The following is a 57671-nucleotide window of genomic DNA, read 5'->3' as shown; positions in this document are numbered from 1 at the left end:
TCTGGTAACTTCAGAACTGGTTGATCTGGTTTACCAAATTGGTGATTTAACCGAGCTGCAATATCCCGTGTCAATTCCAAGTGTTGCTTTTGATCTTCACCCACTGGCACTTTATCAGCTTGATAAAGCAAAATATCAGCTGCCATTAGCACAGGGTAATCCAATAAGCCTGCACTCACATTTTCTCCTTGTTTAACAGCCTTTTCCTTGAACTGGATCATGTCTTGCAGCCAGTTTAGAGGTGTAATGCAGTTGAGCAACCAGGTGAGTTCACTGTGGGCCGAAACGTGCGATTGCACAAAAATGGTGGAGTGATTTAAATCAAGACCACAAGCTAGATAGAGAGCAGCAAGAGTGTAGGTATCAGCTGCCAATTGTTTTGGGTCGTGTGGCACTGTAATCGCGTGCAAATCAGCCACAAAAAGGTAATTTTCGTATTCGCTCTGACCTTCTACCCAGTTGCGAATGGCTCCCAAGTAGTTACCTAGATGGTAATTGCCTGTTGGTTGAACTCCAGAAAGAACACGTTGCTTGCCCATAAATTTCAACTTAGTTATCTCAAATCCGCGCTAGTAAAGTGGCGATGTCTGGTGACAAGTCGCAACTCTTGGAGACGCTGCGCGAATGCGCCTACGCAAAACTCATTTAATTTTGACATTTTCCAGGTCAACTCGCTGTTGCAAGATTAGACATTTTAACTCAACTCGGATTGCTATAAAAACTCTTCACGAAGGAAAACGACAACTTAGTGTAGTAACGACAGCTTGTAGAGTAGGCATTCTAATGCCTTGTTGTAAATAAAAAGTCGATGCAATAGCATTGTCAGTCAATACAATCGCATTGTTAATCGATGCAATGGCATTGTCAGTCGATACAATGGCATTGTTGGTCGATGCATTGCCATTGCAAAAGGTTGCGTTTAGATAGCACGGCAATACAAAGACTAAACTGCAAAACTCTGTAATTAAAGCTTTTTCTCCTCATCAAAGTAGTTTATGTACTTTTTATTTACAGAAATAGACAAAATTTAAGTTTTTTTCAGAGAAAGTAGCAGTAATCTCAAAATTATGAGTTAATTTTTTCACTCAGGGGAGTCTGCTGACGAAAGCTTTACTACTCTGACCTATAAAAATGCTCAATTATTTCTGGATTTACCAGCAAACCATTGATCTGGCAGTTTTTCGCTGCACAAATCCGCCATTAGCTTTTATTACAACGGCGGTAATCCTGCTAACTGAATAAAAAATCACCTTTGCCGATGCAAATGTCTATCTAAAGACAGATAGAGAAAAAATCAGGGTAGTGGGATCGTAGCATCATCTCTGCAATGAGCATCCAAAATACGGATTTATCAAAAGTAAAAAATCTTCCAAACAAAATTTAATTAGAGGACTACAGCAATGAAAGTACTCTTACTTTACCCCTGCTTTCCCAAAACGTTTTGGTCTTACGACGAATTCATGAAAATAGCGGGACTCAAGGCATTTATTCCACCGTTAGGGATTCTGACTGTGGCCGCTATGCTACCAACAGACTGGGAAGTTCGGTTTTATGACCGCAATGTTAACCAAGAAACGGATGCTGATTGGCAATGGTGCGACATCGTGATTCTTTCTGCCATGCTTGCACAGAAAGAAGACTTTCTCGCCCAAATTCACAAAGCAGCGCAGCTGGGGAAAAAAGTTGCTGTGGGTGGTCCTTATCCAACCTCAGTGCCAGAACCTGCCCAAAAAGCAGGAGCTAACTACTTGATTTTAGATGAAGGGGAGATTACAGTTCCACACTTTTTAGAAGCGATCGCTAAAGGTGAAGAACAAGGAACCTTTCGCGCCCTTGAAAAACCAGATGTAACCCAAAGCCCCATACCTCGCTTTGATTTACTCAAACGAGATGATTACTTAATGATGGCAATCCAGTTTTCTCGCGGTTGTCCTTTTGAATGCGAATTCTGTGACATCATCAATCTTTACGGTCGCAAACCACGTACCAAAGAACCCAGTCAAACCCTAGCAGAACTGCAAACCCTCTATGACTTGGGCTGGCGCGGATCTCTGTTCGTAGTGGATGATAACTTCATTGGCAATAAGCGCAATGTGAAACGCCTCTTACAAGAATTAATCCCCTGGATGCAGGAACGCAATTATCCCTTCACCTTCCTGACTGAAGCTTCCGTCAACCTAGCAGAAGATACTGAGCTATTAGAACTAATGGCTAAAGCTGGCTTCTACGCAGTCTTTTTGGGTATTGAAACACCAGATCAAGACAGCCTGCAAGTCACTCGCAAGTTTCAAAATACCCGCAATCCCCTTTTAGAAGCCTGTCGTACGATCAATCAAGCTGGATTACTCATCTATGCAGGATTTATCATTGGCTTTGATGGAGAAAAAACTGGCGCTGGCGAGCGAATTCAAGCTTTTGTTGAAGAAACAGGCATTCCTCAACCAATGCTAGGTATACTGCAAGCCCTTCCCAATACCGCCCTGTGGCAAAGATTAAAACAAGAGGAGCGATTATTAGAAGGATTTGGAGGTTTGGAGGTGGGAGATCAAAATTCCTTAATGAATTTTGTTCCTACGCGTCCGATGGCTGAAGTTGCTAAAGAATATTTAGAGGCAATTTGGAGAATGTACGAACCCAAAAACTATCTCCGACGTTGTTTTGAACAGTGCCTCAAGATTACACCTAATCCTCAACTACAGCAAACGATGTATTTTCCTCCTGGCAAAGGACTGCGACTACTTGCACACTTGCTCTGGCGACAAGGTTGGCAACGGCAGGAAATTCGGGGTCAATTTTGGCAACAGCTTTGGACTATTCTCCGCACCAAACCCCAATTTGTGAATATGTATTTGGGTTTATGTGCCGCTGGCGAGCATTTTTGGGAATATCGGCTTTTAGCCAGAGAGCGCATTACTGAGCAGCTAGGATTTGATCCGCTGACTACGCCTACCCCTGTTGAAAAACCATTAGTTACAATTTAAGACTAGTTGATTGTTGAGCGATCGCTAATGTGTTTTTATAAATAGCGATCGCATTAATCTTGTTTACAAAAACCAAACTCTTAAATTCGATTTACCTTTCTGCCAAACCCACCTTTTTGCCAATTAGCCCCAGAAATCCAGATCCAAAGTGTTGAATCTCCAAAAAGCTTGCTTGCTCCGGTGAGGCTTTGTAAACTCGGAATGTTTTCATAATTCCCAAAGTGGCAGCACTTTCTAAAGGCCCAACAAAGCTGATATCCCGGTCGAGAAAATAAGTCTGATTAGCCCATTGAGCCATTTGATTTGCATTTAAAAAGTAGCAGCCTGCGTGAGGATTGAGGGTACGACTAAAGGTAATTGGTGTATTTAGAATTATAGCCTTGAGTTCATTTTGCTCCTGCACATTTTGAAAGGGAGCAGTTACTCGCAATGCCAAATCCCCATCAATGTAAGCTTTATGAACCAAACCGTAAGGGGAGATTTCATAACGATTTGGCTGGAGCAAATTTAAATCACCCGCTTGTTGGTTAAACCAGTTTAATTTTATAAAAAACCAGGGATCATGAATAATTAAGTCATCTTCCAAGAAGCAGTAATAATCATACTGACCGAGACAACTTTGCAGAACAGCTTGGCACTCAAACCCCAAAAGCAGAGGTTCTACATTAGTAGAATGATGCTTATATAAATGGGATGGCAAGGAAAGCTGATTCAAAAGATGATTATCTTTGCTTGTACAAATAACAATATCTAGTTCATGCGACTGCGGCTGGTTAGCTGGAAAAGCTATTCGTTGAGCAATGTTAATGATACTTTGAGATTTATCAAATAATTGGTGTAAGGCAGTAAGACTATTAATTAACGCCTGCAAGCGGGGTTGCGGGTCTTTGCGTTGGGAAGTATGACGACCCTGACTGCTAGGTTTGAAAAAATGGGCAATAGTAAAAATAATTCGCATTTTAAATATCGCTTTTATCTTTCTCTGTCATTTTTCCTTTGTTATTTACCAATAACTAATGACTAATATACTTTTTGCAAAAGTCATCCTTTTCACGCTCTTATTCACACCTTCCCATAAGACAAAAAAATATTTATGCAAGAGGCTAATCACCAATTACTAATGACTAATGACTAACATCATCTAATTTCTGCCAAATCCTTTAGAATGTGGGCGCTTTTTCAAACTCTCAGAACTTTTACCAGCGAACATCCATTGTAAATGCTGTGGTAACAGTTTCGCCAAATCATAACGCTTCAGAATTGTCGCTCGCGCATTCGCCCGAATTGCATTCATCTCCTGAGGATGATTTAGCGCCTCTTCAACCCGATTAGCAATATTTTGAGGAGAAAAGAAATCTACCAGCAGTCCATTTACCCCATCTTGTACGACTTCCAATACTGGTGAAGTCTTAGAAGCTACTAGCAAACATCCTGCTGCCATTACTTCTAACATTGACCAGGATAAAACAAAAGGACGGGTTAAATAAATATGAGCAGAAGAAGCTTGCAAAACCTGAAGGTACTCATTGTATGGAAGCCTATCTGTAAAGTGCAGCCTCGATAAATCCAAAGATAGTTTTTCCAACATTAATTGTTTATAAGTCTGACCATCGGGGAGATTCTTGCCATAAGCCACCCGATCTTCTCCCACAACTACCACATGACAGTTAGGTCTTCGCTGCTGAATTAGCGCCACGGTTTCCATAAACTGCGGAAAACCTCTATAAGGTTCCATTCCCCGCCCCACATAAGTTACCAACTCTTCCACATGAGAAAGGTCAAGATTTATTCTTGGTAAAACTAACTTTGCACCTGGTTTGGGAGCAAAAAAATTGGTATCAACACCATCATGAATTACAGTGAGTTTGCTATGATATTCTTTAGGAAACTGATGCCGCTGCCAATTCGTTGGAGAAAGACCGCGATCGCAGCTATATAAATCAGTTAAAATCGGGGTATTTTTTACGCGTATGCGGCATTCATCATCAGCATTCAGTGGTTCACTGGGATCAAAATCTGCATCCGAACCGTGAGCATGATAAAACCACTCGAAATAACACAATAATTCGGCTTTGGGGAAAATATCTTTCATAAATAAAGTCGGCCCCCAACCAGAATGACCATAAACTATATCTGGAACAAAACCCTCGGCTTTTAATTTTTCTGCCACGCGATAGACAGCCTGCGCGGTGAGAACAGCATTTTCCAGGCTGCGAACGTAGTGGTGGGTTTGGGGAGCAGCTTCACGAGAAGGAGTGTAAATAGCTTTATAAACGCCAGGTATTTCCCCTTCACGACGATTTGTCCCAAAGACGACTTGGTGATTAGGATCTTTACCTAAAACTGTCGCTAGGTTGCGAAATTGCGAGGGGAAATTGGGATGTAAAAATAAAATTTTCATCGGAATAATCTTGATTAATTTATTGCCAGATAAAATAAATTAAGACAAGCTGCTTAAGATTATAAGATTATTTTTCACGATTTTTAGCAAGTAAATTTAGGTAAATGGTTGCCCGAAAATGCGAAAATAATCGCAAATTCGTGTTATGACCATGAAATTTATTGGCATTGATTTAGGCTGGCGATCGCAACCAAGTGGACTATGCTGTTTAGAATGGATAGATGAACAACTGCAATTACTCGATTTAGACCGCAAAGAAGCCATTGCAGACATCCTCACCTGGATCGATCGCAGCGTCCAACCAGACGAACCAGCCATCATCGCCGTAGATGCACCTACCCTCATACCTAATCCTACCGGGAGTCGCCTCCCCGACAAACTCAGCCACAAGTACTTTGGCAAATATCATGCAGGATGCTACCCAGCTAATCAAAACCTACCTTTCGCAGAGCGCACCATCAACTTTGGCTTAGAATTAGAATCACGCGGCTTTGCACATGCACCCACCATTGAACCGCAAAAACTCAGCAGATATCAAATAGAAGTCTTCCCCCACCCAGCAATTGTTAACCTATTTAACTTAGAACGCATCCTCAAATACAAAAAAGGACGCCTCAGTGAGCGTCGCCTAGAACTAATCAAACTCCAAAATTATCTTCTCGATATCCTCCCCTCTCTTTCTCCTCCTCTGCGTCTTGGCGGTTCGTTTCCTTCCGAAATTCCCACCACAGGCGCAGCCCTCAAAGCAACCGAAGATAAACTAGATAGCTTAATTTGCGCTTATGTTGCTGCTTATTGGTGGTATTGGGGAGAACAGCGTAATTTGGTATTAGGCGATCGCACCACTGGCTACATTATCATCCCTCAAAGAATGTTAGCCTAAAATTGTAATCTCGTAAGATTTAACTCAAAGAGGTTTTATGCAAGGAGTTAGTTCTAACTTGAGTTTAAAAGAGCTTTATGAAATTGACGATCATCTCTGGTTAGAGGAAACAATCAAACTATTGAAAACTAACCATTTAGAAGAATTAGATTTAGAAAATTTAATTGAGGAGCTAGAAAATTTGGGTCGTAGAGACAAAGCCAAGGTCGCTAGTTTATTAGAACAAATTATTAGACATCTTTTATTGCTGCAATATTGGACAGAAGAAACTCAATATAATTCTGGACATTGGAAAGCAGAAATTAGAAGTTTTAGGAATCAATTAAAACGTAATTTGACAACGAACTTATATCAATATTTAGAAAATGAATTAGCATCAATTTATGATGATGCTTTAGGATATGTAATTGAGAAAACTGAGAGGAAATTAGATAACTTACCTCAACATTGTACTTATACATTAGAACAGCTACTAGATATTAATTATCTACCTGAAAATGTGTAATATAAAAGGCGTTGCTAAATTTAAATTAGCAACGCCTAATCTTGAGTATTCAATAACTACTCACTACTTTTATTCTGCCCAAGCAATCAACCTTGGTTCATAGGGATTAGCCAGGTGTGGATTTTTCGGCAATACACGCAAAGACAAGCCTTGCAAACCAGAAGCGGTATAAGTAATATTACCCGTGTAAATGCTCAATTGCTGTGCATCCTCCCCTTGGTAATCCATCACAACTGGCACAGCGTTAACAATCTCACCATTGGCATCGATCGCACCTTGATATAGCTCCACCTGCACATCATCATTGGTCAAAGTTGCCAAGTCAACTTTGGCTTTGACAGCAACGGTTTGGTTAACCTCAATGTCTGAAGCTGCCGATACGTCAACATCTTTGATTCTGATGTTGAACCAGTGTTCGCTTAGTTTTTCTTTCCAAGCGGCTAATTCTTTAGCTGGGGCATAGTTATCAACAGTCAGGGTATGATAGCGATCGCTAGCTGGGAAATAAGCTCTTTGTGCATATTCTCCTACCATCCGCGCTGTATTGAAGAAAGGACAATTCAACCGAATTGCATCCTTCATTTTGGCAACCCACGGACGGGGTAAACCATCACTATCCCGGTGTTCATAAAATAACGGTACAACTTCCTTCTCTAACAATTCGTAGAGAGCATTTGCTTCTACTTCATCTTGGTAGTTGGGATCGTCGTAATTCTCCCCATGTCCAATTGCCCAGCCTGTGCGGACATAATCAGCTTCATCCCACCAGCCATCTAGTACACTTAAATTCGGCAATCCATTCATTGCCGCCTTCATACCACTAGTACCAGAAGCTTCCCGTGGACGACGCGGTGTGTTCAACCAGATATCGCAACCCGCAACCATCAACCGGGAGATGTGAATGTCGTAATTGGGAACAAACACCACCTGTTTTTCTAAATGTTGTTCGCGGATAAAGTGATTGATCTCGCGGATCAGTTCTTTACCAGGAATATCCTTGGGATGTGCCTTACCAGCAATCACAAATTGCACTTTCCGGTCTTTGTTAGCTAGTAAAAGCCGCTTAATGCGATCCAGATCGCGCATCCAAAGAGTAGCGCGTTTGTAGGTGGCAAACCGACGGGCAAAGCCAATGGTGAAAGCGTAAGGATCTAAAACTTCTTGGGCTTGGACAATTTCGGAAGCGGAAGCGCCGCGATCGGTCAAATGCTTGACCAAATGCTCCCGCACATACAAAATCATATCCAAACGGCAGCGTTCGTGATTGCGCCACAACTCCTCATCGGGTATGGCGTCCATTCGCTCCCACAATGGGCTATCTGGTGGTGCTGATGACCAGTTTGGTCCCAGGTAGCGATCGTACAATTCTTGAGTCGATTTCGCAACACAACTCCGAGCATGGACACCGTTAGTAATTGCTGCGATCGGCACTTCTTCTACTGGCACTTTCTGCCACAAGCCCTGGAACATTTGCCGCGACACCACACCATGCAGTTGTGCTACACCGTTAGAAAATGTTGCCATCTTCAGCGCCAGCACCGCCATACTGAAAGGCCCAGATAAATCGCCTGTATTCTCGCGTCCCAGTCCTAAAAATTGCTCTTTGGGCAACCCAAATATCTCTGCATAGTACCCCAGGTAGTACAGCATTTTGTCGGGAGCGAATAAGTCAATCCCTGCTGGTACTGGCGTGTGGGTGGTAAAGATATTGCTGGAAGCCACCACCTGTTTAGCTTGAGCATAATTCAGTCCTTCTTCCTGAATCAGCAAGCGGATGCGTTCTAGGGCGGAGAAGGCGGCGTGGCCTTCATTCATGTGGTAGGCTGTGACTTTCAGCCCCAAAGCTTTGAGCATTTGCACACCACCGATCCCCAGCATAATTTCCTGGTGGATACGCATATCGATGTCGCCACCGTACAGCTGATCTGTGATGTCGTGGTCGTAAGTGTTGTTGGGTTCAATGTTGGTGTCCAGCAGATACAAAGGCACTGTTCCCACTTGTACACGCCAAACTCTGGCATACACCTTGCGTCCGGGATAATCTACCGCAATCCGCAGTTCTGAACCATCGGCATTGCGCTCTAGATGCAAGGGCATATTGTAGAAATCGTTGAGCAGGTAGCGTTCCTGCTGCCAACCATCGGCATTGAGATACTGGGCAAAATAGCCTTGCTGGTACAGTAAACCTACACCCACAAGCGGTAGCCCCAAGTCACTGGCAGATTTGAGGTGATCCCCCGCCAGAACGCCTAAGCCTCCAGAATAGACGGGCAAACAATCTACAAGTCCAAATTCCGCCGAAAAATAGGCGTAGCATTCTTTTGGTTTCTGCTCCCGTTGTTTCTGATACCAGGTACGCTCTTGCAAATAATCGTCTAACTGACGGTCAGCTCGATCCATTTGCGCGAGAAAACCTTCATCTTCGACAACTTCCAAAAGCCGCGATTGAGAGATAGTACCGAGCATCAACACCGGGTTATGATGGCTAGACTCCCACAGGTCAGAGTCTAAGCGACGAAATAAATCCTTAGTATCAACGTTCCAGTCCCAGTGCAAGTTATATGCTAGGCGCCGTAGTGGTTCGAGTCGCGGCGGTAGTGAAGGGGATACGTTAAATGTGCGAATTGGCTGCATAGGTTGGCAAAACTCCAAGTTTAGCTATGGTTATTGTTTACTCTCTTTACCAATGTTGCCAATTCTTTATACTGTACTTTGTGAAAAAGCGATGACTTTGTTAAGCATTGAGAATTATTTTTAACCTCGTTGCTAAAGTTTACACCAAGGTGTTTCTAATTCTATGCCTGACTCTGAGCCATATACTTGGTATATTAAGATTTAATCATTTACTGGTATGTATCACTTAAAAAAATCTAGTTTTGAATAAATAATTTATATTTATTTTAGTATTGCGTTCGGGGATCAATTCTAAAGTCTTAGCTGAGGGTGAAAATTCCCCATAGCTGTGTCCAGGAAAGTTAAAATTTTAATTATTTTTTAATAAAATTGCGCTGTTAAAGAAGCAGTGTAAGAAGGCAGGAGGTAAACCCCATAATTAATCGGATGAAAACCTTACCAAGCAGTTAACCAGGAAAAGCGATGCCTGCGGTGGTCACTGAGCTTGCGGAAGTGCGGACTACGCCTACGTTAACTACTTGGTATTAAATCATTGACACTAAACCAGGAAAATAAATTACGAAGGTGTTATTTTATGCACCTAGTGAAGGCTGATCTTTAGTATTTTTTGTCATTGTCAGAGCTACAGCTGCGGCATAAGCAATCTCTGCTGCCATTTGATAAGCAAGTTTGATACTCGATGAAGTGTCCTTGGCTTTAGGAGAGGGAGAAGCTTTTTTTCGGCGCGACTCTTGTTTGACATCACCTGCTGCAATAGCTCGTTGTAAAATGATCCAAGCATCTAGGTCTTCTGAGTCATAATTACTTTGAAGTTGCGATCGGATTTGGTCTTCGGCTACAACACTCAGAGAGCCGGTATTTAGAGCTTGTTGTACAATTTCTTTAATTAAAGCCATAATTTGAACCAAGTGTGTGAGTTAAAACTGATACCTCAATTTTGGCAATTTGATGTTGTGTCGTGGACTTCTCCTAAAAACTAAGCTACGTTTTAGCTTTCTTCCAATAAAATTTATAATAAGTAGTACCAAGCACGCATCACCCGCTTGGCTCACCCGAATGGGTGATTTACAAATTTTTAGATATAAGTAATAGGGAAGAGGAATATTTTTAGCTTTTTTAGGAAGAGGGTGTAATCAGTATAGTAGATATCATTCTGAGTTGAACGCAAAATCATAAAATAACTTGGACAAGCAACGGTAGAAATATAGACAAAAATGCCAATTAACCGTTTACAGGATTTTTCAAATCTCCATACTTAATGTATCTTTTATAAGTGTATAAATTTATTTGCAAGTAGCGTAGGCTTTGCCCAACCTAGGCATCGCTCCAGTAAAAAAGTTAACTGATTTCCACCATTCTTATCAATAAGCAACCTGGAAATCAACTTATTTATTTAATAAGAGTGTTCCACAAAAAATAAAATGTGTTATCGTTAAAAACAATTGTTATTAAAAGCAATTCACCTAATTACAAACGTGAATTGACTAGTCTGTAAATCATCCGTGTGCAACATGATTGGAGCAGCATACTCTAGAAATTCGTTGCAAGAAAGCCGTCATAGCAGTCGGGGAAGCGCTTACTTGTTTGCACCGATGGTTAACTTCAATGTGATGGCTGATGTGGGAGATAATCCACCCTAATTGGGTTTTTATTTGGGCAAAAATACCCAAAAAAATCCAACAATAATTACATTGTTATGCTAGGCATAAATTTTATCTAAACTTTGAATATAGTCTAGTTAAATGTATTTTTTGTTGCAAAATAGCTTGTGGAACTGAGTTGTTTCAAAAGACTAAAACCGCTTGAGAAAAAGTAGCCTCAAGGTAAATAACTCTATCCCTAGTTGCGTAACAAGCTTTTCAAATTTGCCGAATAACCAAACCAGTAGCCTATCTAAACCAGCAAATTTTCCCATCAGACAATTTAATAGTCTGAGGCTTGACTTTGCAATGCACTGAAATTGTTTTGTTAATTGCTCTGGTGAAAAAGAAGCCAATTTTTTACGTAAATATAGTAAAAAAGCTTCTAGTAACTTAACGCAATTGTACATATCAACTGGGTAATTCCACACACCTAATTTTAAGAATTGCTCACATAGTCAAAGCCAGACTCTGGTTTTTCAATATTTGAAAAACTATCAAAAGATATTGGGAAATTTCGGTAATACTGCCAATTTATCTCCTGCGTAAAAAAATACTAACGCTGTTGGCATTAGCTGAAGATTAGGATACAGCCAAAACAACTTTGAACACTGTCAACAACAATTGATTGAAGAGATATGTAGCCATGCATAACGAGCAATATTTTTCGAAATTGCAGCGAGTGCAAGAACTTTTAGTAACTACGGTGTTAGGAGATATTCCGACACTTATTCTGGGCCCAAAGTTGCGTAATTTGGGATATCGTAGTATTTTTGCTCAGATAGGCAGCCCAGTGTATATTCAAAATGGTGTTGAATTTATCGGCACTTCTTGTATTGAAATTGGCAATGGAGTCTATATTTTCAAGGGTGTGCGGATGGATGCTAGAGGACACAAAAATAATAGAATTCATCTAGGAAATCGAGTCGCTATTGAGCGTAACGTTGATATAGGGTCTTTGGAAGATACATGTATATATATTGCTGAAGACACCTTCATAGGCCCCAACGTGTCTATTGAGGGGCCAGGAGACATTAAAATTGGTAAACACTGCTTAATTGCTGCCCACTCAGGGATATATGCCAATAATCATAATTTTGCCGATCCCATGGAGCCAATTAAATACCAAGGTATTACTCGCAAAGGAATTGTGATTGAGGATGATTGTTGGCTAGGGCATGGAGTAACAGTATTAGATGGCGTTACTATCGGCAAAGGCAGTGTTATTGGTGCGGGAGCAGTTGTCAATAGAGATATTCCTCCTTTCTCCGTTGCTGTAGGCATACCTGCACGAGTAATCAAAAACCGAATTGGCAAAGACTTAAGCATTACTTCAAGCTGAGAAGTAGGGGATTAGGCATTGGTGTCAACTTAAGCTAAAACCCTTTTAAAACCTCGTTTCCAGCCAGAGGCTGGAAATGCTCTTATTCCGGCTCTGCCGCAAGTCTTAAGGCGGAGCTTCGCATTAGGTATTCCCAGTCAGAGACTCTCGACGAGACAATCTATCAAAGCTTTGTCTGGACTGGTTTTGATGTTAAGTTGACACCAATGGGGATTCGGGATTCGGGACAAAGAGAATTATTTCCTGTAACCTGTAATTTGTAACCTTTACCCTTTTTTTAAGAAACTTTTGCCGTCAGTGAACGTCATGAGAGTAAACAATCTCTGAGTTATTTCTTAGGGTCATCTAAGAGTCAGACAACTGACATCTTGCACCATTCTCAATAACCATAAGATAGACACTGCTAGTATCCAGTCCTCAATCCCCATTGCCCCTTATCCCCAGAGGGGGCACCGAGTTCCCCAATCCCCAGCGATGCACTCAGCTTGTCGTTGGCGCAGCCTCTCCAAGAGTTGTGTCCTCAGTCCCCAGAGTCCTCTAAAAAAGGGACGAGATTTGGGTAATATAAAGTAGCTATCTTTTCTGCATGGCACAATCCTGAAAGAAAAGCTCTCTTTGTTTTACCCGTTGGAGATATTTCTATGCTGACTTTAAAAATCGCTGTTTATATTGTTGTTGCCTTCTTCGTAACTATCTTCATCTTCGGATTTTTGTCGAACGATCCCGCTCGTAACCCCGGCCGTCGGGACTTAGAGTAAAAGGGCGATAAATCATCCGCGACTTTGGAAGGCGGAAAATACTAAACGCCACAGAAACTTACTAAGCGAAAGTTAGTAAGTTTCTTCCTCCAGGTAGCTTGCTGTAGGTAGCAGAAGGCGACAGTCGGAAGGCAAAATGTATGTTTATCCTTCCCTTCGTCATTTGGCTGTTTGTTAGCCCGATTTTGCTCAAATATGCTTCATCCAGTTCTGCCACCCGATCCGCCTCCTATCCTCGAATCTTTACAACCTGTAAATCCCGCCTCATCTGCTAGTCATACAAAGTTTCTTTCAGGTGTAGATACTGGAATACACGAAAAGACAGACAAATTCAAGCAAGCCAAGGATTTGGCTCAGTTGGCAGTTGCGGGTAACACCAAGAGCGATCCTTTATTGCCAACTCCGAACAACTCAACTCAGGATGACTTAGTAGTTGCTGAAACTTCCTCTGTACCTCATTCACCAGAAACCCTCCCACCAGAAACTTCTCCACTCAAGGGTTCTGGAAGTGCTGCACTTTTAGGGCGATCGCTGGTCGTTGGTTATCCCACACAAGAGGTTAAAACCTCTAATCGCCAAGATCACGAAAATACAAAGACAAGTCCGAGCGTCAGCCTCCGGCGCTCGGAACTTATCCTCAAGTCAGCGTTGCGTAAACGGGAGACGCAAAGAGAAGCCACTGCGTTGCCAAGAAAAGTTGCAGCGGAGGTTTCCGACCTAGACGCAAAGCGTGAACCTTCTCAAAAATTCGGTGAGCGATCGCCAACTTCCAACTCTAGTGGAGAAAAACAAACCTTTTTGGATGGTAGCTTTAGCTATAGAGTTTCCCCAAGTCCCCTTGTCGTCCAATCTCCGCGTCCTCTTCAAATTGCCCCAAATCTCACAAACAGCAACAAGTTAGTCGAGTCCAAGGCGGAAATTTTAGCTGAAAAGTTAACCCAACAAAAACAGCAAAGTGATATTACTGCACAACAGTCTCCACAAGGAGACAATATCTCTGTATCTGCTGCTGATCTTACACCGAGTTCTCAATCAGTACAAAATTTCATAACATTTAAGTCTCGTAACCCGACAAACAAACTCTCAACGCCCATCACTGTAGAATTCAAGTCTCAAGTCCAACAACAAACTCAAGCACCAACCCCTACACCAGAGTCAAACACCACTAATCAGCCACAAGGTCAACCATCTGGTACAACTGCGCCAGTTAGCACGCCGCCAGCTAAACCGAGAATTGTAGAAGTCACTTCAGATCGGCAAGAGTATGACGAGCAACGGCGAATTATTACAGCTGTTGGTAATGTAGTTGTGCGATTTGATGGGGCGGTGGTGGATGCCGATCGCTTGCAAGTCAATTTGGACAACTTGATCGCTGCAGGAGAAGGCAACGTAACTTTAACACGGGGCGATCAGGTACTACGTGGACAACGCTTTACCTATAACTTTGTTCAAGATAGTGGGGAACTAGAAAATGGTAGAGGAGAAATTTACGTACCTTCAGCACAAACAGATTTTGCTTTTTCACCCACGGGTATAACTGCTGGTGGAGTCCCAAAACGTCCACCCAGCGACCGCATTAGAGCCAATCAGCCCGTTTCCGGTGTGAGTAGCCCTGGAGGAATTGATGTGACAATTGGTGGTCAGGCAGATGCTAGCAACATCCCGCCACCGAAAACAGGGGGTGCAGTCAATCGGCTCAGGTTTGAAGCTGAACAAATTGACTTTTATCCGCAAGGCTGGCAAGCAAGTAATGTCCGCATCACCAACGATCCTTTTTCGCCCCCAGAACTAGAATTACGCGCAGATAAAGTAACTCTGACGCGAGAATCACCCTTGGTAGACCGCATCAGGACACAGAAGCAGCGTTTGGTATTTGATCAAGGCGTCTCCTTACCAATTCCGGTGAGTGAGCGGACTATTGACCGCCGGGAGCGCGACGTTACACCTGCAATAGTTTCCCCTGGTTATGATGGAGAAGATCGGGGTGGTTTGTATCTTGAGCGTGGCTTTCCAGTGATCGATACAGAGAAGACACGCTGGACAATCACGCCCCAATTTCTAGTACAGAGAGCTGTGCAAGAAGGAACGGGTGACTTAGGCGCCCTATTTGCTGTCAAGACAAAAATAAATTCTGTTTTGAGTCCACGAGCAGTAGTTGAAGGGACTGGAGAGTTAACCAGTTTTGACCTGAACAAGGTGGAAGATAATTTGCGGGCGAGGTTGGGATTGCGCCAGATATTAGGGACTTCTCTTCCCCACACATTGAATCTGGAATATAGCTACCGCGATCGTTTTTACAACGGTACCCTCGGCTTTCAAACCGTCCAGAGCAGTCTTGGCGGCATTATTACCTCTCCTGTAATTCCTTTGGGCAAGAGTGGCATCAACCTCACCTATCAGGCAAGCGCTCGATATATCAATGCCAACACCGATCGCCAAGACTTACTAGAACCAGTGCGGGAAAACGATCGCATTTCACTAGGTCGTTTACAAGGCAGTGCTTCCCTCAGTAGAGGGCTGTTGCTGTGGCAGGGAAAACCATTACCACCTACTGCCACTGAGGGATTACGATACACAGCTAACCCTGTAGTTCCTTACTTGCAAGCGATCGCTAGCCTCACAGGCACTTCCAGTTATTATACCAATGGTGATAACCAAAGCACCCTAACTGCTACAGTTGGCTTACAAGGTCAAATTGGTCATTTTTCTCGACCTTTTTTCGACTATACCGCTTTTAATATTAGTTATTCTCAAGGCTTAAACAACGGATTATCACCCTTTTTGTTCGATCGCTCCGTTGATAACAAAGTGTTGAGCGCTGGGATATCACAGCAAATCTACGGACCTTTTCGCTTAGGCTTTCAAACATCTGTCAACTTGGATACTGGTAAAGAAACTAGCACCGACTACATTTTGGAATATAGCCGTCGCACCTATGGGATCACCTTGCGTTACAATCCGGTGCTGGAGTTAGGCGGCTTCAGCATTCGAATTAGTGATTTTAACTGGGGTGGCGGCACTGATCCATTTACTGAAGTTAAGCCAGTAGTAGGCGGCGTAGAACAGGATTATTAGTCAAACAGTTATCAGTTGCCCTACCTGACACTTGATTCTCTAACTGCAATGGAAATTTTGTATTCACATTTCTATCTTTTGCCTAGTCTAAGGACTTGGCATGACTCGACAGCGTATCCCACAATTGCTTGATGCCGCACCAGGTATTCTCAGGTTGGCATAGTCGCCGCTTAGTTGAACACGTGACGGTGGTTGGTGTAGGGTTGCACAACATCTTTGCACTGCGGCTTGGTACTCTCGCCATTGCTTACGGATTGCAAGACTTGCGGCATCGTTACCTAAGTCGGAAAATTTTAGCCCAGCCCGAATCAGCCAAGATTCCACGTCAGTTGTTTCACCAAGTATTTCTGGAATGGGATTAATCTTTTCCATGAGTAATATATTTTACGCATATTCAAAATTGGTAATTTTACTTTAAGAAATACTTTTGATAATAGCCAATATAATTGTTTATCAAAATCATAAATGAAAATGATTAAAAAAATGGGTCATATCTGAGTATTTATACTCAGATATGACAGAAATAATTACTATTACGGCTAGCAAACATCATTGCTTTAGCTTACAAATAAGCTGTTTTCTAGCTCGTAATCACTAGAAGCGATAGCCTAATCCAGCTTGGAAGCTGACAGCATCAGCATCACTATTTTTGTAGGCGTCAATACCCCATTTAGTATCGCCATAGGCAATGACATTGTTGCTAACTTCTGATTCAATCCCAAGGGTGACTACAGGTGCATTCTGATTGCCCAATGGGGTTTTTTGACCTTCGTCAGTTACAAAAGAATAACCACCACCGAAGTAAACGTTAGTATTTTTAGCGATGGGCGCATCGTAAGTCACTATGGGCATAATTGCGGCAGCATCACCACCATACAGCACAGAACCCCGCACTGAAACAGGCGCATTGGGAACGGCGTAACGTCCTTGGATATTGCCACCAATTTGTGCTTCATCGTTTCCTTGTCCGCCGCTGGTTGCACCAACCGCAACACCAGCACCGATGTAATTGCCGTTTGTACCCGCTGTTTGAGCAGAAGCAATTCCCGCGGAGAGGATAATAGAAGCAACTGCAATTGCAGAGGCAGCTAATTTTGTAAGTTTCATAGGATTCTTCTCACTAGAGTTAGGTAAAATCAATGTTCTCTAGTACTAGAATCTCTTTTTTTACAAAATGTAACCTCGCACACCTGGCTCACCCAAGTGGCTGAATTATTTCTCATCCACTTGGGTGTACCAACTGAAATATTCAAATAACAGCTATTTCTTCAAAAAGCGCTGACGTAGACGAGATATAAATATACTCACCTCTGGTATTTTCATCCATGAAGCGATCGCAGCAAATACAGCAATCCCCACGAATCCTGATACACATAACTGCAATACCAGAATCAGTAAACCCGTTTTACCTAAGAATTGCTGAGAAGCAACCAATGTCCCATAGCTTGCTACCCCAGCTACCAAACTACCCGCAGTCAAGCCCAGAATCGGCAAACTCCACTCACGCCAAGGTAAACCATTGAGTTTGCGATCGAGCAACCACAACAGCATCAACATTGAGCTACAATTTACACCCACTGTTGCTAACACCAAACCGGGCGCGCCAAAAGGTTTAACGAAAAACCAATCTAATAAGATGTTGAGCAAGATGTTAAAAATACTGATGCGAAAAGGTGTCTGTCCATCGCCTAAAGCGTAGAATACCCGCACCAAAACATCACGTCCCAAATAGACAAACATCCCAATCCCATAAGCCACTAACAATGATGAAACTAACTGTGTGGCTTCTGGCTTGAAAGCACCCCGCTCATATACCACCTGAACAATGGGTACAGATAGCGCCACCATCAGCGCCCCTAACGGTAGCATGGTGAAAGCGGTGAGTAAAAGTCCTTGGCGAATGCGTAATTTTAAATCTGGCCAATTTTCTGGGCCGGCAAGTTTGGCAAATATGGGTAACAGGGGCAATAAAATGATATTAGAAATAATCCCTAAGGGAGTTTGGACTAATAGATTCGCATAGTTAAACCCTGCCGCAGCACCAGGAATAGGACTGGCAAAATAAAGGTCAGTGGCAACATTAATTGGCATCATTCCAGAGGAAACTGTTGCCGGAGTCATGATTTTAATCACTTCTTGAACGCCTGGGGATTTGAACTCAAACCGCAGGCGTAATGTGCCTAATCCTAACCGCCACTGGACAATTAGCTGCACTAACCATTGGAGAATTGCTCCTGCTAAAGTTCCCCAAGCTAACACCATTCCCCCGATTAAAGCGTATTCTGGCTTAATAATGTCTTTGCCCAGTTGCATAGCCAAGATCGCAAGGCCGGCAACAACGGTAATACTGGATAATAAAGGACTAATGGAGAGTAACCAATATTGATTAGCTGCATTAAGAGTACCGAAACCAATGCCAATTAATCCTGAAAATAAAGCCATTGGTGCCATAATGCGGAGTTGTTGAATTGCGATCGCTCTGGTTGTCTCTTCCAAGCCATGACCGACTAAATCAACGATCGCATCCGCAAATAAAATCTGAGCAACTGTCACCAGCAACAGTAATCCAGCCACCAGCGTTGTCACAGTTTCCACTAGGGGAGCCGCTTCTTCTCGCCGCCGCTTGGCTAAAACGCTGACAACTGCACTATGTAATGGCCCATTGACACCACCGAGTAATATCAATAGAAAGCCAGGGATAATATAGGCATAACTATAGGCAGTGGCAGCAGCACCAACACCAAAAGCGGCAGCGATCGCTTGCTGCCGCACTAAACCGAAGACTTTACTTATTAATGTGGCTGCGGCAACAATGCCAGCAATTCCAGCGAAAGAACGAGAGGGTTTTTGGTCTTGTTGTGTCACGAATATTACCCGACAACTCTTGCAGAGTGCATATTTTAAAACATTTAACCTGAAATCCCGTAGTCTGTCAGGTAAATTTTGACAAATTAGTCATTTTTAATGCGTTCGCCCTTGGTATTAGCAAAGCGATGCCTAGGTTGGGCTACGCCTACGCTCAAAATGAAATTCCTGAGATTGCTATAATAGTACGCATTTTAGCTCTCATTTTCAGGTGAAGGCAGGAACTCTTGCACAAAGAGAACATGAGAAAAATTAAACTAAATCATGGGTTTATTGATTATCAGCCAGTCAGAACGACTCAAAAGGGGTCAGATAGCTTTTCTGATTTGTCTTGGCAAGACTAACGTTAGTTATGTTTTTCGTTGTATACAAGCCAAAATTATTTTTTAACACATTATGAGGATAGATCAAGAAAGGGGAACTATAACAATAACCATCTTCTGGGAAATAGTTGAACACTGTAAAAATTTGCAGTTTGTCATATTTTTGACACCCTTTAACCCCATAAAGTTTGGTATGAGGAACCCTTGTATAAAAACAACATAATCCAGAGCAATGGAACCCAATTCAAATTTCACGGAAGATCAACTTCTCTTGTCAAGCGCTCAACTTCAAGAACAACTAGAGCAACAAAAAGCTCTGGCGAGTGTAATTGTGCGAATTCGGGAGTCTCTTAACTTAGAAACAATTTTTCAAACTACCGTTACACAAGTGCGTCAGTTGCTAAATGCTGACCGAGTAGCAGTCTTTCAGTTCGACCATGAACAAAACTGGGAAGGAGAATTTGTTTCTGAGGATGTTGCACTTGGCTGGGACTCAGCAATGGCAGTAAAAGTTTATGACCACTGCTTTGGAGAACAATTTGCTTCCAGTTATCAACAAGGTCGAGTGCAAGCAGTAGCAGATATTTACAAAGCGGGACTGAGTGATTGTCATGTGGCAATTTTGAGTAATTTTCAGGTACAGGCCAACCTCGTTGTCCCTCTATCGCGCCAGAAGGAATTGTGGGGATTGCTTTGTATTCATCAGTGTAGTGAGGCTCGTGACTGGAAAGAATCAGAAATTGAGTTTATTCGTCAAATTGCTGACCATCTTGTTGTCGCGATTCAACAAGCAAAGCATCTCCATGAAGTCCAATTGCAAGCCGCAAAATTGGCTCAAGCAGCTCAACGCGACCAAGTAATTGCTCAGATTGTCGATAAAATTCGCTCACCCCTTGATATTGAAACCATCTTTAAAACCACAACTCAAGAAATACGCCAGCTGCTGCAATCCGATCGAGTTGCCATCTTTAGCTTCAATCCAGATTGGAGTGGTAACTTCGTTGCTGAATCATTTGTGGAAGGATGGACTCCTTTAGTTGGTGTTGAGCCTGCGATCGCTGATACTTATTTACAACAAACACAAGGCGGACGTTACGTTAACAACCAGACATTTACAGTTAATGACATTTACCAAGCCGGATTAGCAGACTGCCATGTAACCTTGTTGGAGCAATTCCAGGCAAAAGCCTTTGCAAGTGCCCCCATTCTCCAGGGAGATCAGCTTTGGGGAATCATCGCTGCCTACCAAAATGCCTCACCCAGACAGTGGCAATCTTATGAAGTCGAATCATTGACCAAAATCGGCACACAAATTGGTGTAGCACTGCGACACTATAAGTTACTAGCACACGCTCAGTACCAAGCAGAGCAACAAAAGACATTAACTAGCGTGATTACTCGAATTCGGGAGTCTTTAGATTTAGATACAATCTTCCAGACTACTGTCACCGAGGCTCGCCAAATGCTGCAAGCAGACCGAGTTGCAGTCTTTCGTTTTGATCCTCAAAAAGATTGGGAAGGAGAATTTATTTCAGAGGATATTGTACCTGAATGTAACTCAGTAATCGCAGAAAAAGTTTATGACTATTGTTTCGGTGAAAACTTTGCACCCCTTTACGCCCAAGGTCGAGTAAATGCGATCGCTGACATTTATCAAGGAAAGTTTCCCGGTTGCTACGTCCAAATCCTAGCAAGATTTCAAGTGCGTGCAAATATGGTCGCACCTCTCTTGAAAAAAGGTGAGCTTTGGGGATTGCTGTGTATTCACCAATGCACCGCTCCTCGTTACTGGCAACCTTCTGAAATTGAATTTGCCAGTCAAATAGCCGAGCAATTGGGAGTTGCATTAAAACAGGATTCTTATTTAAAACAAGTTCAAATGCAGGTTGTCCAGTTAGCAGAAGCCACTGAACGGGAGAAAGCAATGGAACGGCAAGAATTACTGGCTGCAACCATTGATAAAATCCGCCAGTCACTCGATATTAAAACTATTTTTAGAACTACTACTCAAGCTGTGCGAGAGTTGCTCGAAGTTGAGCGAGTTGCAATCTACCGCTTCAACCCAGATTGGAGCGGTAAATTTGTAGCAGATTCGTTTAAAGATGGTTGGAAACCTGTTGCACAAGCCCAACCAATGATTATAGAAAGTTTTGAGGACACAGACGACGATAACGAACTTCCGCGTAACGAAACCTTTGTTCCGATTCGGGAAGGTGAAAAATTATGGGGACTATTAGTTGCTTATCAAAATTCGCAACCGCGTTATTGGAAAGAGGAAGAAATCAATTTATTGGCTCAAGTCGGGGTGCAATTAGGAATTGCGATTCAGCAAGCGGAATTACTCGAACAAACTAAACGTCAAACCTCAGAACTTACTCAAGCCCTGCAAGAATTAAAACAAACTCAGACTCGGTTAATTCAGGGTGAAAAAATGGCAGGATTAGGACAACTACTTGCTGGAGTCGCGCATGAAATCAACAATCCTATCAGTTTTATTTTTGGCAATCTCATCCATTTAAATGAATATACTCAAGAACTGCTAAAAGTAGTAAAACTTTATCGGCAAAACTCCTCCGTGTTGCCAACTGTCCAAGAGCAAATTGACAAGACTGATTTGGACTTTCTCATCGAAGATTTACCCAAAACCCTTGAGTCAATGAAAGTAGGAACAGAGCGTATTTGTGAGATTGTACTATCACTGCGGAACTTTTCTCGTACAGATGAGGCCGAATTGAAACCAGTAGACATTCATGAAGGCTTGGATAGTACTTTGCTGATTTTAGGGCATCGGCTCAAAAACAATAATGAACGCCCAGCTATTGAGATTGTTAAAGAATATGCTACTTTATCTTTGCTCGAATGCTATCCCGCGCAATTAAATCAAGTGTTTATGAATCTTTTGAGTAACAGTATTGATGCATTAGAGGAAAAGTTTAAAACTATACAGCAAAAGTATTTAAATTTATCCCAAAGGTGCCCGAAAATACCTTTAACTATCTGGATTAGTACGCAAGCCGTTAATCATCAGATTGTAATTAGAATAGCTGATAATGGTCTTGGGATTCCACAAGAGGTGCGATCGCACATGTTTGATCCCTTCTTCACTACCAAAGCACCAGGTAAAGGTACGGGGTTAGGATTGTCTATCAGCCATCAAATAATAGTTGAAAAACATCATGGTCAGATTAAATGCTCCTCTAAACCAGGAGAAGGAACTGAGTTTTTGATTGAAATCCCCAACAATGATTAGAGGCAACTGATTTTCGAGAATTCTAATAATATTATTTTACGAAATACCTGATACAGATACAGGGCTAGGAGCGTATACAATACGGTTCGGTTAAGAATATTTGTAGTAGCGTGGCAAGCTTAATTTATTGGGTTGAGTCATCATAGGATAGTTTTGTTTCGTTTTGGATATTCTAGGTTTTTTGAACCCAATGTTTTAAGCTTGCTGCGCTAGTAAGTTGGGTTGAACGAAGTGAAACCCAACAAACCCTACTATCGACAACCTAAACTATCTCGCGTTGACATACCCGTAACCGGATTTACGCCATCAGCTCTTTCACACAGCAGCGACACTTGATAACGGTCAATTAAAGCGTCTGTAAAATCAGCGCCTGTAATTTCAGCATCGTAAAAACGGCTGCGGGTCAAAGTTGCTTCTGTAAAGATGGCATCTTTGAGATTAGCACCATCCATAGTGACGCGATCGACTAAAGCGCCACTCAAGTTCGCACCTTCCAGATTTGCTTTTAACAAAACTCCTTTAGTGAGAATTGCGTTGGTTAAATTCGCTCCTTGAAAATTCGTCCCCCGCATTTCTGCTGCTACAAAAGTCACACCTGCCAAATCAGCATGAGAAAAGTCACGATTTTCTAAATTTATATTGTTGTAGTTGATTGTGTTTAGTTGAGCAAAAGCCGGTTTGGGATTAAGTATTATCCACAAAAGTGCTAGTATCAAAATCACAATCAAACCAAAAAAGCGCAGTAAAATCTTTTTCATAACTTTATTATTTCTCAGCAGTCCTTTGTCATTAGCTCTCTCTTACAAAGTTCTGATCGGAGGAAACCTCCGCTCAGACTTTGCGCTTTGTCATTTAACTAATGACTAATGACTCTTGCCTATTTCCAATCTTTACCAATCCGGATTGTGAGATCAGATTCTAAATCACCAATCGCCGACACTTCTATTTGACCCAAGCCTAAGACTTTTTGCAAATCAACTCCAACTCGTCGGTTGCCTTTTTGGACAACAATCTGAGTTTGACGTTGGGTATCTGGCCAATCAGGCACTTTGTAAATATTAGTAAAGCCTTTCTGTTTCAGATAAGCAATAACTTTTTCAGTTAGCTGAGGTTGATTGGAAGCATTTTGAATAGCAATTTTGAGGTTAGGAACCTGACGCATATCTGGCTTCAGACCAGGTACATTTACCCCAACATAATCATTCAACAGGCTCTGTTGTCCAGTCATATTTAGCCAATAGCTATCAGGGTCTTTGCTAAAACGGCTAAACGTACCAGGCAACACGGTCATTTGGAAGTTATCCCGATCCAAGTTGAGGCCGAAGTTCACCAACGCCATCATTTCTTCCATCTTTAGGTTGGTATCAAAATATTTTCGCATCAAGCGAGTTAATTGAGGCAACCTGGGTAAGACGGTAGGACTATTTAAGCGTTGCAGCAATGCTGCTGTGAGTGCTTGCTGACGCTGCACTCTCGGCAAATCTCCTAAACCTGGTTCGCGGAATCGAGCAAACTGTTCTGCTTGTTCGCCGTTGAGGGTTTGCCAGCCACTGACTAAATTAATCGACAGCCGACTACTGGAGTCTTTATATTCCATTGATTGGGGAACAAAGACTTCTACTCCGCCTAACTGATCGACTAACTGCCGTAAGCCGCTGGTAGAAATACGAATGTAGCGATCGATTGGGGCATTATTTAAGGTACGGCTAACTACCCGTGCTGCCAAGACTGGACCGCCTTTAGCATTGGCATCAGATACCTTAGTTAATCCCTTTTCTCCCTTTTCGGGGATGGCGATCATCGTATCTCTGGGAATGGAAAGCACCCTTACAGATTTTTCACTAGGGTTAAGCCGTACCAGCAGCATGGAGTCACTTTTGCCAGCAAAGCTTTCTGGTGAACCATCAACGGTACCGCTGACTGGTTCAATCCCCATAATTAAAATATTCATCGGTCGTGAAAGCTGGTACTGGGAGAGTTTGCTCCATAATTCCCCTGGTAGTGGGATTTTTACATCGTCTTTACCAGCAGTTCCTAAATCTTCATCTGTTCGATCTAGATTGCTCCACAAAGGAGTCCACAGCGCTAAGGTTGATACTAGCAATCCAGATAAGATGATGCCGATGACAACCGTCATGATCCACAACAGCCAACGAGGCATGGTTAAGCCCAGTCTCTCGTAAAGCTGATTGGGAATCGCGCCCACAGATTCGACGACACTACGGTTCGGATTGGCTGGCGGGTTTAGTTCGACCTCCTCCTCCTCTAAGTCGTCTACTGGTGTAGGTGTTACTTGATTTTCTGTTCGTTGAAGTTGCTGCGATCGCACCTCATTTTCAAATGCTACTTGTTGAGATGTCACCGGATTTTCCGACCATTCGACTTGTTTTATCACAATTATCTCCCCACTCAACCACTCCCTAAAAGTATGTTAATGCAAGCTACAAATATTGCCAGTGGAAAAGCTCACTGTAAACTTGTAATGTTCTTCGGTAGGCGTGTATGACAACATGAATACTTTATTGTTCCCCGTAATCCTTGCTGGTGGTAAAGGTGAACGTTTTTGGCCCCTGAGTCGCAAAGACCGACCCAAACAATTTTTAAGTCTTGATGGTAGTTCTAGAAGTCTATTACAAGCAACCGCCGATCGATTGATTGAACTCGGTGGCGGGTGGGATTCCTTGTGGGTGATTACTTCTAGTCAGATAGCTGAAGGGGTAAGACAACAACTACCCGATCTACCAGTTGAAAACTTACTGATCGAGTCGGAAGGCAGAGACACTGCCGCAGCCGTTGCTTGGACAAGTTTAGAAATCAAACAACGCTATGGAGAAGACGCTGTTATTGGCTTTTTCCCTGCTGACCACTGGATTGCTGATCAAGAGGCGTTTGCAAACACATTAAGCGCGGCTACGCAACTAGCAGCAAGCACAGCAGCGATCGTTACACTGGGGATCAAGCCTACTTTTCCATCAACCGGTTACGGCTACATTGAACAAGGTGAAAAAATAGGTAGCTTTAATGAGTTGCCAGCTTATCACGTTAACCGTTTTACTGAAAAGCCTAACCGCGAAACGGCAGAGACTTTTTTATCTACGGGACGTTTTAGCTGGAATAGTGGAATGTTCGTTTTTCGGGCAGGGGTTGTTCTCAAGGAACTACATACCCATGCTCCAGAAATTATCGAACCTTTAGAACAACATGGTCCTGATATCTATCCCCAGTTGCCTAAGAAGAGTATAGACTATGCGCTAATGGAAAAGACAACTCTAGCATACGTTTTGCCAGTTGATTTTGGTTGGGATGATTTAGGAGATTGGAATGCGATCGAACGCTTACTGAAGACAGAGGAGACTCCCAATGTGGAACTCGCTACCCACATAGGGTTGGATACGCAGGGGGCAATTATTTATGCCTCAAATCCACAAGATGTAGTTGTTACTATTGGTTTAGAGGACGTGGTGATTGTGCGTGATCGCAATGTCACCCTCGTTGTCAAAAAAGAACGTACCCAGGAAATCAAGCAGATCCTCAAAATTCTCCAAAGCGATTCCCGATTTTCCGACCTGCTATAAAAGTTAAAACCCTTGGCAGAGGCTAAAAAGTTTATTTTCCCATTATAACTTGACTGTCTGTTATTTTATCTGACAGTTATGAACATTATTAGCTTTAAGCCTCTGGCCAAGACAATAGCAATCGAGTCTATTACTGCCTATCAAAATACATTTCTCCGTCCCAAGGATTTTGTTGCTCCCATCGCTTGTTACAGGGCGGTGATTCCTGCTCAAATTAAGTCAAACAGAAGCTTCATGAAGCCGTACAATCATCCATAAAAAGATTTCAAGACTGTGCCACAACTAGCAAAACTTTAACAAGTACCAAAGCTAGAGCCAACTTCCGTTGTATTGTCATCCCCTGCTCCTTACCTCTTTAAATTCTCTGCATCTTTGCAGTTCTTTACAAAAATGTTCCTGACCCAAACTGTTCCCCGTCAACGAGAAATTCTTGAAGTATTCCTTCGCAATGGCTGGGACTATATGCGAAGGTTACTCACTGGTGGCAAAGCTGATGAACCCCAGCTACCTACACCTGCGGTTTTGAAAAATATTCTGGTAGACTTGGGCCCAGTTTACGTCAAACTTGGTCAGCTACTCTCCACTCGCCCCGACTTACTTAGCGCCTCCTACATAGAGGAATTGTCAACTCTACAAGACGAAGTACCACCAGTTCCTTGGTCGGAGATAGAAATAATCCTCCGTAAAGAATTAAAACGTCCACTAGCAGAAACCTTCAGCACAATTAACCCTATCCCTGTAGCGGCGGGATCAATTGCCCAGACACATCGTGCTACATTAGCGGACGGTCGAGAAGTTGCTCTGAAAGTGCAACGTCCAGGAATTGATATTACTATTGCCCAAGATATTGCTTTAATTCAAGGTATTGCCGATTTAGTGGCGCGGACTGAGTTTGGGCAAACTTATGAAATCAAATCCATCGCTGAAGAATTTACCAAAGCTCTAGAAGCCGAGTTGGATTTTACCCGAGAAGCGGGTTTTACAGACCAACTGCGGCGTAACTTATCTAAAAGTCGCTGGTACGATCCCACGCAAATAGTGGTTGCGGAAATTAACTGGGATTTGACCACAGAAAAATTACTGGTGATGGAATGGCTGGATGGAGTGCCGTTCCTATCGGCGGATTTGGACAATAACAATAATGGTAAAGACCCTGCTGTAGAGCGTAAAGAAATAACTACTTTGTTATTTCGGGTATTTTTTCAGCAACTATATATTGATGGCTTTTTTCACGCTGATCCCCATCCGGGGAACTTGTTTTATCTCAAAGATGGTCGCGTTGCCCTCTTAGACTGTGGCATGGTGGGAAGACTTGATCCCCGCACACAGCAGATATTAACAGAAATGTTGTTAGCGATCGTTGATTTGGATGCTCAAAGATGCGCTCAGTTAACTTTACAGCTATCAGATTCTGCTCAACCTGTAATTTTGTCGCGGTTAGAAAATGATTACGATCGCATGTTGCGAAAGTATCACAATGTCAGCCTCACCCAAATAAACTTCAGTCAGATAATTTATGAAGTTTTACAAGTTGCCCGCAACAATAAAATTAGATTACCTAGCAATATGGGTTTGTATGCCAAAACCCTAGCGAATTTAGAGGGTGTAGCGCGGACATTCAACCCGGAGCTTAATTTTTTTGATGAAGTTAAACCATTAATTACAGACTTGTTTCGTCGGCAATTACTAGGCGATAATCCAGTGCGATCGCTATTACGGACAGCCTTAGATATTAAAAGTCTGTCTCTCCAATCTCCTCGCCAAATTGAACTGTTATTAGACCGAGTTACCTCGGAAACCTTACAGTGGAATCTATCACTGCGCGGGTTAGATGGCGTACGGCGCACTATGGACGATGCGGCTAACCGACTATCTTTTAGTATATTAGTAGGTTCGCTGATTATGGGTGCAGCAATTATTTCGACTAGGGCGCAGACAACTCAGCTATCTTTTTTGAGCACCACCCTGTTTGCAGTCGCTAGTTTATTGGGCTTGTGGTTAATTATTAGTACATTGCGATCGGGACGTTTACGCTAGAACCTATATGTTGTGCTAGGAAATGATCATAGCTATCACTAGCGAAAATCCCTGCTTTAGTATTTGGAACCACAGATACATATAACAGTTTCTAACTGAGTGAGTTACAGAGCCTAGACTACAAAGCCAGGTATAAAACCTATTTTACTCATCTCCCAACTCCTGATTCCTGACTTTCGCTGTAAACAGTACTAAACACTAATGATTTATGTGTGTTTACTGGAAAGTTCTGATGCCTGTCTTGAAAAGTAACGCTTGTTCTAGCGGTTTGCGATCGATCGCTAATAGTTCGGCAAAAACGCACTGGCTCGACTTTTTGCTGCGGTGGACTACGCCAAAAGCAAAAGCCGCCGCTCAGACTTGTCTCTGTATGCATTTGTAGTTCTAATATAAAAAATATGTCAATCATCATTGCTGAAAAGCTAAGTAAATCTTACCCAGTAGCAGTTAAAAGTCCGGGTATTAAAGGTACAATCACCCACTTTTTTCGCCGCACCTACCGCTCAATTAAAGCAGTTCAGGATGTTTCCTTTGAAATTGCCCCTGGTGAAGTAGTGGGTTTTTTAGGCCCAAATGGTGCTGGTAAAACCACCACACTCAAAATGCTCACGGGGCTGATTCATCCCTCTAGCGGTACAGTCAGAGTCGCTGGACAAGTTCCGTTTCATCGTAAAGAAGCATTTTTGCAAAAAATTACTTTAGTAATGGGGCAAAAGCAACAGCTAATTTGGGACTTACCAGCACTCGATTCTTTGAAAATTAATGCTGCTGTATACAACATTTCTGATAAAGAGTTCCAGCGGCGGGTAGGAGAATTAACAGAGATGCTTTCTCTAGAAGGTAAGCTTACCCAACCAGTGCGGAAGCTATCTTTGGGTGAGCGGATGAAGGCAGAATTGTTGGCAGCACTTTTGCATCGTCCCCACGTATTGTTCCTAGATGAACCGACACTGGGATTGGATGTAAATGCTCAAGCAGCGGTGCGCGAGTTCTTGCGCGAGTACAACCAGCGTTATCAAGCTACAGTGCTGTTGACAAGTCATTACATGGCTGACATCACAGCTTTGTGTCAACGGGTGCTGTTGATTCACCAAGGAACACTAATGTATGACGGTAGCTTAGATGGACTACTAGAACGTTTTGCCCCATACCGGGAAGTTCATATAGAGTTAGCCCAACCTCTACCTATAGAAAAACTTATGACCTATGGTGATGTGCAACTCTTAGAAGGGCGATCGGTGCATTTTATGGTATCAAGAGAAGCGCTTACCCGCACCGTTTCTCAGATTTTGACGGATTTGGAGGTAATTGATTTAACAGTTACCGAACCGCCTGTGGAAGAAGTAATTGGACGAGTTTTTCAGGCAGGTGTTGTGTAGTACAGACGCGATTAATCGCGTCTCTACGAGAGTGGGTAATTTTTGTAGCGGGAAGTGAAGAAATGAAGCGGATAATCAGAAAAGCCTTAACTTTGCTATCAGTATACTACGCCTATATGGTTGAGTATCGGGCAGAACTAATCTTATGGGTATTAGCTGGGTCTTTGCCGATTATCCTCATGGGTGTCTGGATACAGGCAGCACAAGGAGGAAAGTTTGGGCTATCACCTGTGGATTTTGCCCGTTATTTCATCACGGTTTTCATTGTCAGACAACTCACAGTTGTTTGGGTAATTTGGGACTTTGAAAAGGAGGTTGTGGAAGGTAAGCTTTCGCCCAAGTTACTACAACCACTCGACCCCGTATGGCATCATGTTGCAGGGCATATTTCTGAAAGATTTGCTCGTTTAACGTTTGCTTTTCTATTAGTGGGATTATTTTTCATTCTCTATCCCCAGGCTTTTTGGGTACCGAGCTTAGATAGATTTTTGCTGTTTACATTGGCGGCAGGGCTAGCTTTTGCTTTGCGGTTTCTGATTCAGTACACCTTTGCTATGTTCGCCTTTTGGACAGAACGGGCTAGTGCTTTAGAAAATTTTTGGTTGTTGTTTTATCTATTTTTATCTGGTTTGATAGCACCTTTAGAGGTCTTTCCAGAACCTGTACAGAAAATAGTCATGTTTACGCCTTTTCCCTATTTAATTGATTTTCCCGCGAGTCTTTTAGTAGGGCTACCCGTGGATATAGGACGGGGATTTGGGTCAATGGTAGGTTGGATATTAGTATTTTTGGGTGCAAATCGCTTTCTTTGGCGTGCGGGTTTGAAACGGTATTCTGGGATGGGAGCATGAACAATTTATTATTTATAATTCATAATGTAGGCGGTTTACCACCCTAGAGTTTGGCTAAGTTGAGGAAACTTGAGTGCGGCGGATAAGTTCATCCACTTCATCTAAAGTATTCATCTTTAATACGCCTCGGTAAATTGCCTTTAATTGTTCTAAATTGTAAATTAGAGAGATTTCTTACATCAGTTTTAATCATTAGCAGCTAAATTGTATCTCTAAAGCACATTCAAGTTCTCATGCACTGATGTACTTTGCTAGATATTTTATAGATTACTCGGTATCGTCTTAAACTTTTCTGCCGATCCCAAAGAATAATCTTCTAATTTAAAATCAGCAAAAGGCTTTTTTTCTAACCTATACCGTAACGCCTCATCGAGAATCACACCTGCTGATTGTTTTTTAACACCAATGATTATAACACTTCTCTGATATGTAGATAAATCATGATTTGTCTGACAATTACTCCGTTGAAATTGACCCAAATTCAATAAGCGATAAATTTTGACACTTGGTGTATTAATAAATATTTTTTTCACTAAAATTTGTATTTGTTTCGAGCGTTCTAAAGCCACACGCTCTTGAACTGCTGTATCACCTTTACAAGAAGCTGTGCCTACAGAGATAATCTCACTAGAAGCCTCCATAATCTTTTCTATACCTTCTTGTTCTAAGTTCAATTTTAAAAGATCAAGACTAATAATGTCATCATTATATTTAATTTGAAAGTTGCTGCCTAAAAGCCATTTATACTTTATTGATAAAACCGCTATATTAAACTCAGCTATTCTTCCTTGACTATCCCTCCCTTCTTGATAAGTAAAATATTCTATATTGCCTTTCTTTTCTGGACGTTGTTTGTAATCTGCTCCTACAGAAAATTTCGATGTTCGTGTTGCTAAAGCCACTATACTAAGCAATCCTAACACTACTAGTAATATTGCAAAAAATGTCAATAGCGGCACTTTTTCTGGTTGTTTCTGTGGAGCCAATAAGTTGTTATTGATAGGTGAGGGTAACTGCTCAATTTGAGAAAATTCAAGTATATTACTATTTATTGGATTGATTTCGGTTAGTTGAGTTTCAATTTCTTCTACGGAATGTAAAATTTCTTGGGCATTGACAGGACGTTTTTCTATATCAGTTGCTATTAGCCAATCAATTAAATTCAACAGTAAGGGTGAGATATGGGTGGTATGGTTTTGCCAGTGCAACAAATCGTGCTGGACATCATACATATCCAAAGGATGGTATCCCGTCAGCAAAAATACAAATGTGCGTCCCAAAGCAAAGAAATCTGATTGCGGTACTGCTTGACCATTCATTTGTTCTGGAGCGCTGTAGCCAGATGACATCAGTGCCGTCATCTTGTCCCCGTTGCTGAGTTGGTCTTGGTAAGGTTTAGTAATTTCACTGACAGTGCCAAAATCAATCAGTACTAAATTTCCCCAACCTTTCTCAAGGGGGGATCTAATCATGATGTTAGATGGCTTAATATCTCGGTGTAGATACTGTTTACTATGCACTACATCTAAAATTTCTATCAACTGTCTTAACCAGTCTATGGCTTGTTCTTGGGATATAGGGTGATTCTGCTGCTTTAGCCACTGTTCTAAGTTGTAGCCATCGATTTTTTCCATTGCAATGCAATGCAACACCAAACCATTTCGGGTTTGATACTGGAAGTAACTATCTTCTTTGGGAATGCCGGGATGCTTGAGTTGTCCCAACACCGTTACTTCTTGCTGAAATAGTTCTACTGCTTTGGCTTCGCCTGATAGATCCTCTTTGAGTATCTTGAGGATTTTGGGGGTATCTTGTTCGTATGCCTGATAAACTTTACTAAACCCTGTTTTTTCACTCAACAGGCATGTCACCCGATAACGCCCTAGCAATTCCAGATGGGAACCACAACTTTGACAAAAGCGGTTTTGATGATTATTTGGGTGATTTGGTTTAGGGCAAACGGGATTGATACAAAGGCTCATGACTGGCTTATCCGTACTTTAACTGGGGACTAGGGATTGGGGACTAGGTACTGGGGATTTAAACCGCACCCTTCATAGTTCAGAAATTTTTCCAATCCCCAATCTCTAATCCCGGAATGACTCCCCTTCTCTACGAGACGCCAAGGGCGATGGGAGATGACTCGGCTTTATGCGATCGCTAAAGGGGAGCAGCTTGTCGCTAGACATCGCTCCTATTAATTCTTCTGTTGCCGTATGATAATCCCGTCCAATAATCATGAGATTTTCTATCTGTGTTCTGCCAAGAAAGCTGCCACAGTTTGGTTAAATGCCTCTGGTTGTGTCAAAAACGGCCAATGATTGCCGGGAACTTGGCAGATACGTAAGTTTTTAAGATAGGTTTTGTAGGGTTGGATTTGCCAATCTTGGAGGTTCAGACCTTGTTTTGGCTGGACGAATAGCGCAGAGGTATCAAGGGGGATTGTAAAACCTGGCACTTGCATTACTGCCTCAAAAATCCCGTCACGGGCGGCGATGGTAAATTTGCTGCCCCAAGTCCCATCAGGTTTTTGTTCTATTCCTGCTTGGAATACTTGCTGCTGTAAGGAACTCCATCCTTGATATTGCTTTAACTGCCGTGCTTGTTGTTCGGCTTCTTCGTGACTGGCAAAGGGGCCCATGCTTTTGAGAAAAGGCAAGAAGCGATACAACATTGGAAAAGTTACCCTGAGAAAGCTGGGCATTTTCCAGATGAAAATCGGATCGACAAGAATTATACTCCGCAAACGCTTTGGGTTTTGTCTTGCCCAGATGGCAGCTAATTTTCCTGTCCATGAGTGACTTACAATGTGGGCAAAAGTCCATCCAAGATGATCCATGAGTGCTTCCAGGTCTGCGATCGCACTCTCAAAGCTATAATCTATCTCTGGCTTACTACTTTCACCATGTCCGCGCATATCTGGTGCAATTATGTGGTAGTCTGCCGCCAAGTAATCTCCTAAAGTAGACCACACTAAAGCATGGTCGCTTAAACCATGCAACAGCAGTAAAGGTTCTTGACCTTGGTTCCACTCTAAATAAGAAAGTTGGATATCAGGCTTTGATAAAGTTTGACGTACAGGCATCATTACACATCTAGCCGTAGATAGTTTTGCGTTTATATGGTACTGCGAAAGGAGATGGGGGATGGGGGAGCAGGGGAGGCAGGGGAAGCAGGGGAAGCAGAGGAAGAACAATCTATTGATTCTTGAACAATGCCCAATCCCCAATTCAGTTGTTACCAAATACCACTTTGTGACTCTGAAGATTGTACCAATTGACACGAAATAATGAGGCTAATGAATGCCAAGATCAAAAAAAAGGATGCCCCAAGGATATTAAAAGTACTATGCCAGAATTACACCAATCAATTGCCCAGCATTATCACGAACGGACTAAATACAACCCTGAGACTCTCGCCTCCAAAAATCAGCGGTTAGACTGGGCTAAACAGCCAGTGCCGTTTAAAGAGTACAAAATTGGCTCTACTTTTGATCTCAAACCCTACATCCAAGAAAAAGCAGAGGCATTTGCTAATAACCCAGATGCTCAATGGTGGCAAAGACTCTCGCGGCTGTTATTTCGCAGCTATGGATTGACCGCAAAAATGCCTTCTATGGGTAGTGCAGTGTATTTACGCGCTGCTCCTAGTGCAGGCGGGTTGTACCCTGCCGAGGTGTATGTGGTTTCCCGTGGTACGTCGTTATTGCCACCTGGTCTATATAACTACCAGTGTCGGACTCATTCTCTCATGCATTATTGGGAAAGTGATGTTTGGCAAAGTCTGCAAGCTGCTTGTTTCTGGCATCCTTCCCTAGAAAATACCCAATTGGCAATTATTGTCACTGCGGTATTCTATCGTTCTGCGTGGCGCTATGAAGATCGGGCTTATCGTCGGATTTTTCTGGATACGGGACACCTGTTGGGTAATATCGAGTTAGCTGGTGCGATTACTGACTATCGCCCTCACTTAATCGGCGGCTTTGTGGATGAATCGGTTAACGATCTGCTTTATGTTGATCCGCAACAAGAAGGTGCGATCGCTGTCTTACCTCTGGCAGATTTGTTAGATGTGAATCAAAATTTGCCATTGGGATGTACAGCTTTACCTTCGGCCACGGAAACTAGTTATCCCCAAATCCCTGATGGTGAATTGCTGACATATTTTCATCGACACACCCAGATCCAATCAGGTATAACTGGCAATCTTAATCTACCAGCTATTAAACAAGAAAAATCTTTGGAGGATAAATACAATTTTCCTTTCTGTTTAAAAATTCCCACAACCACTGCACCTATAGATTGGGGACAAAAGCTGTCAGAACTGGAAATCACTATGTACAAGCGACGCTCTACCCGCGCTTACAATGGTGATGATTTAAGCATCGATGAATTGAAAAGTTTACTCGATTTCACTTACCAGCCGCAAAATTACATCGACCAAAGTTTAGATATTTCTCCAGACTACTTTGATCTCAATTTGATAGAAACATTCATTGCGGTTTGTGGAGTTAAAGGATTGGAGTCGGGTTGTTACTATTACGCGCCCAAAGCACAAGAATTACGCCAAATTCGGTTTAAAAACTTTCGGCGAGAGTTACACTTCCTTTGTTTGGGACAAGAATTAGGGCGGGATGCAGCAGCAGTGTTATTTCATACAGCCGACTTAAAAGCTGCGATCGCACAATATGGCGATCGCGTTTACCGTTATTTACACATGGATGCCGGTCATTTGGGACAGCGCCTGAATTTAGCTGCAATGCACCTGAATGTAGGCGTCAGTGGTATAGGTGGATTCTTTGATGACCAAGTAAATGAAGTTTTGGGTATCCCTGCTGATGAAGCTGTTTTATATATCACTACATTGGGACGCCCAAGATAAAAATAATCCCAGAGGCGCTGAGAATGCAGAGAGTTTCTTTCTGTGTTCTTTACGTCTTTGTGCAAGTGATATTTGCTTAGTGTAAACTATCAAACATACTTTAACTGCAATATTTGCATGAGGATTGAATCGACATATACATTTGTGGTCAGTCTCTTTGAGTACAGACCGATGTTTTTTATCCCTAAATATTAAAGAGCTTATGCATGGAATTCTGAATGCGTAGAAGACTTTATAAAAAATTTAAAGAACTGCTTTAGTAGAAGAAAATAAAATTCCCTTGCTAATCATTTTTTCAAAGAGGTACTTTGTGTCAGATATCCTGTTGGAGGAACAGTAAATAAACAGGAATATGAAATTATTAACGGATATCAGAGAATAGCAACTTTTACTATCTTAGTATCTTGTCTAATCAAGATATATGAAAACTTAAAAAACAATCTGAAAAATCTGGCATTTTAAAAAATTTTGTCACACAACCACTAATGCTATTTCCAGAAAATGAAAGTCAACGTCTAGAAGTACTTAATCAATATCAAATTTTAGATACGCCACCAGAAGAACTTTTTGATGAACTAGCTCAACTAGCTGCTAATCTTTGTGAAACACCAATCGCTCTAATTAGCCTAGTTGATGCAGAACGAGAATGGTTCAAGTCAAAAATCGGAGTAACCATATCGGAAGTTCCTCGAAGCATTTCCTTTGGTAGTTATACTATCTTGGAAGATCAAATATTAATCATTTCCGACACTTTGCAAGATGAACGGTTTGCGACAAATCCCCTTGTAACATCAAATAATTATTTCCGATTCTATGGGGGAGTTCCCCTAATCACCTCAAGCGGCTTTGCATTAGGTAGTCTTTGTATAATTGATTTTGTACCGCGAAATTTGCCTGTTAAAGAGCAAGTCGCCTTACAACAGTTGGCCCGACAAGTAATCAGGTATTTAGAGCTACATCGACAAAAAATTATTGATGATAGCCAAAGGAGCTTTAATCTCCTTTTCTCTAAAAATCCCAATCCAATGTGGGTATATAACCAGAATAATCTGCAATTTTTAGATGTAAATGAAGCTGCTGTTGTCCACTATGGCTATTCACGAGAAGAATTCTTGCAAATGCGAACGACTGACATTCGCCCTCCAGAAGATGTGCCTATCTTCATGGACTATTTAGCAAAAAAGTACTCTAATTTAGACTTTACTGGACAATGGCGACATAAGCGAAAAGACGGACAGATTATTGATGTAGAAATTGTCACACATACAATAGACTATGGCAGTTATAACGCTCGGTTAGTTAATATCCGAGACATCACAGAACACAAACGAATAGAAAAAACTCTTCAGGAAAGTGAAGCCAGATTTCAAGTCATTTCTGAAGCCATTCCTGTTCCATTCATTATTTCACGTGTATCTGATGGGTTGATTTTATACGCTAATCCAGAGTTTCTTCAAACATTTCGGTTTTCTCCAGAGTATTTAGTTAATCACAAAACTTTATTAGATATATATCATAACTTTACAGATTTAGAATCGCTGTTAAAAATTCTTAATCAATATGGCTTTATTCATAATTATGAACTCCAATTAAAAAGAGCAGATGGAACTTATTTTTGGGCGATCGCTGCACTACAATATTTAACTTTTAATAATGAATCAGCAATTTTAACAGTTTTTTATGATATTAATGACCGAAAAAATGTAGAAACAAAACTTCAAGAGCAAAATGAGTTTTTACGGATAATTTTTGAGAGTATACCGTTGATGATTAGCCTCATTGATGCCAATGGTAGACTCCAGTGGGTAAACCAAGAATGGGAAAATGTTCTAGGTTGGAAATTCCAAGATTTCCAAACTCACGATGTTTTGGAAGCGTTATACCCTAATGCTGAATATCGTCAGTATGTAATTAATTTTATGCAGTCTGCACAACGTAATTGGGGTGACTTTAAAACTCAGGTGTGCGATGGTCGTTTGCTGGATACGTCTTGGACTAATGTTTCCCTTTCAAATGGTCAAATTATCGGTATTGGGCAAGATATCACAGAACGTAAGCGAACTGAACTAACTTTAAAAGCCCAAGCGGAACGGGAGCAATTGATGCGAACCGTTGCTCAACGGATTCGTCAATCTTTAAATCTCCAAGATATTCTGAATGCAACAACTCAAGAAGTACGAGATTTACTTGGGGTTGATCGAGTGGTAGTTTATCAGTTTGATTCAGAGATGATCGGCACAATTGTGGCAGAATCAGTGGAACCTGGATGGACAGTTTCTTTGGGCGTGCAGATTCATGATACGTGTTTTCAAACAGGCGCAGGAGTAGAGTATTATCAGGGACACAAACGAGCGATCGCTAATATTTATGAAGCTGGACTAACTGATTGCCATATTAGCCTGTTAGAACAGTTTGAGGTTAAAGCAAATTTAGTCGTACCCATTTTACTAGAAGTAAGCTCTAAAAACCCTAGCTCTCACCTTTGGGGTTTACTGGTGGCGCACCAATGCTCTGGTTTTCGCGACTGGAAAGAAAATCAATTAGATTTGCTCGATCAACTTACAGTCCAAATAGCGATCGCGATTCAACAATCCAGTATCTTTGAGCAAGCTCAAACTGAACTTATTCAAAGACAAAAAGCTCAAGTAAAATTAAGAAATACCTTGGTTGAAAAAGAAGTTCTATTAAAGGAAGTCCATCATCGAGTTAAAAATAATTTGCAAATTGTCTCCAGTCTATTGCAACTTCAGTCTCAAACACTCAAAGATCCGGAAGTAATCAAAGTTCTTCGAGAAAGTCAAAACCGAATTGAGTCAATCTCTCTAATTCACAAAAATTTATATACTTCCGCTAATATTGGGCAAATTGATGTTGCTGACTATATTAGCAATTTAGCAGCAAGCTTGCTAATTTCCTATCAAATATGCCCTAGTAAAATCGCTCTAGAAACTGATATAGATCCATTGAATTTGAATGTTGACCAAGCTATTGCCTGTGGACTGGTTATTAACGAATTAATCTCTAATGCCCTCAAGCACGCTTTTCCCAACCAACAAGTAGGCATAATCAGTATTGCTTTACGTAATGTTGGCAATAATATCGAGATGACTATCCGAGACAATGGGATTGGTTTACCAGATAATTTAGATTGGAGAAATACTGATTCTTTGGGTTTGTCGTTAGTACATGACTTGGTTACAGAACAGCTAGAAGGCGACATTACTCTAGAACGCGATCGTGGAACAGTATTCAAAATCCAATTCACGCAGTTAACTTTGCATCAATAAATATCAAATGGGTCAAGCTAGGATTTTAGTCGTTGAAGATGAAGTGATTGTGGCTAGAACTATTGCCAGCCAACTCAGTCAACTAGGATACATTGTTACAGGTACAGCTTCATCTGGAAAAGTTGCCATTGCCAAAGCATCGGAAACTCAACCAGAATTAATATTAATGGATATTATTCTTAAAGGTGAGATGGACGGTATTGCTACTGCCAGTCAGATTCGTGAGCAGTTAGATGTACCTATAATTTATTTAACTGCTTATGGTGACGATCATACTTTAGAAAGAGCTAAAATTACCCAACCTTTCGGATACATTGTTAAACCATTTACTACAAAAGATTTAAGAATAGCAATTGAGATTGGTCTTTTAAAACATCAGTTAGAACGCGATCTCCGAGAGAATCGAGATCAGTTAGCAACCCTTTTAAACTCAATGAGTGATGCTGTAATCGCTACAAATGAGCAGGGAACGGTGACATTCATGAATCCCGCAGCTGAGGTGCTGACTGGCTGGCAGCAAAAAGATGCTTTAGGAAATGAGGCGGCGAAGATTTTTCATATTGTCGATGAAGTTACAGAGACTACATTAGAAAACCCTGTGACAAAAGTGCTGCGGGAGCAACAGGTTGTTTACTTAGGGGAATTCACATCTCTAATTACAAAAAACGGAAAAAGAGTTCCAATTGGCGATAGTGCTTCACCACTGAAGCGACGACCTGACCAGATAAATGGTGTAGTAATTGTTTTCTGGGATCTTAGCGAACGACGCCAAACAAAATTGCTAGAGCAAGCATTGCAGAAGGAACAAGAACTTAACCGTCTCAAGTCCTTATTTATCTCTACCGTATCTCATGAGTTTCGTAATCCTCTGACTGTTATTCAAACGGCAGTAGAACTCATAGAAATGCAAGGAGCAAATTTGACAGATGCAAAAAGAGGCATCTATTTAAAGCGAATTCAAGGTGCTGTGCAATCTATGGAAAAACTCATGGAAGAGGTGTTGTTTATGGGTCGAGCGGAGGCAAAAAAACTCGTATACAACCCTGCTCCCCTTAACTTAGAGCAATTCTGTCTAGAGTTAATCGAAGATTTTTCTATTGTTGAAAGTAGTGTGTATGAAATTGCTTTTACCTGTCATAGCGAACATACCGACGCTGTAATGGATGAAGGACTCTTACATTACATGTTCGGGAATCTACTCTCAAACGCGGTTAAATATTCACCAAGAGGTGGCAAGATTCAGTTTGATTTAATATGCGACCCGATTGAGAAAGTAGCAATTTTTTATATTCAAGATCAAGGTATGGGCATTCCCGAACCAGACCAAGCTCGACTTTTTGAATCATTCTACCGAGCCTCAAATGTCCAATCAATTCAGGGTACTGGATTGGGGTTAGTAATCGTTAAAAGATGCGTTGATGCTCACAGGGGTCAAATCAGTGTCACAAGTCAAGTTGGAGTTGGTACTACATTTACAGTAGTTTTGCCTTTAAATTCAGAATTATCCTTGACTGAAGCTAATGAATGAGCGCATTTAAATCTCGCTTTTCTTATGAACTCACATCCTGATTTTTGCTACCAACTTGGGTTTGGTAATGACGCCATTTTTCCTGCTGACGCGCTCTTTTCTCCTCGGTAAGGCTATCAAAACAATAGGGACAAGAGATACCTTGCTCATATTTGGGAGACACCTTATCTTCTTCAGAAATCGGACGCCCACAACAGAGGCACAACTCATAACTTCCTGCCTCCAACCCATGACTGACAGCTACCCGCTCATCAAAGACAAAACATTCCCCTTCCCATAAACTTTCTTGGGCTGGAACTTCCTGCAAATACTTAAGAATGCCGCCTTTGAGATGATAGACTTCTGCAAAACCTTGGGCAAGCATGAAGGATGAGGCTTTTTCACAGCGAATGCCGCCTGTACAAAACAGAGCAACCTTTTTGTGTTTAGTTGGGTCGAGGCGGTGGCGCACATAATCGGGAAATTCGCGGAATGATTCAGTTTGCGGATTTTCCGCCCCTTGAAAAGTACCAATATTCACCTCATAATCATTGCGGGTGTCAATCACGATTACTTCTGGATCAGAAATTAAATCATTCCATTCCTGGGGATTGACATAAGTACCAACTTGCTCATTCGGGTCAATTTCCGGCAACCCCAAAGTGACAATTTCCTGCTTCAACCGCACCTTCATCCGCTCAAAGGGCGGGGTTTCGGTGTGGGACTCTTTGTATTCGAGGTCTGCTAAACGGGGGTCAGAACGCACAAACCAGAGAACAGAGTCAATCGCCTGACGCGAACCCGCAATTGTACCGTTAATGCCTTCTTGTGCCAGCAAAATTGTTCCCTTGACACCTTGCGCTTGGCAGTAAGATAACAGAGGATCTCGTTTCTCGGCAAAATCTGGTAGCTTGACAAATTTATACAGTGCTGCAACAACTTGGATATTTTCTGGCTTCATCCCTTTGGTAATGGAACAATATAAGTTAGAATAACAACGGCAATCATAGTTATCTACTATTTTAATTTTACGGGGGTTTAGCTCAGTTGGTAGAGCGCCTGCTTTGCAAGCAGGATGTCAGCGGTTCGAGTCCGCTAACCTCCACTGGATATGATTTATCTGAATGTGCGATCGCAAATACAATGTCAATCAAAAGCCCATTCTCTATGAAGAAATAGGCTTATTTTCCTTGGTAGGCAAGGGGTTAGAGGAGAGAAAAGTTAATATTGCATTTAATTGCCCCCATCCAAAGCCGTACTTAGTTAGAGAAATCTCTAGATAATGAAGTGAACTGTGCCTTGACAGCACTTAGATAATTTTGATCGTTCAAAATTTGCGGCGGTAATTTCTTGGCAGTGACAGCAGCCTTAACTAAATCTTCCGCAACAATATTTCTGTTCTGGCGTTCAGAAATCAGAGTTCCCCCACTGGGAATACCCTGCTGCTCTAAACCACCTTGGTAAGCAAGAGAAACAAGATTGAAGGGTTGGAGATAACTAGTAGTCGTGGAATTACTGAGTAAAGCATGGGAATTGATAGCAAGTTTGATTGGCTCATCCTTGGCGTAGTTGTTATTTGTAGCTGGTTGAGCGTTAGCAATTCCAGATGTGAGGGCAACAGCAGCAATCATAACTCCAGAATTAATCAAAGTTGCAAGTTTCATAGGGTTATCCTTAACCAGATGAGGTTTAATTAATCTTTTTTAGTAACAGTGTCTCCTTTGTTATAAACCTTAGCCTCGTATACTTAGATCATCCGATCAGTTGAATTCTTTCTCACCCATTCGAGTGAAGCTATGAAGCTGTCAGGAATAGTGTAGTAATAAACATTTAGTTTACTTGTTGGGAAAAGTGGAAAGATGGGGCGATACAGTACTGCTACAATAAGCGTCTTAGTTGGCATTATCCAGAGCAAGTTAATCAAAATTCGACTTATATATACTTAGGGGGTTGTTTGAAAAAGCGTCCATTGGGGTTAGTGGCAATTGTTCTCTACAAATCATTTGCCGCCTTGCTGCTTATGGTTACTTCGATCGCTTTATTATTGACATTAAAAAATTATCAAACTCTAGAGGCTTTTTCAGAAAATTATGTTTTAGAAGGTAAATCGATAATTATTGATTGGCTTTTAAAGAAAGTTATTAACTTAAATCCCCGAACATTGGCATTTAGCGGCATTGGAACAGGAGTTTATGCTATTGTGACTAGTATTGAAGCCGTTGGTTTATGGTACGAAAAGCGTTGGGCACATGTCTTGGTGTTGGGACTTGTCGGTATCAGTATTCCACCAGAAATTTATGAATTGATTCGCGGGTTATCTCCGATAAAAATATTGATTTTTGTGTTGAACCTGGCAGTGTTTGGTTATTTATTTCGAAATTTTCCTAAACATCAAAACTAATTTTTATTCGATACTTAGGGTTTGTAGTAGCGGGGCGTTTAGCCCGTGCTGAATACTGAGTAACCAAGAGAGCGAAACGTGGGGATTGAAATGTTTAACGACAAGAGACTGCGGGTTTACGCAAAACCAAGACCCCACGTTGTACAATCGCTAGAAATACAATCTGGAGAGCGACTTGCCTAGATCGATTCACTCTACTCAACCACCACTTAAATTTATTCCCCAACGGTTGAACCGGCTGGTACTCCAGATTGTTCGGTGGTTACTGCCGATGGCACTACGGTTTCGCACTCGCCCTTGGCTACCAGCTGGGATTGTCCGGATTGAAGCCAAGAATGTTGAGGTATTAGCTGAACTTTATCAACAATTCCAGGCGGGAAAAATTCGCTTGTTGTTGGCATTTCGCCACCCAGAAGTGGAAGATCCTCTCTGTATGCTGTATTTGCTTTCTCGGATTGTGCCAAAAGTTGCTCGTCAGGAAGGTATTACACTACAATCCCTTGTTCACAGCTATTTTCTCTATGACCGGGGTATGACGGTTTGGGCTGGAAAGTGGTTAGGTTGGTTATTCTCTCGGCTGGGGGGTGTGCCAGTTCATCGCGGTAGACGACTAGATCGCCAAGCTATTCAAACAGCACGGGAGTTGTTTGCTAATGGCGAACTACCGATCGCAGTTGCACCAGAAGGCGGTACTAATGGTCATAGTGGTATTGTTAGCCCACTGGAACCTGGTGTTGCTCAAATGGGGTTCTGGTGTGTAGAAGATTTACAAAAAGCCAACCGGACTGAGACTGTGATCGTTGTGCCGATCGCCATCCAGTATCGCTACGTTGAGCCACCTTGGTCTAAACTGGATTGGCTGCTGAGTAAGTTGGAAGCTGATAGTGGCTTGGCAGTAAAGGAAATTGATTCGGGCAATCGCGAAGAGATTTACTATCAACGCCTGTATAGGTTGGCTGAATACCTCATTACCGAGATGGAAGAGTTTTATCGTCGCTTCTATCATCAAGACATTCCAAAAACCATCTCAACTGATGAATCTGCTAGTTCTAATCAAGTCTTAATTGCCCGACTTCATCGCTTACTAGATAAAGCTTTACAAGTTACCGAGCAATATTTTGAAGTTCAAGGGCAGGGTAATTTTATTGACCGCTGTCGCCGTTTGGAAGAAGCTGGCTGGAATTACATTTATCGGGAAGATTTGCCAGATATCAATGCTTTAGCACCCTTTAAACGCGGTTTGGCAGACTGGATTGCAGAGGAAGCAGACTTGCGAATGCGGCACATGCGGATAGTGGAAAGTTTTGTTGCAGTCACAGCTACTTATATTCAGGAACAACCAACGGCGGAACGGTTTGCAGAAACTGCTTTGCTTGTATTCGATATGCTTTCTAGAATTCAGGATACAACACTTCCAGGGCGACCTCGCTTAGGTTTGCGGCAGGCACAAATCACTGTGGGAGAGCCAATTTCAGTTACGGAGCGCTTTCGCAATTGTCAAGGCGATCGCCAGGCGGCTAGACAAGCTGTGAGCAATTTGACAAAAGATTTACAGGTTGCTTTAGAGAAGATGATTGGTTGATTACAAAGTGATGAAACGTCTCAGAGGATGTTTGGATAAACTGACGCTCTTACGCAAAGACACGGGGAGAAATTTCAAAATGAACACAAACAATTTGAGCTTCTAAGCTGCTACTCCTAACACTACTCGGATAAAACTTTTTCTTCCCCTGCTTCCCCTAATCCTACTCCCTTACCGATACAGCCAAACCCGAAGTAGTGAAAGCAGTTGCTCAGTATCTACAGGTTTGGTGATGTAGTCAGAGGCTCCAGCTTCGATGCACTTTTCGCGATCGCCTGGCATGGCTTTAGCAGTTAAAGCAATTATTGGTAAGGAACGAAACTGTTGTTGCTGGCGGATGGCGCGGGTGGTTTCATAACCATCCATTTCCGGCATCATGATATCCATCAAAACTATATTAATGTCAGGATTAGTTTGCAGCCTCTCTACGCCATCTCTGCCATTTTCGGCAAACAGCACTTGCATTTGATAGCTTTCTAAAAAGCTGGTGAGGGCAAAAATATTTCGCAGGTCATCATCTACAATCAAAATTTTCCGATTAGCCAGCACCGGGTCAGTTTGATGTAGTTGCTCTAGCATTTGACGCTTTGGTGGAGGCAAATTTGCTTGTACCCGATGCAAAAACAAGGCAGTTTCATCTAACAACCGCTCTGGCGATCGCACATTTTTAATGATAATTGTCTCTGCTAGTCCCCGCAGCTTGGTTTCTTCTTGTCGGCTGAGTTCTTTGCCGGTATAAACGATGATTGGCAGTTTCAAAAGCCTCGGTTCAAGCTTTATCTGCTCAATTAGTGAAAACCCGCTCATATCGGGCAGACCAAGATCCAGTACCATACAATCAAAGTGATGCGATCGCAAAATCGAGAGGGCTTCTGCCCCCGTACCCACTGCTGTACTCTGAACATCGCCATTACCGATCAGTTCGATAATACTTTGGGCTTGTACGGGGTCATCTTCTACAATTAGGAGGTTTTTTACCTGACGCTCAATAAAGCCTTTAATCTCAGTTAATACCTGAGTTAGCGCTTCTGGAGAAACAGGTTTTTGTAGATAGGTAATCGCTCCTAACTGTAATCCCCGTTGCTGTCTTTCATCAACAGAAAGTATATGTACTGGTATGTGTCTAGTATCTGGCTTATGTTTAAGACGATCCAGCACCGTCCAACCATCCATTTCTGGCATGTGGATATCTAGCATAATCGCATTGGGTTTAAACTGTTGCGCTAGTGCTAGACCTTGTTTGCTCTGTAAGGCAACGATGGTTTTAAAACCTTGCTCGCGGGCCATATCTAGTAAGATGCGGGCAAATTTATCGTCATCTTCGATAATTAGCAAAATGCGATCGCCCGGTTGAATGATTTCCCGGTCATCTGGGATATCGTTGGGTAAGCTGGGAAGGACTTTCGCTGATGGAGTGATGTCTACAGTTGTCGGTCTGTTTTCCACTAGCGGCACTTCTTTTAGGGTCGATGCTGCGTGAAAGGAGCTGATTGGTCCAGAAGGTGGTGAAGTGAGAGGATTTTTACCCTTCTCTTCCTGTCGCCTGGGCAAGTAAAGAGTGAAGGTGCTTCCCTGGCCTGGTTGGCTGACTAGTTCAATTCTCCCTCCCAACAATTGAGCCAATTCGCGGCTGATAGACAAGCCCAAGCCAGTTCCCCCGTACTTGCGGCTGGTTGTACCATCTGCCTGCTGAAATGCCTCGAAAATAATCTTCTGCTTCTCGCCTGCAATGCCTATGCCCGTGTCGCTAACTGCAAAAGCAATCATAGGATTATCAACTTCAGCTGCCTTAGTTGCTATGCCAATTTGTAACTTTACGCCTCCCTGTTCGGTAAACTTAAAGGCGTTAGCTAGGAGATTTTTTAGGACTTGTTGCAGACGTTTGGAGTCGTTATAAATTGTCGGCGGTAAATTCTCATCCCGTTCAATAGTAAAACTGAGTTCTTTATTGTGGGCAACTTGCCGGAAAGTCTGCTCTAGAGATGTCTCCAAATCTGCAAAAGCAATTTGCTCAATATCGAGCGACATAGTACCCGACTCAATTTTTGCCAAATCGAGAATGTCATTGATTAACTCTAGTAAATCAGTCCCAGCCGAGTAAATAGTCCGGCTGTACTCTACCTGTTTGTCGGTTAAGTTGTTAAAAGAGTTATCTGCTAACAGCCTTGCTAAAATTAACAGGCTATTTAGCGGTGTCCGTAACTCGTGGGACATATTCGCCAGAAATTCCGACTTGTATTTGGAAGACAAAGCGAGTTGTTGAGCTTTTTCTTCCAAAGACTGCCTCGCCCGCTCAACTTCTTGGTTCTTGCGGGCAACTTCTTGATTTTGGACTTCTAATAATTTTGCCTTTTCTTCTAGCTCCTCATTTAGTTGCTGTAATTCTTCGTTAGACTGCTTGACAAGAAATTGTGATTCCTCCAACTCGTGCGCCTGTTCTTCTAAGCGTTGATTGCTTTGCTGTAGTTCTTCTTGCTGGCTTTGCAGTTCCTCTGTTAAAGCAACAGACTCTTCAAGTAGTTGCTGAGTTTGCAATTGTGAGGCAATATTATTTAAAAATACACCCAGAATTTCACTCAATTGCTCTAAAAAGGTCAGATGCAGATGGCTGAAAGACCCAAAAGAGGCAAGTTCAATAACAGCACTCACCTGCGTCTCAAACAATATAGGCAACACAATAATATTTAGCGGTGGAGCTTCTCCCAAGCCGGAACTGATGCGGATATAATCACTAGGAACTTCCGTGAGGAGGATTCTTTGTTTTTCTAGGGCACATTGTCCCACCAGTCCCTCGCCCAAACGAAACTGGTTTGCCAGATTTTTCCGCTCTTTGTAAGCATAACTACTCAACAACTTTAGTACGGGCTGGTCGTCTATAGACTCGATAAAATAAAAAACGCCCTGCGATGCCCCAATCAGTGGTGCTAGATTCGACAAGATCAGGCGAGATGCACTTTCTAGATTTCGCTGCCCTTGGAGCATTTGGGTAAATTCAGCCAAATTAGACTTTAGCCAGTTTTGCTCGTCATTTTTTTGAGTTGTGTTTCGCAGATTAACGATCATCTGGTTGAAGGTACGCGTCAACACGCCAATTTCATCCTGGCGATCACTATCTGGTAAACTCACCAATAAATCCCCATCCGCCACCTTTTGAGCCAAATCAGAAACTCGCTTCAGTGGTACTGAGATATGTCGGGTGAGGATAAATCCGATCAAAGCTAAGATCAAAGAAAATAAAGGAATACTATAAACAATGCTGGCGATCGTTTTTTGAGCAGCAGCTTGTGCTTTAGCAGAGCGCTGTTTCAGCAGTGTATTCTCCTCAGCTTTCATCGCCTGGATAATTTTCTGGATCTTATCCATCAGCTGCTTACCCTGGTCTGTCAGGATAGCTTTTTGGGCAAGTTCCACGCCTTGGCTTTGCCGTAGGTCAATGACATCTTTCATTACAGCCATTCTCTCTGTTAGCAGTGGCTGCAAAATATCAAGGCGATTTTGTTGGTTGGGGTTATCTGCTGTTAACCTTTGAAGTTCCTTGAATTTTTGATTTAGTACTTGAATGGCAGCGTTATAAGGTTCTAAATAGCGTTGTTCTCCAGTAATAATGTAGCCGCGTTGTCCAGTCTCAGCATTTGTTAGTTGCAAGTTGAGGTCTTCAAGTTGACTTAACACCTGGTAGGTATGGCTTTCTTTGCGCGAAGTTTCAATTAGCTCATTGGTGCTTTGGTAGGAAATTAGACCAATAGTGGTCAGAGTTGCCAAACTCAGAGCAAAACTAATTCCTATTTTGCTTCCAATCGTCAAACGTTTCAACATTATTCCAGGTAGCTATTTCAATTATTTATATTTTTTTGGCACTATTCGGATTATGATTTAGCTATACAAATTTATAATATTTCGTTATCTGCCTAATTTTTTGCCCAGTCGAATGATATTACTTGCATCTTAATAATTTATAATAAATAAATTTATAAACTTTTTATAAAAAAATACATTAAATTCTAATATTATCTAACATTTTGATATCCAGCTTAATATTAAACCTTGAGATAGTGTAACTTCTTTCCAAAGAACCAGCCAATTGGCTTTTTAATTCAATCTTGTGATGGATAATTAAAGACTTGTTATTAGATTATAAATTTAACAACAGGCTTTAACTAAAAAATGGTGGTTTTTATGAGCGCAGTAGTTAACCTAACAAGACCAAAATTCTGCAAAGGACAAAAGGTAGAATTTATCGGTGGATTGGGAACCATAATACAATATTGTCCTTACTCTGGAAACTGGTCGTATCTTGTAGAAATGGAAATGGGTTCAGAGCCAGAAATGGGTAGGATTGGTTATGAAACTACCATTTTACTATTTGAAACAGATATTATTTTACTCCAAGAGTAGCCTGTTAGAGGTAAGATTTTATTAGTTTGAAATGATCTTTTACTCAAAACGTGATTGGAAGACATTAAGTAATTTAACGATCGCTCAATATTTTGTTGTGATGGGTAAACAACTGTTATGGCTGACAAAAAGGCTAGTATTGCTATGCGAAATTCAGAATTCGTAATACCCTACAGGGAACTCAAAGCGCTACTACGGAATTTATAATTTCTATACCGTAAGCGTTTCATTTATTTGGAATAGCTGGTTTAGTTACGCCCTACTATACTGGATAGTAAAGAGCAGGCGGATAGCGAAAATTAAGCTCATTCAACCATAATTACTATAAATTTTAAATATATATAGCAATCCTAAATCATTTGTAAGATATAAAATCGCTGAAAAGCCTATAAATACCTACTTTTATTCTCCGTATTTTCTCACGTTTCAATTTTGATTGCTATAGTATCTATCGCTCTTCAACATAACATCAACGCTATTGTACATCATTATAGAGTTCAGCCCTAACGTGAGTTATCCCAAGCAGTAATCTGATGGAAATTTAAGGCTTTAAAAGCCAACTTCTATTCATTTGAAGGACAAATAATGTCTTTTCCTATAAATTTGCAGAATTATACACAATCTCGGTCTGGTATCAAACCTCTTGAGATTTTGATGTTTAGCTAAAAGTAAAGATTGGTACTAACTAATCTTGACTAATAACATGGCGATCGCTTCTAGTTGCATTAACTACAGATTGGCTATAGATCCGAAGATGTTGAACCTTGTTACTCTCTAAAATAGCTCTTGCACCTGCCATGTAGATATCAGTACTACTTACGACCAATAGGTAATTACCAAGGCTCACTTGATGTTCATAATCTCTGGCTAGATCGTCAGGAATTCCTAAAGTAGTGTAGTTATCTTTGGAACTACTGATATCTACTTCAGTAAGACCATTAAGTGTGTTTGTATCTTTAGCAATTACCGACACTTGACTCATCGGAAAACCAGCGGTTTTCAGTTCAGTAAGTGCTCTTTCTGTATCTTGACGGGTAGAAAAAACACCAACTGCATTTTTATAGCGACTATTTGGGGTCGAGTATGGCTTATAAATACCCCACTGTTGAATATCACGGCGATTAAAAACCCTCTTAGCAACACGAATCTCTATGTCTATACCGATTACTATCACCAAATAGTAACCTTTACAAACTAGATCGCTGTAACCCTGTGCTTGTTCTTGAGAAATTCCTAAACCTCGTAACACACGACGCAAACCGCCTGTGGTTGAATTGATCGCACCACCTGCTAGAGTGGTAGCGATCGCAGTTGCTTCTGCTCCCGCTAAGATGACTCGACCTATACCAGGAATTACCCAGAGAACTAAACCGACTAATAAGCCAGTAAGACCCTCTAAAGCGCTACCAGTAAAACCTCCAGCAGCATCGTCTGAGGATATATTGCCAGTGCACTCTTTATATTCAACACCAGCAATATCACTTTGTTCTTCTGCATCCTGTGCAATTACAGAAACTTTATGCATTGGAAAATTAGCAGCTTTTAGTTCCTGAAGTGCTAATTGTGCATCCGAACTTGTAGCGAAAACTCCTATAGTTGTTCGCTCTTTTTCTAATGTCATTTTATCGGTTTATTGCAGCTACAAGTGATTCCCAAGAGTATTAGCTAATTTGAGGTAATTACACAGCACGACGAGTTACTAAACCCCAAAGGAAGATCAGTAGCATGGCACCAAGAACAGCAAATAAAATGCTTCCCAGGGATAAAGCTCCTACAGATGCCGCAGCTGCCGAACTACTTCCTAGCAAAGCTTGACCCAAATAACCCCCGACTACGGCTCCAAGTATTCCTAATACAATGGTGGAGAGAATACCGCCACCTTGGGTTCCTGGATAAAATAACTTAGCTAACGCACCTGCAATTAAACCCAAAACCAGCCAAGCAATAATGTTAGTCATATAATTTCTCCCTCGTGAGGATTTGCTTTGTTTGCTTTTGACTATTTAATATTAAAGTTTGCCTATAAAATTCCTGATCTATCTAGAGAACTAATGTCAAAAATCTTTAGATATCATTTGAATATTCATCAGGTCGTCTTTGAGGATGAATATATAAATTAGTAACAATAATGTCTTTAGTATGGCAATCATACTTTTTTTACTTGAATTATATAACCCAATACGCTTGGTTTTGTCTGTATAGCCAAGCCAGTGCGTTGGGGAGCCAGCACGCGAGTGCATCTCCCTTTTCAGAAGACGGATTTTCCGTCGCAGGTGACTGGCGTCCTGCTCTACCTGTTTGTTCGCTTTTAGCGTTCCGGTTATTTAGCAACTGGCGTGCGAATTCTATTCGCCAGGACTAGACATCCTTTGACAAAAGTTGAGATGCTCCCTGTAAACTCGACTTTAGAATTAAGCTTTTCCTAAAATATCAAGTAGAAAATTTTCTAGATTCAATGATTCACAGAAGGGAAATATAGATTTAAATTTGCGATTTTATGAAAGCGGTATTAGCATTTCAAGACTCAGAACTGAGGACTAAAGAAAGAGCTAGTTGATAGAGTTGGCGACGGGGAAGGGAGGTAAATTTTGCTAACTGACGGCTAGCTTGCGATCGCGATATTCCCTGACTAATTAACTGTTTCAATTCGGCTTTCAATTCTTCTTCTGTCAGTTGGGGCTGATTCGGTGGAATTCCCGCCACTACTAATGTATATTCACCTTGGGGTTCTCGTTGGCTGTAGTGAGCGATCGCTTCGGCAATTGTTCCCCGCCAAAATTCCTCATACAATTTTGTTAACTCGCGCCCTAGCACAATTTGGCGATCGCTTCCCCAAACAAGAGCTAAGTCTTGCAAAGTATCTCGCAATCGGTGGGGCGATTCGTAAAAAATCAATGTGCGAGATTCTGTTTGCAGAGATTCTAAATGTTCTTGTCTCTGTTGACTTTTAGCTGGGAGAAAGCCTTCAAAGACAAACCGATCCGTTGGTAGTCCAGCTGCACTCAAAGCGGTAATTGCTGCACTAGCGCCAGGAATGGGAACTACTGTAATTCCCGCCTCAATACAGGCTTTCACCAGTTCATATCCAGGATCGGAAATTCCTGGCATTCCGGCATCGCTCACCAGAGCGATCGCTTTATCGTTAACTAAATGCTCTAATAGTTCTGGGATGCGGCTGGTACGATTGTGTTCGTGGTAACTCACCTGGGGTGTTTTAACTTGAAAATGCTGTAGCAGTTTCCCTGTGTGACGCGTGTCTTCCGCAGCAATGATATCCACAGTCTGCAAAATTCGCACCGCCCGAAAGGTCATATCTTCCAGGTTGCCAATTGGTGTGCCGACGACGTAAAGTGTTCCTGGTTTTGGATCGGTTTGCATGAGAGAAAGTTAGGAATTTGTAGAGACGTGATTCATCGCGTCTGTGCAGGAGAGACAGGAGAGACGCGATGAATCGCGTCTGTACAAGAGTTAAAAATAATAATTTATGCAGCTATACGAACATATATGACAAATGGATCGTCCAAAATCGTTCGACTGAGCGTAGCCGAAGTCCAAAATCCAAAATCGAATCGTGGATTATTTGTAGGTTTAGTAACCTTAGATTTAATTTACCTTGCTGACTCTGCTCCTAAAAATAATCAGAAGATTGTGGCTACTGACTATACTGTAGCGGCAGGTGGCCCAGCAACAAACGCGGCTGTGACTTTCAGCCATTTAGGAAATCAGGCTACAGTCTTGGGTGTAGTGGGTTCTCACCCCATGACACAGCTAGTTCGAGGTGATTTGGCAAATTACAAAGTTGCGATCGCAGACCTTGAGCCTACCACTGATTTAGCACCGCCTGTCTCCTCAATCATTGTCACCCAAACCACGGGTGAACGAGCCGTGGTTTCCATCAATGCTGTTAAAACTCAACCCAGTAGCGCATCTATCCCGCCAGATATTTTGCAAAATGTCGATATAGTACTGATTGATGGACATCAGATGGTGGTTAGTTATTCTATAGCCCAAATGGCGAAAGCTAAGAATATCCCAGTAGTAATTGATGGTGGTAGTTGGAAGCCTGGATTTGAGCAAATTTTGCCGTTTGTAGATTACGCCATCTGTTCGGCTAATTTTTTTCCCCCCAACTGCCAGACTGGAGAAGACGTTTTTGCCTATCTGGGCAGATTTGACATTCCTCACATCGCCATTACCCACGGACAAAAACCAATTGAATACTTAAGTTGCACTAAAACTGGTATCGTAGATGTGCCGCAGATTCAAGCGGTTGATACATTAGGGGCTGGAGATATTTTCCACGGTGCTTTCTGTGATTACATTTTAAGAGAAAGTTTTACTGATGCACTGGCACTGGCAGCTAATATTGCTGCTGATTCCTGTAAATTTTTTGGTACCCGGCACTGGATGGATTTAAACTAGGGGCGCACCGCTGTAGGCTAAATTAATGAAAGACTTACAAGAAATATTAGCGATCGCTCGTGAGGTAGGTTGGGGCGCAGCAGATATATTGCAATCCTATTACCACGGCACTGCAAAAGACCCTAACTTAGAAATACAATATAAACAAAATGAGCCTGTCACTGTTGCCGATGTAGCTGTGAGTCAATACATTTTGCAGAAGCTACAAGCAGCTTTGGGTAACGAAGATTTTGCTTACATCAGCGAAGAAACCTATCAATCGCCAAGTACGGGTACACATTCTTCTGATCCTTGGGTGTGGATAATTGACCCTTTGGATGGTACACGAGACTTTATCGAAAAAACTGGGGACTATGCAGTTCACATCGCTTTAGTTAAGGAAACACGCCCAGTGTTGGCAGTGGTGGCAGTCCCAGAGGCTCAAAAGTTATATTACGCTACCAAAGGCGGGGGTACATTTGTAGAAACCCGTGATGGTTCCGTTCCTTTACAAGTCTCCTCAGGTAAACGAGTTGAGGATTTAACCTTAGTCGTTAGTCGCTCTCACCGCAACCAACGCTTAGATTATTTACTACAACATTTACCCTGTCAAAATCATAAATCTGTGGGTAGTGTAGGCTGCAAAATCGCCACCATTGTCGAGCAACAGGCAGATATCTACATTTCCCTTTCCGGCAAGTCTGCGCCCAAAGATTGGGACATAGCAGCCCCAGAACTGATTTTAACAGAAGCTGGTGGTAAATTTACTCACTTCGACGGCACTCCGTTGCAGTATAACACTGGTGATATCAATCAATGGGGAGGTTTGCTGGCTAGTAACGGTGAATATCACGAAGCACTGTGTAAAGAAGCAGAAAGGGTTTTAGCGCAGTTTGAGCATAGCTAATGGGGCATTTGAGGATGAATATTTTTTAATTTGCTTTTAAAACAGTTACTCATGCTATGATTAGCCCCACTACCGATAATAATCTTTACCTTTTAGTCCACAGCTTAATTTTCAAGAAACTAAATACCTGAGCGATCGCTAGTTAATACTCATTTGCTGTTAAAAGTGTAACTTTTTATAGTACAAGCAACAAAAGCCTGTTATTAGAAGCTCTTTAAACCTGCGCTAATGGTTTGATTTGTGAATAAAATTCACTATCTGGCGATATTCAAAGGCTGAAGGCTGTGCTACACTCATGGACATAAAGATTATTTTCGGTTGAGTAACTCGTTTTGATTTCTAAAAAGTGTCTCTCCGAATTTAACTCTCTACACTCCCTGAATTCGGAGATTTCTATGTCAATTTACGTCGGAAACCTGTCCTATCAGGTTACAGAAGAGGACCTAAAGCAGGCTTTTGCAGAATACGGAACAGTAAATCGTGTTCAACTACCCACAGATCGGGAAACAGGCCGGCCGCGTGGGTTCGCTTTTGTGGAAATGGAATCAGACACACAAGAACAAGCAGCCATTGATGCACTTGATGGTGCTGAGTGGATGGGACGTGATTTGAAAGTGAACAAAGCTAAACCTCGTGAGGAAAGAAGCAGTTCTCCTCGTGGTAGCTGGGGTGGCGGTAATGCCCGCCGCAACAATAATCGCTACTAAAGTCGATTTCTTAAAGTTTCACATTTAGAGTCTCCAGCAGATAAAGCCAAAGGCTCCACTCTGCTGGAATATTTTATTTTGTATCTAGTCTTGAACTATTCATCCATATTAAGGAGGAATGAGAATGACACAAGTAGTTTTAGGGGAGAATGAAGGTATTGAATCAGCCTTAAGAAGATTTAAGCGGGAAGTTTCTAAAGCAGGAATTTTCCAAGATATGAGAAAAAAGCGTCACTTCGAGACGCCGATAGAAAAGGAGAAGCGTAAAGCAATTGCTAGGCATAAGCAACGTCGTCAACAACGTTCTCGCTTCAATTAAAAAGTCCAAGCAAATTTGCCTTTAGATTTGACATCCAGCCAGAATCTCTTCATTGTTACCATACCTGCGGCAAGTCACAAGTAATTAGGCATACATTAATAAACAAGACTGTTCTTAGTAGCGCTGTGTTTGCTTTCAGCGCTACTATCCGTATATAACCATATAAAAGCAACATAGTTTGTTGAGTTCCATTTGCGGAACTTGTAACAATATAAATGTATCTTCCTCTATACCCATAAAGTATTGTAGATATCGTTAGTCTACAATCGTTGGCTCTGGATTTTCAATAAAATGTTACGACTTTATCATTTATTACTAGGTTCTATTTTGCTGGTGTCAATACCACTGGGAGCAAAATTTGTTCTTCCCCAATTTTCTCCACCCAAAGTGGTAAAACCCCCTACGGTTGCAAAACTTCCCAACTCTAATGAGGCAAATATCTGGCAGAAAATCCTGGGAAATAGTGCTGCTCCAACTAACTGGCAAGTTGCTGCTTGTGAGGGAAATGCACCTCTGTTGTGTGTCTCCTCCAAAGGCAAACGTTTGGGTACAGTTGAGATTAACGTTTACCCATTAGCAAACAATGAGGATTTCCAAAAGAAACTCGTAGCAGTTGGTATTCCCAATGGTTCAGTAGACTACCAAAGTTCCAAATACCAAACCCAGGTATTATCAGCACTCAAGGCTTGGGTTGCAGACCACTACGCTGCTTTTGCGAAAGACCGTCAGGGTGAATATGGAAAAGAGATTACTTTCTCAGCCTACCCACCGCAACCAGTACCTATTGGTAAGCTTCAGGGAATCCGCTATGGGTTCGCCGGACTCAAGGAACAAGGTGGAGTACAAGAGCAACATATCAGTCATGTTGCCTTTGATGGTAGTAAACTTTACGTAATTACTACTGCATTTGACCCAGGTACGCAAACAGGTAAGTTTGAAAAACTGGAAAACTTGGCTATTTTTCAACCTTACCTATATGCGATCGCAGCAGATTTGCGTTTACCTTAATAAGGATTGGGGATTGGGAAATCTTCCTAGTCCCTAGTCCCCACTACCCATCAACCTAAATTTCAGCCACTGCCCGTTCAATCAAGCGACGTGCTAAAGTTTGCGTGCCGGTGTGTTCATAATAATTCGTTGCTACATCTAGGAAGGCTGCGAGGTAGTCCAACTTGTCATCAGCAATATCGGTAAAACTTTGCAAGTTGTGGACAACCTTTTGTGGCGTTAAATTATTGGCGCTAACTAGCCCATTCATCCAACCTTTCACTGAGTCAAAGCTTTCGCCAATAAAGTTGAGTTTACTGCCAGCATTGTTCCCTGGAATCACATCTTTGATGTTTTGGAAAGTCGAGTTTTGTTCTAACTCCTGTGGATTTGTTTGATTAATCCCAGATATTGCTTTGCTGATGAAGTCTGGGCCCAGAGGTATCAAACCATCAACACAAACTAATGCCACCATGCGGATGAGTGACTCACCACTATACTCACCTAAAGAGGCGACAAAATCTCCAATACTGTCTCCAGGAATACCGTTAATTTGACAGAAGGCTACCAACTCAGCAACTAGTTTCAATGTCAAATCGATGGTTTGAGCTTTGTCTGGTTTGGGAGTCACAGAGTTTAAAAAACCTAACAAAGGAATTTTCTCGCCAACTTTGTTAGCTAAAGCTGCTGCACCAAGCGCTTTATCTGTACCATCAACAGTTTGATATAACCACAAGGCTGTTTGGTATCCTTGGGATTTGTCGTTGAATAAATAAATCGCTCTTTCGCCAATTTGCTGAATTAAATCTTCGTCGTCTTCGCCAGTGACATTCTTAATAGTGTTGACAAAGCCGACGGTATTGTGCCACTGGCCAGGAGCAACAAAATCAAGGGACTTTAATAGAGAAACAGTTAAGCCGCCGGTTGGCAATTGATCAACCAACTCAAAAATCGATTTGCTCACAAAAATCTCCTTATTTAAGTTTTGTTATCTGAATGTTCGTAGTGCAAATCATTTCAGTTTAGCCAGACCATTAAGATTAAACTTCTCTAGCCAATCTGCGCGATCGCTAGCTGTAAATGATGAATCGCGAGAAAGTGCTTTTACTTGGTACTTACCTACCAAAATTGCAGTTTGCGTCTTACCAACTTCTATTGCGGGATAACCACCAATTTTTTTGGTACTCTTCGAGAACTTTGCTGCTGCATTAGGTGTGCTGGTAGTATCAGAAATAGATAGTAATGCTATATCTTTACCGCCTTTTTTCAACTTCGCTTCTGCAAAGCCTTTTTTCTCTTGGGTATAGACACGCTGGTAGCCATCACCTGCATTAGGGAAAAATTTATTAAATTCGCTACCCTGAGTTGCGGTTTTAGCCACCGCCTGACCCTTTCTTTGTTGAGTGCTTTCTTTTTGCACTTGGTCAAAACGTCCAGGTGTTTTTGGACTACAGGCTGTTGTCAGTAGTACCACCGACAGCAACAAAGCAGCTACTACCCTACGTCCACGGTGTAAAATCATTCTTGGCTTCTCCTTATAATTGAGCTTTGAGGCAATTATCTGTGCTGCTAGCAATTATTACCCGTAAAATTTACTTTTTGATAATTATTGCCTAAGTTCTCAACTATAGCGGTCTAGTTTTGATGTAACACCCATCATTTAGCACTTCAAAAAAACGTACCAATTAACCCAATGCAAAGACGCCCCCCCTTTCGGGAGAGCGTCTTTGACTTATAGATAAGCGTGAAGAGCGTAATCTCAGACTATGATTAACCGTTGATAGCAGGAGCAGTTAGA

General features: G+C 41.9%; 45 protein-coding genes and 1 tRNA gene (1 of these 46 running past the window's edge). 25 read left to right on the top strand and 21 right to left on the bottom strand.

Features of this window, described 5'->3' with window-relative positions; translation table 11 throughout:
• Positions 1-539, bottom strand: partial view of a tryptophan--tRNA ligase gene (gene trpS / locus RM347_RS28265; protein WP_322718725.1) — the 5' portion only. Its footprint begins 472 nt before the window's first position; 539 of the gene's 1011 nt are visible here — the first part of the coding sequence; the start codon lies at positions 537-539; the stop codon falls past the left edge of the window.
• Between the two features lie 861 nt (positions 540-1400).
• On the opposite strand from trpS, the gene RM347_RS28260 reads away from it, so the two are divergent.
• The gene (locus RM347_RS28260) at positions 1401-2981 is read left to right on the top strand and encodes a B12-binding domain-containing radical SAM protein (protein WP_322718726.1); all 1581 of its coding nucleotides are present in this window, start codon (positions 1401-1403) and stop codon (positions 2979-2981) included.
• A 91-nt stretch (positions 2982-3072) separates the two neighbouring features.
• On the opposite strand, the gene RM347_RS28255 is transcribed toward RM347_RS28260, so the two are convergent.
• Both RM347_RS28255 and RM347_RS28250 read right to left on the bottom strand, forming a co-directional pair.
• Positions 3073-3939, bottom strand: coding sequence for a calcium-binding protein (locus tag RM347_RS28255; protein ID WP_322718727.1), 867 nt, complete (start codon positions 3937-3939; stop codon positions 3073-3075).
• Positions 3940-4122: 183 nt separating this feature from the next.
• Complete coding sequence (locus RM347_RS28250) at positions 4123-5382, bottom strand: glycosyltransferase family 4 protein (protein WP_322718728.1); 1260 nt, start codon at positions 5380-5382, stop codon at positions 4123-4125.
• A gap of 151 nt (positions 5383-5533) precedes the next feature.
• On the opposite strand from RM347_RS28250, the gene RM347_RS28245 reads away from it, so the two are divergent.
• Positions 5534-6265, top strand: coding sequence for a DUF429 domain-containing protein (locus tag RM347_RS28245; RefSeq protein ID WP_322718765.1), 732 nt, complete (start codon positions 5534-5536; stop codon positions 6263-6265).
• Positions 6266-6302: 37 nt separating this feature from the next.
• Positions 6303-6770: a DUF29 domain-containing protein gene (locus RM347_RS28240; protein WP_322718729.1), complete on the top strand. Its 468-nt coding sequence runs from the start codon at positions 6303-6305 to the stop codon at positions 6768-6770.
• Positions 6771-6839: 69 nt separating this feature from the next.
• Here RM347_RS28240 and glgP read toward each other — a convergent pair whose 3' ends face one another.
• Positions 6840-9404, bottom strand: a complete 2565-nt coding sequence (gene glgP, locus RM347_RS28235; protein ID WP_322718730.1) for an alpha-glucan family phosphorylase — start codon at positions 9402-9404, stop codon at positions 6840-6842.
• A 572-nt stretch (positions 9405-9976) separates the two neighbouring features.
• A complete protein-coding gene (locus RM347_RS28230; RefSeq protein ID WP_322718731.1) occupies positions 9977-10300 on the bottom strand; it encodes a hypothetical protein in 324 nt (107 codons plus the stop codon).
• Positions 10301-10915: 615 nt separating this feature from the next.
• On the opposite strand from RM347_RS28230, the gene RM347_RS28225 reads away from it, so the two are divergent.
• From RM347_RS28225 to RM347_RS28210, 4 genes are all read left to right on the top strand, one after another.
• Positions 10916-11044: a hypothetical protein gene (locus tag RM347_RS28225; protein ID WP_256091202.1), complete on the top strand. Its 129-nt coding sequence runs from the start codon at positions 10916-10918 to the stop codon at positions 11042-11044.
• A gap of 646 nt (positions 11045-11690) precedes the next feature.
• Positions 11691-12386 (top strand): acyltransferase, encoded by a 696-nt coding sequence (locus RM347_RS28220; protein WP_322718732.1) that lies wholly within the window; start codon positions 11691-11693, stop codon positions 12384-12386.
• Between the two features lie 641 nt (positions 12387-13027).
• Positions 13028-13144, top strand: a complete 117-nt coding sequence (locus RM347_RS28215; protein ID WP_041566417.1) for a photosystem II reaction center protein I — start codon at positions 13028-13030, stop codon at positions 13142-13144.
• Between the two features lie 195 nt (positions 13145-13339).
• Positions 13340-16219 (top strand): DUF3769 domain-containing protein, encoded by a 2880-nt coding sequence (locus RM347_RS28210; protein WP_322718733.1) that lies wholly within the window; start codon positions 13340-13342, stop codon positions 16217-16219.
• Between the two features lie 87 nt (positions 16220-16306).
• Here RM347_RS28210 and RM347_RS28205 read toward each other — a convergent pair whose 3' ends face one another.
• The 3 genes from RM347_RS28205 to murJ form a co-directional block, all read right to left on the bottom strand.
• Positions 16307-16591 (bottom strand): hypothetical protein, encoded by a 285-nt coding sequence (locus tag RM347_RS28205; RefSeq protein WP_322718734.1) that lies wholly within the window; start codon positions 16589-16591, stop codon positions 16307-16309.
• A gap of 222 nt (positions 16592-16813) precedes the next feature.
• Positions 16814-17326: an outer membrane beta-barrel protein gene (locus RM347_RS28200; protein WP_322718735.1), complete on the bottom strand. Its 513-nt coding sequence runs from the start codon at positions 17324-17326 to the stop codon at positions 16814-16816.
• A gap of 153 nt (positions 17327-17479) precedes the next feature.
• On the bottom strand, positions 17480-19084 hold the full coding sequence (gene murJ / locus RM347_RS28195; protein WP_322718736.1) for a murein biosynthesis integral membrane protein MurJ: 1605 nt from the start codon (positions 19082-19084) through the stop codon (positions 17480-17482).
• Between the two features lie 555 nt (positions 19085-19639).
• Here murJ and RM347_RS28190 point away from each other — a divergent pair.
• On the top strand, positions 19640-22657 hold the full coding sequence (locus tag RM347_RS28190) for a GAF domain-containing sensor histidine kinase (protein ID WP_322718737.1): 3018 nt from the start codon (positions 19640-19642) through the stop codon (positions 22655-22657).
• Positions 22658-22908: 251 nt separating this feature from the next.
• Here the strand turns inward: RM347_RS28190 and RM347_RS28185 are convergent, their stop codons facing one another.
• Together RM347_RS28185 and RM347_RS28180 are read right to left on the bottom strand one after the other, a co-directional pair.
• Positions 22909-23415 carry a pentapeptide repeat-containing protein gene (locus RM347_RS28185; protein WP_322718738.1) on the bottom strand — a complete coding sequence of 169 codons (507 nt, stop codon included), beginning with the start codon at positions 23413-23415 and terminating at the stop codon, positions 22909-22911.
• 119 nt (positions 23416-23534) lie between these two features.
• Complete coding sequence (locus RM347_RS28180; protein WP_322718739.1) at positions 23535-25052, bottom strand: LCP family protein; 1518 nt, start codon at positions 25050-25052, stop codon at positions 23535-23537.
• A gap of 115 nt (positions 25053-25167) precedes the next feature.
• On the opposite strand from RM347_RS28180, the gene RM347_RS28175 reads away from it, so the two are divergent.
• The 5 genes from RM347_RS28175 to RM347_RS28155 all read left to right on the top strand — a co-directional run bounded on the left by RM347_RS28175 (position 25168) and on the right by RM347_RS28155 (position 30499).
• Positions 25168-26232 carry a mannose-1-phosphate guanylyltransferase gene (locus tag RM347_RS28175; RefSeq protein ID WP_322718740.1) on the top strand — a complete coding sequence of 355 codons (1065 nt, stop codon included), beginning with the start codon at positions 25168-25170 and terminating at the stop codon, positions 26230-26232.
• A gap of 390 nt (positions 26233-26622) precedes the next feature.
• Positions 26623-28269 carry an ABC1 kinase family protein gene (locus tag RM347_RS28170; protein ID WP_322718741.1) on the top strand — a complete coding sequence of 549 codons (1647 nt, stop codon included), beginning with the start codon at positions 26623-26625 and terminating at the stop codon, positions 28267-28269.
• Between the two features lie 232 nt (positions 28270-28501).
• Entirely contained in the window at positions 28502-28651 is a 150-nt protein-coding gene (locus RM347_RS28165) for a hypothetical protein (RefSeq protein WP_428850625.1), read from the top strand.
• A gap of 16 nt (positions 28652-28667) precedes the next feature.
• Complete coding sequence (locus tag RM347_RS28160; RefSeq protein ID WP_322718743.1) at positions 28668-29648, top strand: ABC transporter ATP-binding protein; 981 nt, start codon at positions 28668-28670, stop codon at positions 29646-29648.
• 62 nt (positions 29649-29710) lie between these two features.
• Positions 29711-30499, top strand: coding sequence for an ABC transporter permease (locus RM347_RS28155; RefSeq protein WP_322718744.1), 789 nt, complete (start codon positions 29711-29713; stop codon positions 30497-30499).
• 260 nt (positions 30500-30759) lie between these two features.
• Here the strand turns inward: RM347_RS28155 and RM347_RS28150 are convergent, their stop codons facing one another.
• From RM347_RS28150 to RM347_RS28140, 3 genes are all read right to left on the bottom strand, one after another.
• Positions 30760-32481 carry a serine/threonine-protein kinase gene (locus tag RM347_RS28150; protein WP_322718745.1) on the bottom strand — a complete coding sequence of 574 codons (1722 nt, stop codon included), beginning with the start codon at positions 32479-32481 and terminating at the stop codon, positions 30760-30762.
• A gap of 105 nt (positions 32482-32586) precedes the next feature.
• Positions 32587-32739: a hypothetical protein gene (locus RM347_RS28145; RefSeq protein ID WP_322718746.1), complete on the bottom strand. Its 153-nt coding sequence runs from the start codon at positions 32737-32739 to the stop codon at positions 32587-32589.
• 8 nt (positions 32740-32747) lie between these two features.
• Positions 32748-33584 (bottom strand): alpha/beta fold hydrolase, encoded by an 837-nt coding sequence (locus RM347_RS28140; RefSeq protein WP_322718766.1) that lies wholly within the window; start codon positions 33582-33584, stop codon positions 32748-32750.
• Between the two features lie 263 nt (positions 33585-33847).
• On the opposite strand from RM347_RS28140, the gene RM347_RS28135 reads away from it, so the two are divergent.
• The 3 genes from RM347_RS28135 to RM347_RS28125 all read left to right on the top strand — a co-directional run bounded on the left by RM347_RS28135 (position 33848) and on the right by RM347_RS28125 (position 40195).
• On the top strand, positions 33848-35380 hold the full coding sequence (locus tag RM347_RS28135; protein WP_322718747.1) for a SagB/ThcOx family dehydrogenase: 1533 nt from the start codon (positions 33848-33850) through the stop codon (positions 35378-35380).
• Between the two features lie 485 nt (positions 35381-35865).
• Positions 35866-38667 carry a PAS domain S-box protein gene (locus tag RM347_RS28130; protein ID WP_322718748.1) on the top strand — a complete coding sequence of 934 codons (2802 nt, stop codon included), beginning with the start codon at positions 35866-35868 and terminating at the stop codon, positions 38665-38667.
• A gap of 7 nt (positions 38668-38674) precedes the next feature.
• Positions 38675-40195 carry a hybrid sensor histidine kinase/response regulator gene (locus tag RM347_RS28125; protein ID WP_322718749.1) on the top strand — a complete coding sequence of 507 codons (1521 nt, stop codon included), beginning with the start codon at positions 38675-38677 and terminating at the stop codon, positions 40193-40195.
• 22 nt (positions 40196-40217) lie between these two features.
• On the opposite strand, the gene RM347_RS28120 is transcribed toward RM347_RS28125, so the two are convergent.
• Positions 40218-41135, bottom strand: a complete 918-nt coding sequence (locus RM347_RS28120; RefSeq protein WP_322718750.1) for a rhodanese-related sulfurtransferase — start codon at positions 41133-41135, stop codon at positions 40218-40220.
• 71 nt (positions 41136-41206) lie between these two features.
• On the opposite strand from RM347_RS28120, the gene RM347_RS28115 reads away from it, so the two are divergent.
• Positions 41207-41279, top strand: a tRNA-Ala gene (locus RM347_RS28115).
• Positions 41280-41433: 154 nt separating this feature from the next.
• On the opposite strand, the gene RM347_RS28110 is transcribed toward RM347_RS28115, so the two are convergent.
• Positions 41434-41838: a hypothetical protein gene (locus RM347_RS28110; RefSeq protein ID WP_322718751.1), complete on the bottom strand. Its 405-nt coding sequence runs from the start codon at positions 41836-41838 to the stop codon at positions 41434-41436.
• A gap of 290 nt (positions 41839-42128) precedes the next feature.
• Between RM347_RS28110 and RM347_RS28105 the strand changes: the two genes are divergently transcribed.
• Both RM347_RS28105 and RM347_RS28100 read left to right on the top strand, forming a co-directional pair.
• A complete protein-coding gene (locus tag RM347_RS28105) occupies positions 42129-42575 on the top strand; it encodes a DUF2127 domain-containing protein (RefSeq protein ID WP_322718752.1) in 447 nt (148 codons plus the stop codon).
• Positions 42576-42750: 175 nt separating this feature from the next.
• The gene (locus RM347_RS28100) at positions 42751-44157 is read left to right on the top strand and encodes a lysophospholipid acyltransferase family protein (RefSeq protein ID WP_322718753.1); all 1407 of its coding nucleotides are present in this window, start codon (positions 42751-42753) and stop codon (positions 44155-44157) included.
• A gap of 171 nt (positions 44158-44328) precedes the next feature.
• On the opposite strand, the gene RM347_RS28095 is transcribed toward RM347_RS28100, so the two are convergent.
• Entirely contained in the window at positions 44329-47973 is a 3645-nt protein-coding gene (locus RM347_RS28095; protein WP_322718754.1) for a response regulator, read from the bottom strand.
• 360 nt (positions 47974-48333) lie between these two features.
• Here RM347_RS28095 and RM347_RS28090 point away from each other — a divergent pair, with 360 nt between their 5' ends.
• On the top strand, positions 48334-48552 hold the full coding sequence (locus tag RM347_RS28090) for a hypothetical protein (protein WP_322718755.1): 219 nt from the start codon (positions 48334-48336) through the stop codon (positions 48550-48552).
• Positions 48553-49237: 685 nt separating this feature from the next.
• On the opposite strand, the gene RM347_RS28085 is transcribed toward RM347_RS28090, so the two are convergent.
• The 3 genes from RM347_RS28085 to rsmI all read right to left on the bottom strand — a co-directional run bounded on the left by RM347_RS28085 (position 49238) and on the right by rsmI (position 51930).
• Positions 49238-50173 (bottom strand): general stress protein, encoded by a 936-nt coding sequence (locus RM347_RS28085; protein ID WP_322718756.1) that lies wholly within the window; start codon positions 50171-50173, stop codon positions 49238-49240.
• A gap of 58 nt (positions 50174-50231) precedes the next feature.
• Positions 50232-50510 carry a GlsB/YeaQ/YmgE family stress response membrane protein gene (locus tag RM347_RS28080; protein ID WP_322718757.1) on the bottom strand — a complete coding sequence of 93 codons (279 nt, stop codon included), beginning with the start codon at positions 50508-50510 and terminating at the stop codon, positions 50232-50234.
• A 559-nt stretch (positions 50511-51069) separates the two neighbouring features.
• Positions 51070-51930, bottom strand: a complete 861-nt coding sequence (rsmI, locus tag RM347_RS28075) for a 16S rRNA (cytidine(1402)-2'-O)-methyltransferase (protein WP_322718758.1) — start codon at positions 51928-51930, stop codon at positions 51070-51072.
• 126 nt (positions 51931-52056) lie between these two features.
• Between rsmI and RM347_RS28070 the strand changes: the two genes are divergently transcribed.
• The 5 genes from RM347_RS28070 to RM347_RS28050 all read left to right on the top strand — a co-directional run bounded on the left by RM347_RS28070 (position 52057) and on the right by RM347_RS28050 (position 55894).
• Positions 52057-52974 (top strand): sugar kinase, encoded by a 918-nt coding sequence (locus RM347_RS28070; protein ID WP_322718759.1) that lies wholly within the window; start codon positions 52057-52059, stop codon positions 52972-52974.
• A 25-nt stretch (positions 52975-52999) separates the two neighbouring features.
• The gene (locus tag RM347_RS28065) at positions 53000-53860 is read left to right on the top strand and encodes a 3'(2'),5'-bisphosphate nucleotidase CysQ family protein (protein WP_322718760.1); all 861 of its coding nucleotides are present in this window, start codon (positions 53000-53002) and stop codon (positions 53858-53860) included.
• A 395-nt stretch (positions 53861-54255) separates the two neighbouring features.
• Entirely contained in the window at positions 54256-54567 is a 312-nt protein-coding gene (locus RM347_RS28060; RefSeq protein WP_094348369.1) for an RNA recognition motif domain-containing protein, read from the top strand.
• 124 nt (positions 54568-54691) lie between these two features.
• Entirely contained in the window at positions 54692-54886 is a 195-nt protein-coding gene (gene rpsU, locus RM347_RS28055; RefSeq protein ID WP_069073011.1) for a 30S ribosomal protein S21, read from the top strand.
• 291 nt (positions 54887-55177) lie between these two features.
• On the top strand, positions 55178-55894 hold the full coding sequence (locus RM347_RS28050) for a hypothetical protein (RefSeq protein ID WP_322718761.1): 717 nt from the start codon (positions 55178-55180) through the stop codon (positions 55892-55894).
• Positions 55895-55949: 55 nt separating this feature from the next.
• Here RM347_RS28050 and RM347_RS28045 read toward each other — a convergent pair whose 3' ends face one another.
• Entirely contained in the window at positions 55950-56837 is an 888-nt protein-coding gene (locus RM347_RS28045; RefSeq protein WP_322718762.1) for a hypothetical protein, read from the bottom strand.
• Between the two features lie 48 nt (positions 56838-56885).
• Positions 56886-57395, bottom strand: a complete 510-nt coding sequence (locus tag RM347_RS28040; RefSeq protein WP_322718763.1) for a hypothetical protein — start codon at positions 57393-57395, stop codon at positions 56886-56888.
• Positions 57396-57671 lie beyond the last annotated feature (276 nt).

Origin of the sequence: Nostoc sp. ChiQUE02 (assembly GCF_034531305.2) — a bacterium.
Classification (GTDB): domain Bacteria; phylum Cyanobacteriota; class Cyanobacteriia; order Cyanobacteriales; family Nostocaceae; genus Nostoc.
This window is presented reverse-complemented; position numbering and strand designations above follow the sequence as displayed.

Bases quoted from the DNA above. Each gene is read 5' to 3' on its own strand.
- RM347_RS28215 (WP_041566417.1), top strand. From the start codon at position 13,028: ATGCTGACTTTAAAAATCGCTGTTTATATTGTTGTTGCCTTCTTCGTA.
- RM347_RS28185 (WP_322718738.1), bottom strand. From the start codon at position 23,415: ATGAAAAAGATTTTACTGCGCTTTTTTGGTTTGATTGTGATTTTGATA.
- RM347_RS28060 (WP_094348369.1), top strand. From the start codon at position 54,256: ATGTCAATTTACGTCGGAAACCTGTCCTATCAGGTTACAGAAGAGGAC.
- RM347_RS28210 (WP_322718733.1), top strand. From the start codon at position 13,340: ATGCTTCATCCAGTTCTGCCACCCGATCCGCCTCCTATCCTCGAATCT.
- RM347_RS28110 (WP_322718751.1), bottom strand. From the start codon at position 41,838: ATGAAACTTGCAACTTTGATTAATTCTGGAGTTATGATTGCTGCTGTT.
- RM347_RS28095 (WP_322718754.1), bottom strand. From the start codon at position 47,973: ATGTTGAAACGTTTGACGATTGGAAGCAAAATAGGAATTAGTTTTGCT.
- rsmI (WP_322718758.1), bottom strand. From the start codon at position 51,930: ATGCAAACCGATCCAAAACCAGGAACACTTTACGTCGTCGGCACACCA.
- RM347_RS28190 (WP_322718737.1), top strand. From the start codon at position 19,640: ATGGAACCCAATTCAAATTTCACGGAAGATCAACTTCTCTTGTCAAGC.
- RM347_RS28155 (WP_322718744.1), top strand. From the start codon at position 29,711: ATGAAGCGGATAATCAGAAAAGCCTTAACTTTGCTATCAGTATACTAC.
- RM347_RS28250 (WP_322718728.1), bottom strand. From the start codon at position 5,382: ATGAAAATTTTATTTTTACATCCCAATTTCCCCTCGCAATTTCGCAAC.
- RM347_RS28170 (WP_322718741.1), top strand. From the start codon at position 26,623: ATGTTCCTGACCCAAACTGTTCCCCGTCAACGAGAAATTCTTGAAGTA.
- glgP (WP_322718730.1), bottom strand. From the start codon at position 9,404: ATGCAGCCAATTCGCACATTTAACGTATCCCCTTCACTACCGCCGCGA.
- RM347_RS28205 (WP_322718734.1), bottom strand. From the start codon at position 16,591: ATGGAAAAGATTAATCCCATTCCAGAAATACTTGGTGAAACAACTGAC.
- RM347_RS28080 (WP_322718757.1), bottom strand. From the start codon at position 50,510: ATGACTAACATTATTGCTTGGCTGGTTTTGGGTTTAATTGCAGGTGCG.
- RM347_RS28165 (WP_428850625.1), top strand. From the start codon at position 28,502: ATGCCTGTCTTGAAAAGTAACGCTTGTTCTAGCGGTTTGCGATCGATC.
- RM347_RS28070 (WP_322718759.1), top strand. From the start codon at position 52,057: ATGACAAATGGATCGTCCAAAATCGTTCGACTGAGCGTAGCCGAAGTC.
- RM347_RS28145 (WP_322718746.1), bottom strand. From the start codon at position 32,739: ATGATTATTGGACGGGATTATCATACGGCAACAGAAGAATTAATAGGA.
- RM347_RS28120 (WP_322718750.1), bottom strand. From the start codon at position 41,135: ATGAAGCCAGAAAATATCCAAGTTGTTGCAGCACTGTATAAATTTGTC.
- RM347_RS28140 (WP_322718766.1), bottom strand. From the start codon at position 33,584: ATGCCTGTACGTCAAACTTTATCAAAGCCTGATATCCAACTTTCTTAT.
- RM347_RS28260 (WP_322718726.1), top strand. From the start codon at position 1,401: ATGAAAGTACTCTTACTTTACCCCTGCTTTCCCAAAACGTTTTGGTCT.
- RM347_RS28255 (WP_322718727.1), bottom strand. From the start codon at position 3,939: ATGCGAATTATTTTTACTATTGCCCATTTTTTCAAACCTAGCAGTCAG.
- RM347_RS28175 (WP_322718740.1), top strand. From the start codon at position 25,168: ATGAATACTTTATTGTTCCCCGTAATCCTTGCTGGTGGTAAAGGTGAA.
- RM347_RS28230 (WP_322718731.1), bottom strand. From the start codon at position 10,300: ATGGCTTTAATTAAAGAAATTGTACAACAAGCTCTAAATACCGGCTCT.
- RM347_RS28040 (WP_322718763.1), bottom strand. From the start codon at position 57,395: ATGATTTTACACCGTGGACGTAGGGTAGTAGCTGCTTTGTTGCTGTCG.
- RM347_RS28135 (WP_322718747.1), top strand. From the start codon at position 33,848: ATGCCAGAATTACACCAATCAATTGCCCAGCATTATCACGAACGGACT.
- RM347_RS28220 (WP_322718732.1), top strand. From the start codon at position 11,691: ATGCATAACGAGCAATATTTTTCGAAATTGCAGCGAGTGCAAGAACTT.
- RM347_RS28085 (WP_322718756.1), bottom strand. From the start codon at position 50,173: ATGACATTAGAAAAAGAGCGAACAACTATAGGAGTTTTCGCTACAAGT.
- RM347_RS28130 (WP_322718748.1), top strand. From the start codon at position 35,866: ATGCTATTTCCAGAAAATGAAAGTCAACGTCTAGAAGTACTTAATCAA.
- RM347_RS28160 (WP_322718743.1), top strand. From the start codon at position 28,668: ATGTCAATCATCATTGCTGAAAAGCTAAGTAAATCTTACCCAGTAGCA.
- RM347_RS28125 (WP_322718749.1), top strand. From the start codon at position 38,675: ATGGGTCAAGCTAGGATTTTAGTCGTTGAAGATGAAGTGATTGTGGCT.
- RM347_RS28200 (WP_322718735.1), bottom strand. From the start codon at position 17,326: ATGAAACTTACAAAATTAGCTGCCTCTGCAATTGCAGTTGCTTCTATT.
- RM347_RS28090 (WP_322718755.1), top strand. From the start codon at position 48,334: ATGAGCGCAGTAGTTAACCTAACAAGACCAAAATTCTGCAAAGGACAA.
- RM347_RS28225 (WP_256091202.1), top strand. From the start codon at position 10,916: ATGATTGGAGCAGCATACTCTAGAAATTCGTTGCAAGAAAGCCGTCAT.
- RM347_RS28050 (WP_322718761.1), top strand. From the start codon at position 55,178: ATGTTACGACTTTATCATTTATTACTAGGTTCTATTTTGCTGGTGTCA.
- rpsU (WP_069073011.1), top strand. From the start codon at position 54,692: ATGACACAAGTAGTTTTAGGGGAGAATGAAGGTATTGAATCAGCCTTA.
- RM347_RS28245 (WP_322718765.1), top strand. From the start codon at position 5,534: ATGAAATTTATTGGCATTGATTTAGGCTGGCGATCGCAACCAAGTGGA.
- RM347_RS28150 (WP_322718745.1), bottom strand. From the start codon at position 32,481: ATGAGCCTTTGTATCAATCCCGTTTGCCCTAAACCAAATCACCCAAAT.
- RM347_RS28065 (WP_322718760.1), top strand. From the start codon at position 53,000: ATGAAAGACTTACAAGAAATATTAGCGATCGCTCGTGAGGTAGGTTGG.
- RM347_RS28240 (WP_322718729.1), top strand. From the start codon at position 6,303: ATGCAAGGAGTTAGTTCTAACTTGAGTTTAAAAGAGCTTTATGAAATT.